This is a genomic window from Zooshikella ganghwensis (assembly GCF_018263875.1).
GTDB classification, from domain to species: domain Bacteria; phylum Pseudomonadota; class Gammaproteobacteria; order Pseudomonadales; family Zooshikellaceae; genus Zooshikella; species Zooshikella ganghwensis.
On sequence record NZ_JAEVHG010000027.1, the window covers coordinates 1 to 55,382 of the forward strand.

General features: G+C 39.3%; 62 protein-coding genes. 51 read left to right on the forward strand and 11 right to left on the reverse strand.

The genetic code is table 11. The annotated features are described in order from the left end of the window. Window positions 1-118: 118 nt before the first annotated feature. The 19 genes from KHS79_RS23605 to KHS79_RS23695 all read left to right on the forward strand — a co-directional run bounded on the left by KHS79_RS23605 (window position 119) and on the right by KHS79_RS23695 (window position 25,480). Window positions 119-382 carry a hypothetical protein gene (locus KHS79_RS23605; protein WP_212722644.1) on the forward strand — a complete coding sequence of 88 codons (264 nt, stop codon included), beginning with the start codon at window positions 119-121 and terminating at the stop codon, window positions 380-382. A 25-nt stretch (window positions 383-407) separates the two neighbouring features. Beyond that, window positions 408-659, forward strand: a complete 252-nt coding sequence (locus tag KHS79_RS23610) for a Gp49 family protein (protein WP_212722646.1) — start codon at window positions 408-410, stop codon at window positions 657-659. A 2-nt stretch (window positions 660-661) separates the two neighbouring features. Then, entirely contained in the window at window positions 662-979 is a 318-nt protein-coding gene (locus KHS79_RS23615) for a hypothetical protein (protein WP_212722647.1), read from the forward strand. A 10-nt stretch (window positions 980-989) separates the two neighbouring features. Beyond that, window positions 990-2,015 carry a hypothetical protein gene (locus KHS79_RS23620; RefSeq protein ID WP_212722648.1) on the forward strand — a complete coding sequence of 342 codons (1,026 nt, stop codon included), beginning with the start codon at window positions 990-992 and terminating at the stop codon, window positions 2,013-2,015. Next, a complete protein-coding gene (locus tag KHS79_RS23625; RefSeq protein ID WP_212722649.1) occupies window positions 2,012-2,959 on the forward strand; it encodes a hypothetical protein in 948 nt (315 codons plus the stop codon). Before KHS79_RS23620 ends, KHS79_RS23625 begins: the two co-directional genes overlap by 4 nt. Before the next feature lie 164 nt (window positions 2,960-3,123). Continuing rightward, window positions 3,124-3,330 carry a hypothetical protein gene (locus KHS79_RS23630; protein WP_212722650.1) on the forward strand — a complete coding sequence of 69 codons (207 nt, stop codon included), beginning with the start codon at window positions 3,124-3,126 and terminating at the stop codon, window positions 3,328-3,330. Continuing rightward, on the forward strand, window positions 3,320-3,661 hold the full coding sequence (locus tag KHS79_RS23635; protein ID WP_212722651.1) for a Rho termination factor N-terminal domain-containing protein: 342 nt from the start codon (window positions 3,320-3,322) through the stop codon (window positions 3,659-3,661). Before KHS79_RS23630 ends, KHS79_RS23635 begins: the two co-directional genes overlap by 11 nt. After that, on the forward strand, window positions 3,639-4,316 hold the full coding sequence (locus KHS79_RS23640) for a phage adaptor protein (protein WP_212722652.1): 678 nt from the start codon (window positions 3,639-3,641) through the stop codon (window positions 4,314-4,316). The genes KHS79_RS23635 and KHS79_RS23640 overlap by 23 nt, the downstream gene beginning before the upstream one ends. Further along, window positions 4,316-6,289: a hypothetical protein gene (locus KHS79_RS23645; RefSeq protein ID WP_212722653.1), complete on the forward strand. Its 1,974-nt coding sequence runs from the start codon at window positions 4,316-4,318 to the stop codon at window positions 6,287-6,289. Before KHS79_RS23640 ends, KHS79_RS23645 begins: the two co-directional genes overlap by 1 nt. Next, complete coding sequence (locus tag KHS79_RS23650; protein ID WP_212722654.1) at window positions 6,289-8,037, forward strand: tail fiber domain-containing protein; 1,749 nt, start codon at window positions 6,289-6,291, stop codon at window positions 8,035-8,037. The genes KHS79_RS23645 and KHS79_RS23650 overlap by 1 nt, the downstream gene beginning before the upstream one ends. Next, the gene (locus KHS79_RS23655; RefSeq protein ID WP_212722655.1) at window positions 8,038-8,913 is read left to right on the forward strand and encodes a hypothetical protein; all 876 of its coding nucleotides are present in this window, start codon (window positions 8,038-8,040) and stop codon (window positions 8,911-8,913) included. Then, on the forward strand, window positions 8,910-9,710 hold the full coding sequence (locus tag KHS79_RS23660) for a class I SAM-dependent methyltransferase (protein ID WP_212722656.1): 801 nt from the start codon (window positions 8,910-8,912) through the stop codon (window positions 9,708-9,710). The genes KHS79_RS23655 and KHS79_RS23660 overlap by 4 nt, the downstream gene beginning before the upstream one ends. Continuing rightward, a complete protein-coding gene (locus tag KHS79_RS23665; protein ID WP_212722657.1) occupies window positions 9,707-10,207 on the forward strand; it encodes a phage tail assembly chaperone in 501 nt (166 codons plus the stop codon). The genes KHS79_RS23660 and KHS79_RS23665 overlap by 4 nt, the downstream gene beginning before the upstream one ends. Next, a complete protein-coding gene (locus KHS79_RS23670) occupies window positions 10,188-11,060 on the forward strand; it encodes a hypothetical protein (RefSeq protein ID WP_212722658.1) in 873 nt (290 codons plus the stop codon). Before KHS79_RS23665 ends, KHS79_RS23670 begins: the two co-directional genes overlap by 20 nt. Before the next feature lie 11 nt (window positions 11,061-11,071). Next, on the forward strand, window positions 11,072-11,374 hold the full coding sequence (locus tag KHS79_RS23675; RefSeq protein WP_212722659.1) for a hypothetical protein: 303 nt from the start codon (window positions 11,072-11,074) through the stop codon (window positions 11,372-11,374). 5 nt (window positions 11,375-11,379) lie between these two features. Further along, window positions 11,380-12,462 carry a hypothetical protein gene (locus KHS79_RS23680; RefSeq protein WP_212722660.1) on the forward strand — a complete coding sequence of 361 codons (1,083 nt, stop codon included), beginning with the start codon at window positions 11,380-11,382 and terminating at the stop codon, window positions 12,460-12,462. A gap of 9 nt (window positions 12,463-12,471) precedes the next feature. Beyond that, the gene (locus KHS79_RS23685; protein WP_212722661.1) at window positions 12,472-13,002 is read left to right on the forward strand and encodes a hypothetical protein; all 531 of its coding nucleotides are present in this window, start codon (window positions 12,472-12,474) and stop codon (window positions 13,000-13,002) included. Between the two features lie 2 nt (window positions 13,003-13,004). Further along, on the forward strand, window positions 13,005-13,940 hold the full coding sequence (locus KHS79_RS23690) for a hypothetical protein (RefSeq protein WP_212722662.1): 936 nt from the start codon (window positions 13,005-13,007) through the stop codon (window positions 13,938-13,940). Next, window positions 13,937-25,480, forward strand: coding sequence for a PLxRFG domain-containing protein (locus KHS79_RS23695; protein WP_212722663.1), 11,544 nt, complete (start codon window positions 13,937-13,939; stop codon window positions 25,478-25,480). The genes KHS79_RS23690 and KHS79_RS23695 overlap by 4 nt, the downstream gene beginning before the upstream one ends. On the opposite strand, the gene KHS79_RS23700 is transcribed toward KHS79_RS23695, so the two are convergent. Continuing rightward, complete coding sequence (locus tag KHS79_RS23700; RefSeq protein WP_212722664.1) at window positions 25,473-26,030, reverse strand: hypothetical protein; 558 nt, start codon at window positions 26,028-26,030, stop codon at window positions 25,473-25,475. The two genes, KHS79_RS23695 and KHS79_RS23700, sit on opposite strands and share 8 nt — an antisense overlap. Window positions 26,031-26,236: 206 nt before the next feature. Here KHS79_RS23700 and KHS79_RS23705 point away from each other — a divergent pair, with 206 nt between their 5' ends. From KHS79_RS23705 to KHS79_RS23725, 5 genes are all read left to right on the forward strand, one after another. Continuing rightward, complete coding sequence (locus KHS79_RS23705) at window positions 26,237-26,593, forward strand: helix-turn-helix domain-containing protein (protein ID WP_212722665.1); 357 nt, start codon at window positions 26,237-26,239, stop codon at window positions 26,591-26,593. A 476-nt stretch (window positions 26,594-27,069) separates the two neighbouring features. After that, a complete protein-coding gene (locus KHS79_RS23710; RefSeq protein WP_212722666.1) occupies window positions 27,070-28,218 on the forward strand; it encodes a hypothetical protein in 1,149 nt (382 codons plus the stop codon). 307 nt (window positions 28,219-28,525) lie between these two features. Further along, complete coding sequence (locus KHS79_RS23715) at window positions 28,526-28,843, forward strand: hypothetical protein (protein ID WP_212722667.1); 318 nt, start codon at window positions 28,526-28,528, stop codon at window positions 28,841-28,843. 47 nt (window positions 28,844-28,890) lie between these two features. Beyond that, window positions 28,891-29,163, forward strand: coding sequence for a helix-turn-helix domain-containing protein (locus KHS79_RS23720; protein WP_212722673.1), 273 nt, complete (start codon window positions 28,891-28,893; stop codon window positions 29,161-29,163). A 135-nt stretch (window positions 29,164-29,298) separates the two neighbouring features. Beyond that, a complete protein-coding gene (locus KHS79_RS23725; RefSeq protein WP_212722674.1) occupies window positions 29,299-29,934 on the forward strand; it encodes a hypothetical protein in 636 nt (211 codons plus the stop codon). Window positions 29,935-29,980: 46 nt separating this feature from the next. On the opposite strand, the gene KHS79_RS23730 is transcribed toward KHS79_RS23725, so the two are convergent. From KHS79_RS23730 to KHS79_RS23745, 4 genes are all read right to left on the reverse strand, one after another. Then, entirely contained in the window at window positions 29,981-30,331 is a 351-nt protein-coding gene (locus KHS79_RS23730; RefSeq protein WP_212722675.1) for a hypothetical protein, read from the reverse strand. 451 nt (window positions 30,332-30,782) lie between these two features. Beyond that, window positions 30,783-31,250: an RES family NAD+ phosphorylase gene (locus tag KHS79_RS23735; protein WP_212722676.1), complete on the reverse strand. Its 468-nt coding sequence runs from the start codon at window positions 31,248-31,250 to the stop codon at window positions 30,783-30,785. Then, the gene (parS, locus tag KHS79_RS23740; protein ID WP_212722677.1) at window positions 31,250-31,666 is read right to left on the reverse strand and encodes a type II RES/Xre toxin-antitoxin system antitoxin; all 417 of its coding nucleotides are present in this window, start codon (window positions 31,664-31,666) and stop codon (window positions 31,250-31,252) included. Before parS ends, KHS79_RS23735 begins: the two co-directional genes overlap by 1 nt. Before the next feature lie 75 nt (window positions 31,667-31,741). Beyond that, a complete protein-coding gene (locus KHS79_RS23745; RefSeq protein ID WP_212722678.1) occupies window positions 31,742-32,920 on the reverse strand; it encodes a hypothetical protein in 1,179 nt (392 codons plus the stop codon). A gap of 487 nt (window positions 32,921-33,407) precedes the next feature. Between KHS79_RS23745 and KHS79_RS23750 the strand changes: the two genes are divergently transcribed. Together KHS79_RS23750 and KHS79_RS23755 are read left to right on the forward strand one after the other, a co-directional pair. Then, the gene (locus tag KHS79_RS23750; RefSeq protein WP_212722679.1) at window positions 33,408-34,157 is read left to right on the forward strand and encodes a ParA family protein; all 750 of its coding nucleotides are present in this window, start codon (window positions 33,408-33,410) and stop codon (window positions 34,155-34,157) included. Beyond that, entirely contained in the window at window positions 34,154-34,540 is a 387-nt protein-coding gene (locus KHS79_RS23755; protein WP_212722680.1) for a hypothetical protein, read from the forward strand. The genes KHS79_RS23750 and KHS79_RS23755 overlap by 4 nt, the downstream gene beginning before the upstream one ends. An 88-nt stretch (window positions 34,541-34,628) precedes the next feature. Here KHS79_RS23755 and KHS79_RS23760 read toward each other — a convergent pair whose 3' ends face one another. From KHS79_RS23760 to KHS79_RS23770, 3 genes are all read right to left on the reverse strand, one after another. Further along, entirely contained in the window at window positions 34,629-35,192 is a 564-nt protein-coding gene (locus KHS79_RS23760; RefSeq protein ID WP_212722681.1) for a hypothetical protein, read from the reverse strand. A gap of 21 nt (window positions 35,193-35,213) precedes the next feature. Next, window positions 35,214-36,113, reverse strand: coding sequence for a PD-(D/E)XK nuclease-like domain-containing protein (locus tag KHS79_RS23765; RefSeq protein WP_212722682.1), 900 nt, complete (start codon window positions 36,111-36,113; stop codon window positions 35,214-35,216). A 210-nt stretch (window positions 36,114-36,323) separates the two neighbouring features. After that, the gene (locus KHS79_RS23770; protein WP_212722683.1) at window positions 36,324-37,067 is read right to left on the reverse strand and encodes a helix-turn-helix domain-containing protein; all 744 of its coding nucleotides are present in this window, start codon (window positions 37,065-37,067) and stop codon (window positions 36,324-36,326) included. Window positions 37,068-37,206: 139 nt separating this feature from the next. Between KHS79_RS23770 and KHS79_RS23775 the strand changes: the two genes are divergently transcribed. The 15 genes from KHS79_RS23775 (at window position 37,207) to KHS79_RS23845 (ending at window position 44,912) form a co-directional block, all read left to right on the forward strand. After that, window positions 37,207-38,223, forward strand: a complete 1,017-nt coding sequence (locus KHS79_RS23775) for a helix-turn-helix domain-containing protein (protein WP_212722684.1) — start codon at window positions 37,207-37,209, stop codon at window positions 38,221-38,223. Then, complete coding sequence (locus KHS79_RS23780; RefSeq protein ID WP_212722685.1) at window positions 38,210-38,914, forward strand: replication protein P; 705 nt, start codon at window positions 38,210-38,212, stop codon at window positions 38,912-38,914. The genes KHS79_RS23775 and KHS79_RS23780 overlap by 14 nt, the downstream gene beginning before the upstream one ends. Beyond that, window positions 38,904-39,593: a DUF968 domain-containing protein gene (locus tag KHS79_RS23785; protein WP_212722686.1), complete on the forward strand. Its 690-nt coding sequence runs from the start codon at window positions 38,904-38,906 to the stop codon at window positions 39,591-39,593. Before KHS79_RS23780 ends, KHS79_RS23785 begins: the two co-directional genes overlap by 11 nt. Before the next feature lie 66 nt (window positions 39,594-39,659). Further along, complete coding sequence (locus tag KHS79_RS23790; protein ID WP_212722687.1) at window positions 39,660-40,247, forward strand: hypothetical protein; 588 nt, start codon at window positions 39,660-39,662, stop codon at window positions 40,245-40,247. A gap of 247 nt (window positions 40,248-40,494) precedes the next feature. Continuing rightward, the gene (locus KHS79_RS23795) at window positions 40,495-40,764 is read left to right on the forward strand and encodes a hypothetical protein (RefSeq protein WP_212722688.1); all 270 of its coding nucleotides are present in this window, start codon (window positions 40,495-40,497) and stop codon (window positions 40,762-40,764) included. A 41-nt stretch (window positions 40,765-40,805) separates the two neighbouring features. Further along, window positions 40,806-41,096, forward strand: coding sequence for a hypothetical protein (locus tag KHS79_RS23800; RefSeq protein WP_212722689.1), 291 nt, complete (start codon window positions 40,806-40,808; stop codon window positions 41,094-41,096). A 161-nt stretch (window positions 41,097-41,257) separates the two neighbouring features. After that, window positions 41,258-41,572, forward strand: a complete 315-nt coding sequence (locus tag KHS79_RS23805) for a hypothetical protein (protein ID WP_212722690.1) — start codon at window positions 41,258-41,260, stop codon at window positions 41,570-41,572. A gap of 31 nt (window positions 41,573-41,603) precedes the next feature. Further along, a complete protein-coding gene (locus KHS79_RS23810) occupies window positions 41,604-41,915 on the forward strand; it encodes a hypothetical protein (protein ID WP_212722691.1) in 312 nt (103 codons plus the stop codon). A gap of 34 nt (window positions 41,916-41,949) precedes the next feature. Beyond that, window positions 41,950-42,189 (forward strand): hypothetical protein, encoded by a 240-nt coding sequence (locus KHS79_RS23815; RefSeq protein WP_212722692.1) that lies wholly within the window; start codon window positions 41,950-41,952, stop codon window positions 42,187-42,189. A gap of 4 nt (window positions 42,190-42,193) precedes the next feature. Beyond that, window positions 42,194-42,427, forward strand: coding sequence for a hypothetical protein (locus KHS79_RS23820; protein WP_212722693.1), 234 nt, complete (start codon window positions 42,194-42,196; stop codon window positions 42,425-42,427). Between the two features lie 47 nt (window positions 42,428-42,474). Further along, window positions 42,475-42,792 (forward strand): hypothetical protein, encoded by a 318-nt coding sequence (locus KHS79_RS23825; RefSeq protein ID WP_212722694.1) that lies wholly within the window; start codon window positions 42,475-42,477, stop codon window positions 42,790-42,792. Then, the gene (locus KHS79_RS23830) at window positions 42,782-43,150 is read left to right on the forward strand and encodes a hypothetical protein (RefSeq protein WP_212722695.1); all 369 of its coding nucleotides are present in this window, start codon (window positions 42,782-42,784) and stop codon (window positions 43,148-43,150) included. Before KHS79_RS23825 ends, KHS79_RS23830 begins: the two co-directional genes overlap by 11 nt. 143 nt (window positions 43,151-43,293) lie before the next feature. After that, complete coding sequence (locus KHS79_RS23835; RefSeq protein WP_212722696.1) at window positions 43,294-43,851, forward strand: hypothetical protein; 558 nt, start codon at window positions 43,294-43,296, stop codon at window positions 43,849-43,851. Further along, the gene (locus KHS79_RS23840) at window positions 43,820-44,380 is read left to right on the forward strand and encodes a hypothetical protein (protein ID WP_212722697.1); all 561 of its coding nucleotides are present in this window, start codon (window positions 43,820-43,822) and stop codon (window positions 44,378-44,380) included. The genes KHS79_RS23835 and KHS79_RS23840 overlap by 32 nt, the downstream gene beginning before the upstream one ends. A gap of 172 nt (window positions 44,381-44,552) precedes the next feature. Next, window positions 44,553-44,912 (forward strand): helix-turn-helix domain-containing protein, encoded by a 360-nt coding sequence (locus KHS79_RS23845; RefSeq protein ID WP_212722698.1) that lies wholly within the window; start codon window positions 44,553-44,555, stop codon window positions 44,910-44,912. Between the two features lie 176 nt (window positions 44,913-45,088). Here the strand turns inward: KHS79_RS23845 and KHS79_RS23850 are convergent, their stop codons facing one another. The 3 genes from KHS79_RS23850 to KHS79_RS23860 all read right to left on the reverse strand — a co-directional run bounded on the left by KHS79_RS23850 (window position 45,089) and on the right by KHS79_RS23860 (window position 47,582). Continuing rightward, window positions 45,089-46,324, reverse strand: coding sequence for a hypothetical protein (locus tag KHS79_RS23850; protein WP_212722699.1), 1,236 nt, complete (start codon window positions 46,322-46,324; stop codon window positions 45,089-45,091). Window positions 46,325-46,394: 70 nt separating this feature from the next. Beyond that, window positions 46,395-47,015, reverse strand: coding sequence for a hypothetical protein (locus tag KHS79_RS23855; RefSeq protein ID WP_212722700.1), 621 nt, complete (start codon window positions 47,013-47,015; stop codon window positions 46,395-46,397). Window positions 47,016-47,090: 75 nt separating this feature from the next. Further along, window positions 47,091-47,582: a hypothetical protein gene (locus tag KHS79_RS23860; protein WP_212722701.1), complete on the reverse strand. Its 492-nt coding sequence runs from the start codon at window positions 47,580-47,582 to the stop codon at window positions 47,091-47,093. 170 nt (window positions 47,583-47,752) lie between these two features. Between KHS79_RS23860 and KHS79_RS23865 the strand changes: the two genes are divergently transcribed. The 10 genes from KHS79_RS23865 (at window position 47,753) to KHS79_RS23910 (ending at window position 55,372) form a co-directional block, all read left to right on the forward strand. Further along, window positions 47,753-48,229, forward strand: a complete 477-nt coding sequence (locus tag KHS79_RS23865) for a helix-turn-helix domain-containing protein (protein ID WP_212722702.1) — start codon at window positions 47,753-47,755, stop codon at window positions 48,227-48,229. Beyond that, complete coding sequence (locus tag KHS79_RS23870) at window positions 48,229-48,693, forward strand: hypothetical protein (RefSeq protein ID WP_212722703.1); 465 nt, start codon at window positions 48,229-48,231, stop codon at window positions 48,691-48,693. The genes KHS79_RS23865 and KHS79_RS23870 overlap by 1 nt, the downstream gene beginning before the upstream one ends. Window positions 48,694-49,274: 581 nt before the next feature. Beyond that, window positions 49,275-49,667, forward strand: coding sequence for an N-acetylmuramoyl-L-alanine amidase (locus KHS79_RS23875; protein WP_212722704.1), 393 nt, complete (start codon window positions 49,275-49,277; stop codon window positions 49,665-49,667). Beyond that, window positions 49,664-50,131: a hypothetical protein gene (locus KHS79_RS23880; RefSeq protein WP_212722705.1), complete on the forward strand. Its 468-nt coding sequence runs from the start codon at window positions 49,664-49,666 to the stop codon at window positions 50,129-50,131. Before KHS79_RS23875 ends, KHS79_RS23880 begins: the two co-directional genes overlap by 4 nt. Beyond that, on the forward strand, window positions 50,118-50,504 hold the full coding sequence (locus KHS79_RS23885; RefSeq protein WP_212722706.1) for a DUF1353 domain-containing protein: 387 nt from the start codon (window positions 50,118-50,120) through the stop codon (window positions 50,502-50,504). Before KHS79_RS23880 ends, KHS79_RS23885 begins: the two co-directional genes overlap by 14 nt. Before the next feature lie 2 nt (window positions 50,505-50,506). Beyond that, the gene (locus KHS79_RS23890) at window positions 50,507-50,902 is read left to right on the forward strand and encodes a hypothetical protein (RefSeq protein ID WP_212722707.1); all 396 of its coding nucleotides are present in this window, start codon (window positions 50,507-50,509) and stop codon (window positions 50,900-50,902) included. 113 nt (window positions 50,903-51,015) lie between these two features. Then, the gene (locus KHS79_RS23895) at window positions 51,016-51,447 is read left to right on the forward strand and encodes a terminase small subunit (protein ID WP_212722708.1); all 432 of its coding nucleotides are present in this window, start codon (window positions 51,016-51,018) and stop codon (window positions 51,445-51,447) included. Next, window positions 51,440-52,888, forward strand: a complete 1,449-nt coding sequence (locus KHS79_RS23900) for a terminase (protein WP_212722709.1) — start codon at window positions 51,440-51,442, stop codon at window positions 52,886-52,888. The genes KHS79_RS23895 and KHS79_RS23900 overlap by 8 nt, the downstream gene beginning before the upstream one ends. A 2-nt stretch (window positions 52,889-52,890) precedes the next feature. Beyond that, on the forward strand, window positions 52,891-53,256 hold the full coding sequence (locus KHS79_RS23905) for a hypothetical protein (RefSeq protein ID WP_212722710.1): 366 nt from the start codon (window positions 52,891-52,893) through the stop codon (window positions 53,254-53,256). After that, window positions 53,246-55,372 carry a portal protein gene (locus KHS79_RS23910; RefSeq protein ID WP_212722711.1) on the forward strand — a complete coding sequence of 709 codons (2,127 nt, stop codon included), beginning with the start codon at window positions 53,246-53,248 and terminating at the stop codon, window positions 55,370-55,372. The genes KHS79_RS23905 and KHS79_RS23910 overlap by 11 nt, the downstream gene beginning before the upstream one ends. Window positions 55,373-55,382: the final 10 nt, after the last annotated feature.

The following is a 55,382-nucleotide window of genomic DNA, read 5'->3' on the forward strand; positions in this document are numbered from 1 at the left end:
AAGTTAGAAATTGCTGATCGGCAAAATACAACAAAACGAGATATTACCGCGACTCAAGAAATTAATAAGATGAATGAGTTAAATTACAAAAAAGAAACTGGAAATCAGGGGATATAAGTTGGAAAAAGATATTATCGACTGTACCGAAACATTTATGGACATACTAAGTGAACTTGTTGATAACGTTGAGTTTATTAAACGGGATGTTGTTACCGTGTGTATATTAAAAACAAAGTCTGGTTTTTATTTTGTAGGTTACAGTACTGCGATTAATCCAGAACATGCAGGCTCAAGCTTTGGAGAAAAAGCGGCTAAGTTACACGCTTTTCTAGAGCTGGAAAGGTGTTATCGGTTTCATTTAGAGCAGTTAAAAGACCAATAGTGAAAGGGTATAAGAGGACAAGTATATGGCAATAAATCGTGATGAAATACTTGAAGAAGTAATGGAAACAGTTGAGTTCCTTACTCGTGGTGTTTTGACTCTCTGTGTTTTAAAAACCAAAAATGACTATTACATAGTAGGTCAAAGTGCTTGTGTTAATCCAAAGGACTACGATCAAGAACTAGGAGAGAGCTTAGCATTTGACCATGCCGCCAAACAATTGATAGAAAAATACAGCTTTTATGTAAGTCAGACTGGAGTTGTAGACGAGCATTAATAATGGAAGACGAAGCGTATCAAAAATTATTAAATGACGAGATTAATGAGCACCTTTATGCCATTGAACTTGGTAATCAGGCTGTAAAGTTTTGGAAAAGTGAAATTGGACAGCACATTATTTCAAGTGCAGAAGCCAACATTCAACAAGCAATCAAAGCCTTTTTAGTCACTTCACCATCTAATACTCAGTCAATTACTGATATTCAAGTTGAAATTAAATCCAACATTAACATGATAATGACTTTAAAAAGTCTGATTATCAATGCAGACGACGCCGAACAAAGCCTTCACGCCTTAAATAATCCTGAGTACTATTAAGTAACCCACTATGACTGACAACACAACAGATTCAGTAAACACTGAAGCTGAAAGCACTGCTGTGCCTTCAGAAAACCCATACAGTAGTCGTATTGAGCTGCTGAGAAAAGAACGTGAAAAGAGTTGGGACGAAAAGCTAGAAGATGATGATGAAAATGAAGACGAAAATAAGAACAAGAACACTGAGCTTGATAAAGAAACTCAGTTAACTGACCCTATCAAAAGTTCTGCTGACTCAGAATTAGAGCCGCCTCAACCATCAGAAGAAGAACCAGAACCAGAGCTACAAAACTCAGAAGATACTCTGATTACCATCAGAGGACAGAAGGTTCCTATTAGTCAAATTGAGCAACAGTTTGATGATCTTGAACAGGTAAAACAACGTCAAGATCAACTGATTCAAGCTTTTTTAACGCAGCAGCAACAAGCCGCACAGTTACAAGAACAAAGCGAGCCGCCTCAAAGTAAGCAAGAAAAGGCCATAGATTCTGAACAAATCAGGACTCAGCTGGCTGAGGCGTTTGATACTCTATACGAAGGGGACTCAGAAGCAGCGGCTGAAAAACTGAGTGATCTAATCCTTCAATCGCAAAGTAACTCACCTCAACTTGATTATGATTCCCTGGTCAACCAAATAGCCAGTCAAATAGAGCAAAACAACCTTGTGAAACAGGAGCAAGAACAAAAGCGTGCGTTGGCTGAGGCCTATCAATCATTTCAAAATGAATACCAGGAAATCACTACCAACCCTGTACTTTTCAAGCACTGTGACAAACTAACCGAACAACTTAAAAGTAAGAATCCACACTGGTCCAACACTCGAATATTAGAGGAGGCAGGCAAACAAACACTCAAGTATTACAGCGAAGAAAAATTAAAACTTTCCCAACCAACAAACAAGCGTGTTGCAAATAAGCAGCGTTTAGAAAGCCCTGTTCAATCTTCAAACCAACAATTCAATATTTCATCCCAAAGCCAGGCTGAATACTCTCCAGCCAGACAGATTAGTAGACTTAAGGAGTTAAGACGTCAATGAGCATGTTGTGGACATCCAATGAAGGCTATTTGGCAAGTCCAAAGCTTTCAGACCATTTAATGACGAAAGTTCAACCCATGACTCGGTTTCGACAATTTGGTGAGATTGAGGAAGCAATTGGAAAAAACAGAGGTGAAAAGTTTAATTGGACTGTTTTTGGCGATCTTAAAGACCAAGGTGGCCGATTATCAGAAGATAACCCCATACCAGAAACTGAATTTGATGCAGATAACGCTTCTGTCGTAATCACTGAGTGGGGGTTATCCGTTCCGTACACTGGTAAGCTTAATGATTTAAGTGAAAAGCCAGTTACACAAATAATTAACAAACAACTTAAAAATGATTGTAAAAAAGTACTGGATACAGGCGCATGGGAAGCATTTGAACGCTCGCCTGTTCGAATGGTAGGTCAACCAAATGGTGAGGTGATCACTTACAGAACGGGTAAGCCTGAAATTATTAATGACTCTCCTTTAAGTATTGATCATATACAAACCATTGTTGATGATTTGGAAGAAAGTAATGTTCCTCCTATCGACGACGACGGCAATTATGTGTGTATTGCCAGACCTAAGACATTTAGACCTTTCCGTAAGGAATGGGAAAAGCTCAGTACCTACGTTTCGGAAGGCTACACAAGAATTATCAATGGAGAAAAAGGGCGTTATGAGGGTGTAAGGTTCGTTTCTCAGACCAATATACCAAATGCTAAGTGGAAAAACGGCAAGTCTGATCGTGCTTATTTTATTGGTGCTGATGCCGTAGCAGAGGCTGTGGCCATACCTGAAGAAATCCGGGGCAAAATTCCTGATGATTATGGGCGTGGACATGGTATTGCTTGGTATGCACTTTTAGAGTTTGCGCTATGTCACCCTGCCGCCAACGATGCACGTGTTTATGTTTGGGACTCTTTAGAAACACCTGTACAACCAGGGGACTCTTAATATGAAAGATATTACTCCAAAGCAAAAAATCACCACTAAAAACACTGGCCCTGCCACAACGAAAAACCAGCGCCAAAAAAAGGAAGACAAAGTACGATTTAATTTTGGCAAAAAGTAAGGGGGAATAATCCCCCTTTTTTTATTGAGATATAAAGGCCAATTTAATGCGATCAACTAAATATATATCGTTAGATACAGCACAACCAAAAACCTTTGAGCAGCGCTTTAATGAAGGACAGGACACTAAAAACGGGTTAAGTGGTAGAGCTAAAATTAACACCGAAAATATTATATTAAAAAAGCGTATTAACTATTCTGATGAAACTCAGTTTGGTGAACATATCTTCGGAGGCGTTACATATGAAGATTAACTTTCAACTGCCTTATGCGACCGTATCAGGCCGTACAGATGGGGCGGTCTACTGGCAAGGCGGTATTTATTTTGACACCCGAGGTGAAAGCATGTCGGGTACTGAAAATGCCACCATAGCAACTACTATGGCAACGAATGAGCCAACTTATGAAGCGGCTGTAACCATATACACTAAAGAAGACCTTGAACGATTGCTTGAAAACCAAGGTATTAAAGGTTTGCGCCGTATAGGTGATAAATACGGTGTTAAAAGTCGTAGCTCTGAAGAACTGATTACTGAAATTTTAGAAGCACAAGCCAAAGCCAATGACCCAGAGAACCTATCTTGAGTTATGCCAGCAGTTGCGCGTTGAATGTGCAGCTAGTGGCTCTGGCCCACAAAGCACTATCAATCAACAGGGTGAGTATGAGAGATTGGTTGGTTGGGTTCGTGCAGCCAACGAAGAGATTCAAAGTGAATATTTTAATTGGAAGTTTTTATGGCGTAAACACCGCTTTATAACGTCTATTGATCCTGCGACTAATCAACGGCCTTTTATTTATGCACCACCTGATGATTTACAGGTTTGGCGAACCAAAGAAGTATCAATTAATGGCTATAAAGTTGGTGTTGAGGAAATTGAAGCAATAGAAGGCATTGATGTGGTGAGAGGTCAGCCCTACCACGTTATTGTCCTTCCTGATGATAGTTTACAGCTTGTTGATGCGCCTGATGGGGATTATGAGGTTGTTGCAGAGTATTACTGTAAACCTCAAGTGTTTGAAAATGATGATGATATGAGCTGGATTCCTTCTCAATTTGAGCGTCTTATTATTTATTATGCAATGTTGTATTACGCCAATTATGAAAACGCGCCAGAGTTAAAAAACCAAGCACTTGAAGGCATTAATCGGTTATATCCTAAGCTCGAAACTCACCAACTACCTAAGCGTCGCAATCGTGGCTTTTTTGGTGAGTATGAAGAAGTCATAAGGACTTATTAATGGCAGCAACGCAAACGAAGTATATCCCATTTGACGGTGGATTAGACTTAGTAAGCCCTGCAATGACTATTAGTGGTGGTAAGCTAATTGACTGTCTCAATTACGAGCCAGGTATGAATGGCGGCTATCGTCGTATTAATGGGTACCAACGCTTTGATGGTCAACGCTCTCCAGTAGAACGCTATGCGTTGTGTATAGAACTGGATCGAGAGCCACCGAATGTCCAGTATCAAGCCATTACAGGCGCAGGCACTGGTCATGTAATTTTTCAAGATCGAGCACGAATAGCAACGGATATTACAACAGCTTTGCAGGTTGGTAGTGTACTAAGCATCCAAAGTGAACAATACGCCGTAAAGCGCCTACTGGAAGGTTTGTATGAAGTCGGAGAAACCATTGAGCGCGATAAAAAATTAGAAACCTTGGAAGCATTTTATCGACAGAAAATCACCAAGCCCCACGGAACAGGCCCAATTACGGGCCTTTTTTATTTCCACAATACGCTTTATGCCTTACGTGGTACCCAATTAAGTCAATCAAGTGCTACAGGGTGGCAGCAGGTAAACACACAGCAAATCATACTATGGTATGAGCAAGGAGAAGAGTTCCCCACTGATGCTATTGAAGCAGGAGCAGCTAAAGCGAAGGTACTGAAATGGGTGCGTACCAGCGGCTCAAATGACGATAAAACGAGTAAAGGCTATTGCCTGATTCAAATAGTAGAGGGTAGTTTCCAAGCAGGACAGTCACTCAACTTTGGTGCAAAGGTGTGGAGAGTTGAAACACGTCAGTTAGAGCAAATTAAGCACTTTGATCACTGTATCCATAATTTTTATGGTTCTCAGAACCAAGAGGCTGTGTATTTTTGCACGGGAAATGGCCCCGCCTATTGCTTTAATGGTGAGTATTTATTTCCGATTCTTTTAGAAAATCCAGAAGAAATTAATAATCCCAGCTTTATCGAAACACATAATCATTATTTATTTTTAGGTTTTACCAGTGGGCGAGTTAGACACTCTGTGATTGCTGAGCCAACATCTTTTAATGCCGTTTTAGGTGCTAATGAAATTGCAATTGGTAGTAACGTCACTGGATTAAAATCAACAACGGGCGGTGTTTTAATTATTGGTTGTGAAAAGCAACTGTTTGGATTATTTGGACAAACTTCAGACCAGTTTTCACTAAAGCTTATTGCACAAAACTCGGGTGCATTTAAAGACACGATGCAATCTTTAGGTGATACGTACACCATTGATAATAGCGGTGTAGTTGCTATAGGTCGTGTACAAGCCTTTGGTGACTTCAGTGATGCGTGTGTTTCAAAGCATGTTAAACCAATACTGGATCAGTTGAAGTTACACATTACAGGTAGTGTAACCGTACCTGAACGGGGGCAAGTTCGCTTTTATAGTCGTATGGGTGAAATACTGATAATGAAGCCCCAGCAGTATTTTACTTACCTGAAATACCCTGTTGAAATTAGTTGTTTCTGTACAGGTGAGACTGCTACTGGTGAGCCAGTTCGATTTTTTGGTAGTCCTAACGGTTATGTTTACAAAGATGGTGTTGGTACCAATTTTGACGGATTACCCATCGAGCACTTTTTAAGATTTCCTTTTAATCACTTAGGCTCTCCTTCCTACCGTAAAGCGTTCAAACGTATTGAGCTGGAAATTGATAGTCCAGGACCAATGAAGCTTTTAGTGGCTCCCGAAATTGATTATTCAGCTCCGCATGTCGAAAGCCCCAACACCCAACCATTTTATGTCTATGGTGGTGGTGGACTATGGACAAGCTCAAACTGGGATGAATTTCTGTGGGACTCGCCTATTGTTGCAACCGCTGCTTTGTCTGTAAGCGGCACTGGTAAAAACATTTCAATCTGTATTCACGGTGAAGATGCCTTCACACAGCCTTTCATCATCCAAGGGGTACACATTCACTATATCCCACGTCGTCGAGATCGAGGCTAATGAACAGTTATTACAAAGTACGACACCAGTATGCGAGTCGCACCGCCGCCCGTGGCTCACATGTACGAGAAGACTTTCTGTTTGTTAAAAAAGGGTTTGATGCACTACCCACACCCAATGGCAAAAGCACAGGGTTTAATCAGCAATTCATTGTTGAAAACCCAACACAAGCACAAAGCCCTGTGCCATATCATCAATGGCAAAAGTGGACTGAAAATGTCTCTGCAAACAGTTTCAATTTAACGAACTTAGCCGCAGCAATACAACTGCATCATGCAATGACCTATGGTCAATTTAAAGCATGGGACACACATGTTGATGCTAAGCATCATCATATCGCTAACTTAAAGTCAGCAAAGGAAGATCATCAAGCCGCTAACCTGGCAGATGTAAAACTACATGTACAGCACTGGCTAAAAGATACCAGTGCGGAAGGTTATAGGCTCACTGGTCTTGGTATTCCAAAGGATGACACTGATGCAATTCACCTTCGCTATTTACGGGATTACGTTGCAGCTTACGTTGCAGTAGGCTCTGATAATGCCTCAATTTCATTGCAAGCGATAAAGACGACAGGCTTAGTAGAAAAAGGCTGTTATGTGAAAAGTAATGGCGAGTTTTTAGTACAGTCTGATTTTGTTGAAGACTTACAGTTTCATGGCGATCAGCGCTACTTGCAAAAGATACAGCTTGATGATGCTGGTGGCTCTGATGATGCCAATAAATTGGTCAGTGTTGCTAAATTAAAAGACACAGAAGCAACCATCAATGGCGCAATTCAAGCAGGTCATACGGCATTAAGAAATGATATTAATGAAGTTATCAAAACACGATTAACTCAAGGCCAAGTCGATGGCCGGTTTAATGCGCTTGCTAATCAGCGCTTTGGATTACCTGAAAATAAATTGTGGGCAGCCAAAGGTATCGATTTAGGCAATAGTCGTACTATAGAAGGTTCGGCAAGCAGTGGCGTTTGGTTAAAAACAGTGTATGGTGGCGTAGCTATCGGACCGATTAACGCATCTTATACCCATTTTCAAACAACCACGCCAGCCTATCACATGGACAAAACGTTATATGTCCAAGGTGAAATTTATGCAGGTGCTAACTATCGTCAGCGCGTATATCACACGGCATTTAAACCTACCGCTGCTGATGTAGGAGCGATTTCATTAGGTGAAATGCCAAAGCTTATACGTTCTGATAGGAATGGCTCTATATCAGGTAACTTGAATTCCACAGGCACTGTTTCCGCTGCATCATTAACCTCTACTTATGACATAACAGTTGGTCGAAACGCACAGGTAAAAGGGACAACAACAACCAGTAATTTAACGGTTACTTCAAATGCGGGCATATCAGGGTCAGCAAGCATTGGTGCTTTATCTGTACAGGGTTCAGCAACCGTTAGTAGTTTAACTGTGAATGATGGTGTAGTTGTTAAAAATAACTTAATTGCAGCTCGTTTAGGTCAACGCTCAGACAAAAGAGTCAAAACAGATTTTACTGTCATTAAAAATGCGCTTGATAAAGTGCGTCAACTGTCTGGTTATCACTATACACGTACAGATTTGTCTCAACATCAACATGAGGCTGGATTAATCGCACAAGAAGTGCAAGAAATCATGCCAGACGGGGTGTATGAAGATAATGAGCTTTTAAATATCAATCCCATGGCCGTCATTGCACTGCTCACACAAGCATTAAATGATTTAGTTGAAACCCTTGAAAAAGAGGGAGTCATTTAAATGCTACCCACAAGTGGTGAAATTTGGTTACACCAAATTATTGCAGAGTTTGGTAATAAGCCTGACGCCAATGGGATTACATGGCTTGATCAGTATTACGGTGTAGATGCAGGTGTGCCCACGTCAGGCGCAATAGAGTTAAGCCAGTTTTATGGTAAAGCCAATGTAAAACACATTACGTTTAGTGCAAGCACAACAACACTGTCTCATTTTAATATGTCTCAGTGGGTTGCTCAGCGATTACCAAATGCCCAAGACGCTCGACGTGTTGTATTAACGATTCCCTCGAACTATCGATTTTTATCAAGCAATGCTACCTATTATGGATTGTATTTCCACGGCGAGTGTGCAGGACGAGAGTTAACTGTCATCAATTATGCACAAATTTTAGGTGCTGGCGGCCATGGTGGAGGCGGTGGCAATCGTGGTAATGGTTTACCAGGACAAGCTGGAGGAAATGCACTTTATATCAATCCAAATCATGGGTGCAGCAAATTAGTCTTCAATAACCAAGGCATTATCTACGCTGGTGGAGGCGGAGCAGGTGGTGGTGCTGCCGGAGGTCACAGAAACAACAAAAGTCGTATCATTTGGTACAACGGTGGGAATGGTGGTATAGGACAAGGGCATTCTTCATCTGCGTCGCCAGGTAGCAATTCTCAGCATCGCTCTTATGCTGGTCATGGTGGGCATGGTGGTGCTTATGGAAACAACGGTGCTAATGGGGGCAATGGGCAGGTAAGAGAAAATGGACCTACATTAAACTATTATGGCGGCGCTGGTGGTATTGCCGGTATTGCAATCAATGGTTATCACCATAGGGTAAGCTGGATAGGTGCACTAGGGGGCAATAACATTAAAGGGCGTATTATATGATAGCCCTGCAAACAACTTGGACCTACCAAGATTCTGCACTTACAGACTATTCACAGCAGTTTTATCAATTCCGACCAGCTTTTTTTAGTCGTTTTACCCAGTTACCCAGTGGTAAGCATTATGTGGGTCTTGGTACAGGAACAGGAAAAGATTTTAATCAGTTAGCAAGGTTATGTCCTGATTATCAGTTTACAGGTGTAGAGTTTAATGCGGATTATGTTGCCATTGCAAAGCAAGATGCCCCCACCAATGTTGAGTATGTGTGTTGCGATTTTAAAGATTACCAACCAAATAAATTCATTGATTATGTAGTGACAACAGGCATTTACTCATGGGTTTATCCTGAAGACCGACAGTCAATGCATAAGATTTATAAAGATTATGTCAGTGACAATGGCATTATCGCGTTTGGTTACAACAATGCGTTGTTTTGGCAGTCTATGCGGGTTATACGTGAATTAGCGATCATCCTTGCTCAACAATGTGATGGTGATTGGCAGACAATTAGAACGCAATTACTGGCTCTTAATAAATTAAATTACTTTGATAAAAATGAAAGCATTAAACACTTTCTAATTGATGTTATTAACCAGGCTGAAACACGCGCACACTGGATATTTCAACCGTCTTGGGAATGTTTTTATTCAGCCGATGTGCGTGCCAAAATGATACAAGATAACTATAAATTTATCGTATCAAATGATCTACCTACAACACCTTCCTATGCTGAAAACATAGCATTAGAAATTAAACATCATGCCTCATATATTTTTGATATTTTTCAGAAGACATTATGAAATTCAAAATTATTAATTTTAATGAAGAAAACTGTACAGTTGATGTAGAGTTAGAATATGGCTTTATAACCTCATTTCATACAAGTTCACTCACAACTTACAATAACCCCACAGAACAACACATTATCAAGGCTATATCACGAAATGTGGAAGGTTTTGATGCTTACTTTGTTGAAAATGAAGAAGCATTTAAAACACCCATCATTTTTAATATGTTGGATAAAACCTATGAAACTGTTAAGTGTGACCCTGTTATTGATGAAGTGCTTTTGCGTGCTGAAGTTCATGATTTTATACAGCGGATAATTAACGATACAAATTGGACATTAATGCCGGATAGTCCGCTGAGCGAAGAACAACAGATTCAATGGACAGACTATCGGCGAAGGCTTAGAGAACAACTCACAAAGCTTTCACTTGATGACATTGTCTGGCCTGAACCCCCCGTAGCATCAGCATTTATGTGGAGTATGAGTAATGTCGGGACTATTGAGTAAAGCAAATAATCAACTTAATAAAACAAAAAAAATTCAAACATTAAATACTGCCTCAGCCAATAATTCTAATTTTGCAAGCTCAAATCCAAATAGTCCTGGTACGCTGCAACAAAAAAATCCTAATGCATTAACCAGTAATCAGCTTAATAAGTTAACCAATAGCGATTCACTGTACATGCAGCAAGCAAAGCAAAGTGGTTTGAATACAGCTGCCAGTCGTGGCTTAGCTAATTCTAGCTTTGCGGCGGGTGCGTCTACTGCTTCAGCCATTCGTAATGCACTGCCTATTGCACAAAGTGACGCACAAGCTGAGCTCCAAGATTATATGACCAGTCGCAATCAGGCCCATGACAAAGATGTGCTTGAACAGCAAAATACATATAAAACCGGCTTACTTGGGCTACAACATGGGTATGACTTAGAAAAAGCGGCCAAAAGTCATGAATATGACTTAGCAAGCAAATCGAAGTCTCACGAATATGATTTAGCAAAAGCCGCAAAAAGTCATGAATATGATTTAGCAAGTAAATCGAAATCTCATGAATATGACTTAGCAAAAGCTGAAAAACTCAATCAGTATGAGAAAGATAAACTGGGTCAGAGTGTTGCTGCAAATACCCATGGTCAGTACATGAAAGCCATACAAGATATGTTGGTGAACGCGGGTATTAGTGTTAATGAAATCGAAAAAGCTGAGAAAATTCCCCAGGCTGAAAAAGATAAGATGATCAATAACACGATTGCTCGCCGTAATGCTGACCTGAAATTTCTTAAGAATTTCTTTAGTGCTTTACCCACTTGGCAATCGAACTGGACAAAGCATGACACCATGCCAAACGCTCCAGGTATTTAAGGAGAAACAGTATGAGTTGGTTTGATTCTGTCGTAGATACAACAAGCGGTGCATTTAATTGGCTAAAAAAGAATGGTGAGGTAGCTTCAGCGATTGCGGGTGCGGCAGGCAGTGCGCTTAATTACATCAATCAAAAAGAAGACAGAAGTTGGCGTGAAAAGATGTTCGATAAGCAATGGGCGCAACGTAACAAACGCACGTACTTTGCTTCAAACCCACAAAATTACCGTTATGACTCCCATTCAGCCAACTTAACAGGAGGCTTACTCACACAAGGGCTAGTTGCTAACACTAATGGTAACAAAAGGAGTTAGTTTTTATGTCACACATGAGGGGTATTTCTCGTAGCGAATTACCCAACAATCGAAACAGTAACCGATCTGGTCCAGGTAATCATCGGGGCGGTGAAGGCCGTCGAGGTGAATCACGAAATAGTTCAGAGAGCAATAACAGCAATACCAATAAAAATAAGTCTGAAGACCGTAGAACTCGCGCAAGAAGTGTATTTGACAGTATCCGCGATTTTTTTGGTGGCGGTGATGATGATCAGCTAGCCAATAATACTGACAAGAACCAACCAAGCGATGCAGACAAGGCAAAAGAAGAACGCGATCTACATAAAGCGAGAACGCATGATCCCAGTATGCCATCGAATAAACGCATGGCGAGCAACCAGGCTAAAAATGTAGGCGGATTGCTTGGCATGGCAAAACGAGCAGGATTTAATGAAAACTCATTTCTGGGTGGGGCTGCCAATCAAATTGATAAGGTAGCTGAATCGCTTGGCTTGGGCGATGGATATGACACTAAAGTGGAAGTGGGTGAAGCATTACGAGGTGCTGCAAAAGAAAATAACAATGGTGTTACTCCACAAGATAATTATGAAAAAGCTGGCGCAGCTGTAAATGCAGTTTCAAGCATTGCAAGTTTAAAAAACCCTTTGGCTGCATTATCAAAGCCTATTGCTCGATCAGTGTTTTCTGTAACTAACTCTGATGATGTAGAAAGCTTAGCGGCCTTTGAAAGTGGATTAAACTCAGGATTAAGTGACGACACAAAAAAAGCGACAGGTGTATTAAGTTCTGCGGCTAACCTGGCAGGTAGGTCAGATGTAGCCAATATCATAAATAGGGGGACTAAAATAGCTGATGCGGCTGTATCTGCATCAAGCTTAGTAGGTGGTAATTCTAAGACTAAAAATACCAACACGCCTAATGCCGTCTCAATGAATACAGGAATGCGCTCAGAGCGCAGAGCACGAGCAGCTAATACTTTTCAGCCTGCTACTACTAACAATACTGATTACTCACCATATTACACAGCAAGCAGCGGTGCTGTAGCACCTACTGATGATTTGCTCTACGACTACGACTCCCACCTCGATAACTTCAAAACATCCTAAAGGTTAACTATGAATGGCTTACTTTCTGCGGCTGCCAATGGTAGCAGCCAAGGTGCTGCTATGCCTGCACAATCACAGGCCATGACTGCACCCACATCCACTGGACCTAAAGCCTCCGCTGAAGATCAAGAAATTTTAAACACATTAATAGGCCAAACGGCGGATTATCTTTACAACAATTTGGAAGATGTAAAGGCACGACTGAGTGTTGATGATGACCCCGTTGATGATATTGGCGGATTGATTGGTTTGCTTTTGCTGCAAAACAATCAATCCGCCAAACAAGCAGGAAAAATGATTCCTCCACCAGTGATGTTTTTTGCGGCTATGCAGCTTTGTGAAATCGTATCAGAGATAGCAATTAAGGCAGGAATTATTAATGAGCAAGATGAAGCCAGTATCACTGAAGACGCATTCTTTCATGCAATGACAACCTTTGGAGAGCAGGGAGGTGAACAACTGAGTGAGCAAGAAAAGCAGGCCTATTCTCAGATGATTAATACTATGGTTGAAATGGAACAACAGCACGGGGGGCAGTAATTATGGCAGGTTTATTAGCCAACATGTTACTTGGTGCCGCAGAAGCTGGGGGCCGTGCTATTCATAGTGACTGGAAAGATCGGATAAGGCGTTCGCGAGATGAAGCTTTTCGTAAAGAAGGTTGGGAGCATGATGAAAAAGTGAGAAAGGAGGATCGAGAGTATCAAGAGAAAGTTCGAGCTGATGATAGAAGTTATCAAGATAAAGTGCGTGCAGAACAAAATGAATTTTCAAATCAACAGCAGGCGAATAACCAAGCATTTAATTTATCATTAAGCGATAAAAACTTTGCTAATGCCAAAGATTTAGCGACATTAAATTCATCGCTAAAACTTGATGAAGCAAAAGGTATTCAAGCATTACAAAACGACTCACAAAAACAATTTGCACTAACGCCTGATGGAAAAGTAGCACCATTATCACAGGATGAAACGGGCAATTTAAATGGCATTCCATTAGTTCAACAAGATAAAAATTCAGGTCGAATGGAATTTTTATTTTCACCTGGCCGCTCCGCTTCAGGCTTATTAAGTAGCTCAAAAAAAGCCGCTAGCAGTAACAATAAACCACATAGCGTAATTTTAGATAATGGCACCGAAGGGAGCATCATTAACCAAGGTGGCCAATGGATGTTGTTGAAGCAGTCTGAGGAAGGTCAGCCTTACTTCACACCCATACAATCAAGAGACCCATCACAGTTAAATCCCGCGAAAGTCGCAGAGCATATTCAGAAATTAAACGATGGTGAAATTCAACCAGAGCGTTTTGCTGCTGTTTACGGTCAGCAGTTGTTAGAGCAAGTGTATATCCCGCCTAAAAATGAGGACCAGGATACATCAATGGACTGGGTTTCTCTGTTGAACTTCTTTTCGGAAAGCCCAAGCGCAGGAAAAGAAGACATGATTCGCCAACTTTTAGAACAGAAGAATAGTCAATGAGCAGTAATTTTGATCAGCAAGTTGATGATTATTTATTGGGTAGTACAAATAGCTTGCCTGATAGCTACGATAACCAATTATTGGACGAAGATGATAAAGACGATTGGCAAATAACGCGAGGTTTAAAAGGGGGCTGGAATCAGTTACAAGGGCTTGGTGGTGGACTTTTAGCACTTGCAGGTGATGCATTTAATAATGAGCCAATGCGTCAGCATGGTATGAAACAGTATGTAAGCGAAATGTCCCGTGCACAAGCATTGCGTGGTGATACACCCACCTTTACTAACATTGGTGGTGTAGGTGATGCGGTCGATTGGACGCTATACACCACAGGCGAGTTATTACCTACGATGGCTGGTGCTGTTATTAGTGGTGGTGTGGGTGCACCGATTGGTAAGAAAGTTGTTGAAGAGAGTGCAAAAAAACTACTTAAAAATAAGCTATCCAGTGAAGCTATTAAACAGCTTGGAAAAACAGGAGCAAGAGTTGGCGCGGCGCTTGGTGCGGGAGGTTTTAGTGTAGGCGCTGAAACAGGCAGCATCTACGGTGAAACACAAGATCCTGAAGTATCTTCAGCCCATGGCCTATTAGCTGGCTTGTTTGATACATTGCCCATGATGCGCGTGCTCGACAAAATTGGGTTAGGAGGAAAAGCTAGGGAGGAAATAGGTTCTTCATTTTTAAAAGGCGTGGCTAAACAAGCAGGCTATGAAGCAGCAACAGAAGGTGCTCAGACTTTAATTGAGCAGCACGCTAAACATTGGGTAGATAACAACGGCCAATCTATTTTAAACAATTTAGATGCAGTTGATTGGCATGAAATTATTGATGCTTCAGCCGCAGGTGCACTGGGTGGCGGATTATTTGGTAGCGCAGGCCAAGTCACTCAAAAGCTGTTGAATAGGCCCTCGGAAGCTGCACAGCAAGCAGTAGATGAAGCTGAAGCTCATGGTGGTGATGCACTTGACCAGGCATTTGCCGCCAGTACAGCAAGTGGAAATGCTCAACCACGAAGAAGTTTGTACGACATATTAAATGAATTTAAACCAAGGTCTGAGTCTACAGAACAAGCTCAACCACAGTCAGAGCCAAGGAATTTAGCTGAAAAACTGGATGCGGTTTTAAGCCAACAAAAAGAACAAATAAATAACCTAGCGGCTGAAACGCAGCCACTGTCAAAAAACACAACTTACTATGCTGAGCCAAGTGACATTGATACGTTAGGAATTGATGAAGCTATTCAGCAGCAATTTACACATAAATTGCCTGATGAACGCTTGCTAGATGAAGGCCATAAACACTATCTGCAAAGAACACAAATAGCCGCACAACAGCGTGCAGCAGTACCTGCATTTGTCAAAAATGCAATTAACGAAGCGGGTATAAATCCAGATCGAATTGAAGATACACAGCTTGCAAAACGATTAAAAAATTATGCAAAAAAAACCAAGCAATTAGGTTTTTTAAATAAAAAAGGAAACAGTTTAGCGGGTTTAGCTAACCGGCTTACAAGTCGTGGTGTACTGGATAGCAATGAAAAGCCTTATACCAAAGAAAGCTTATTAACCGCGCTGTATAACTTGGTTGACCAAAACCCTGAAACTACAATGGCGGCTGATAGTCAGTTCACGACGACAGATATACCAACCACAATAGATAAAGCATTTACGGGTGAAGTGCTCTCACAAAACGAGCAATCAGACTTACACTATATGCTGAATGCTTACCCTATTGATGAGTTAGTTACAAATCAACGTCATGTGTGGCCTTTAGAAGCTGCACAGCTTATAGATAACAGTAGTATTCCACTACAGGCCAAGGACTTAGCTGATACAGATGTAGAGCTTATAGAGAGCTTTTATGACGCCATTGAGCAACAACATGACCCAGAAAGTATTGAATCATTTGTTCAAGCGTATGAAACTGAACAGGCAGCAGATGTTGCCTTTAATCAGGGTCCTACTTTAAAAGAAAAGGGCAATTGGCAGCCTCAACCAGTACAGCCAGCGACACAAAATGAAGTAGATTTTAGTAATTACTATGATGCCCAGGTAGGTAATCATCCAGTTGCTCAGCCTTTTGGTCGTTTTAACTGGCCTGATAAAGCAACACTTGCTGTAAACGAGTTAAACATTGATGCTGAATCACTGACAGCAGAAGATATTGAGCTTGTCGAAGACTTTTATGAAGCATACTCTTCAATACCTGAAGAGGATTTAGCAACAGTTTTAGATGAGCACGCTTCAGAGCAAGCTATTAATGCTTTACCAAAACTTAAACCTAAACTAAAAAAACAAAAGGAGACTGCAAGTGGCAACAGTCAAACAGTGTTACGAGATAGCCAAGATGTTACACAAGAAAGGCATCAAACCATTGAAGCCTCAGCAACCCCAGCCACAACCAGTGAAAAGCAACAAGCAATAGAAAGGACGACAGATGAGACCACACGCGAGGATGGCGATCGAGCATTGGAAAGAGTTCTTTCCAGAGAAGTACAACCAACTCAAAAGCCAAGGAGAACTGGAACAGAAAGCAGAACAAGCCGCAGGTCAAGTCGCGGAAGCGATATTCAAACTAACCAGCAGCGGGATGGACTTTCACGAGGCGAAGCACCAAGCAGAGAAAGAGTTCATCTTTCTGAACCCCAGCGAGCAGGAGTAAAAGAAACCCCTAGCAATTACCGTATTTCGGATAATGATAATCTTGATGAGGGGGGAATTAAAGGACTGAAAAGCCGAGTGAACAATAACTTGGCGGCTATAAAACTTTTGAAAAGCCTTGGCGGTAAGCCTGCAACCCACGAACAGCAAAAGGTACTGGCGAAGTATGTTGGTTGGGGTGGACTTAAATCGGTCTTTCCGAAACCAAACGGAGCCTTCGCAAAATCGTGGGAAAAGCAAGGCTTAGAACTAAGAAGGTTACTGACTGACGAAGAGTATGAGGCAGCACAAGCCAGTATCTTAGATGCTCATTACACCGCGCCTACCATCATTAAAGCCATGTATTCAGGGCTTATGCAGCTCGGATTCAAAGGTGGTGTGATTGCTGAGCCGTCCATAGGCGTAGGTAATTTCTTTGGGTTAATGCCCGAAAACATCATAAAGCACTCAAAATTAATTGGTGTTGAATTAGATAACATCACAGGTAGTATTGCGAAAAAACTTTATCCCAGTGCAGCCATTTCGACACCTGTCGCCTTTCAAGATTTTAAAGCACCAGATAATAGCGTTGATTTAATTATTGGTAATCCACCATTCGGTGGTTTTCAAGTTTCAGATAAAACGCGAAAACATTTACACAGAGAGCGTATTCACAATTATTTTATTGGTAAATCCATTGATTTATTGAAGCCTGGCGGCTTGCTATCTGTCGTAGTTTCCAAAGGCTTTATGGATTCACGCTTTAGTCAAAAATTACGTAAAAATTTATACAATAAAGCAGAGTTATTAGGTGCTGTTCGTCTGCCAAATAACGCATTTAAAAAGAACGCAAATACAGAAGTTACTACAGATGTTTTGTTTTTCAGAAAACTCAATGAGGGCGAAACAAATACAGGTCCAGATTACCGTGCAATTAAACAGTACCCGTTAGAAGATGGACAAAATATTCCACTCAATGAGTACTATCATGAACATTCAGACAACCTGTTAGGTAAATGGACGTTGCACAAAGGGCGCTATGGAAAAGCGACGGAGCCAGCCTTAATAAGCGATGGCACAGACATTAAGGAAAACCTTCAAAAACGAATACTGGAAATCTTACCTGAAGATATTTACCAGGGTGAGCCCATAAATGACTCAAGCCTAAAGACTGTTCAAAGAGATGCTGTACTTGAAGATACGACACTAACAGAAGTCAACGGCTTGTTCTTTGATAACAAAGGAAAGCTATTTCGCAGGTTGCCAGGTGAACATGGCTTATTTCACAGTGAGCCAGTCACAAGCTACGCAAACCAACAGGGTAAGGATATTGAGCTAAAAGGAAAAGACATCGAGCGCTTGAAACAGCTTGTACCACTCGCTCAAGCTGCACGACAACTGATACATAAACAGATTGAGCATACACCTGATGCAGAACTAAAAGTGTTACGCCAAGCTCTTAATGAGCACTATGACCAGTTTGTCACTGACTTTGGCTATGTTAACCGTCCTTATAATAAACGCTTACTGTTGAATACTGACTTAACAATCAGCCCTTTGTTGTTGTCCTTGGAGAAAAACTATAAATCAGCGGTTAAAGGTAAGCGTCAGGAAAGTGCTGAAAAGTCTGAAATTTTCTCAAAAAGAACACAATATCCGCATCAGATTGCGGATCAAGCCAATTCCGCTCATGCTGCACTTGTATTGAGCTTGGTAGCGAAAGGCAAGGTTGATATGCCTTTCATGACTAAGGCTTATAGTAAGACAGAAGAAGAAATCATTGATGAACTAGGTGATCAATTATTTGAGTCACCAGATGGCGAATTCTTGACAAAAGATCAGTATTTGACAGGAAATATTCGAGAGAAAATAAAAGAAGCAGAAAAAGCCGTTCATAATAAACCACAGTTAGCGCGAAATATTACTGCGTTAAAGTCCGTTTTACCTGAAAGCATTGATATAAACGAAATATCCGTGCAAATGGGCGCACCTTGGCAGCGTGTGCAAGATATTACCGCGTTTGCAGACTATTTTACTCAGGGTGAATTTAAAGGAAAAATATCTTTTGAGCCGATCAGTAATAAATGGCATGTGGAAAACACGCGCTCACGAACAGCAAGCCTAGTTCAAGTAAAGGACTATGAAACAGAAAGGGTAAAGTTTTATAAGCTGCTGAATTCTGCGCTGAATCAAAAGCCTATCACGGTTACGGACACAATATACAAGGTCACCACGGTTAATCGTGCAGCTACAGAAGAAGCCAGAGCGAAAGTTAAAGATATTCAAAGTGAGTTTGCTCGATGGCTCTGGAAAGATGAACAACGCGCTGATGAACTTAAAACAATCTACAACGAACGATTTAATAGCCTGAAAATAGGGGCTTTTGACGGTTCTCACTTACCTTTACCTGGAATAAATAGTGCAATTACACTGCGAAAGCACCAAGTCAACGGCATTTGGCGAATTCTTCAGCGACCAATCACGCTTTTAGATCATGTGGTGGGGGCTGGCAAAACGTTTACTATGATTGCGTCGGGCATGGAAATGCGACGCATAGGATTAGCACGTAAACCATTATACGCGGTACCAAATCACTTGGTGATGCAGTGGGCACAAGATTTTGCTTATTTATACCCTAATTCAAAAGTGCTCGTAGCTACTGAAAAACAAACGAGTAAACATAAAAGAGCACAGCTACTTAGCCAGATCGCTACAGGTGACTGGGATGCAGTGATCATTGCACACTCAGCGCTAACGCGAATCAAAAATGATCCTGAAGAAGAAAAAGCATTTTTAAATGAACAAGTAAGAGACCTAGACACGTCATTAAAAACATTAAGTGATGGTGATGACAAACGCACTTTACGGCAGATGGAGGAACGGAAGAAACGTATAAAAGAAAAATTAAAAAACATAGTGGAAGATCAAAATAAAGATGATCATGCACTTAATTTTAAAGAGATTGGCATTGACGCTTTATTTGTTGATGAGGCACATGAGTATAAAAATTTAGAAATCATCACCTCTTTACAAAATGTTCGAAATATACCAAGCAAAGGTAGTGATAAGGCGGCTGACTTATTTCTCAAGATTCGATCAGTATTAAAGCGTACAGGTGGACGTAATCTGGTATTCGCTACAGGAACACCCATCAGTAACACTATGGCCGAACTCTATAACTTGCAGCGCTATTTAGGTTATGACGAGTTAAAGAAAGCTGAGATTACTCACTTTGATGCTTGGGCAAGAACATTCGGTAAAGTAGATTCTCTGCTAGAACGGAAGCCCAGTGGTAAGTTTGGTGAGGTGCGACGGTTTGCAAAGTTTGTCAATCTATCAGAGCTGTCTGGGTTTTATCAGCAATTTGCTGACTGTATTACTAATGATGATATTACTGATGATTTAATTGCACAGGGCAAGAAAATTCATATTCCACCCATTAAAGGAGGTAAGCCACAAAATATCATTGTGCCAATTTCTGTGTATCAAGAAGGGTTTATGAATGAGATCATTCAGCGCTTTGAAAATATGCCAGAAGATCAAACAGTAGATAACCGACTTCTTGCAGCCAATGATGCCCGCAAAAGCGCACTTGATATTCGCATGATTGATGCAGCATTACCTGATGTGTCAAACAGTAAGCTGAACAAGGCTGTAGAGGAAATGTGGCGTATCTATGGTGACTCTACGAAAGATAAAGGAACACAGCTGGTTTTTTGTGATTTAAGTATCCCTCAACAACATCGTCAGTCAGAAAGAAAAAAAATTCAGGAAATTATTCGTCGAGCTGACGAGGGTGATGAAAATGCTATCACCAAGCTAGAAAAGCTATCCTTTGATGAGATTTCAGCCGTAACTTCAACATTTGATGCCTATAACGACATTAAAGACAAGCTAGTCGCAAAAGGTGTTCCTGTTGATGAAATAGCCTTTATTCATGATGCAAAAACAGCAGAACAAAAGATAGAACTCTTTCGACAAGTGAACGCAGGTGAAATACGGATACTGTTAGGTTCTACGTCAAAAATGGGTGCAGGAACCAATGTTCAAGAGAGGCTGGTGGCATTACATCATATTGATGCTCCCTGGCGTCCCAGTGATTTAGAGCAACGTGAAGGCCGCATTCTACGCCAAGGTAATCAGTTATATGCTAAGTATGATGACTTTAGCGTGGAAATCATTCGCTATGCGACAGAAAATACTTATGATGTGAACATGTGGCAAATAATTGAGGTGAAGGCCACTTTTATTAATCAGTTCAGAAAAGCTGGTATTAATGTACGAGAAACTGAAGATATTAACAACGAAGCAGTGAATGCTGCTGAGATTAAGGCGGCTGCTTCGGGCGACCCTCGTTTAATCCGGCAAATACAGTTACGCAAAGATATTGAGCTGCTAGAGCGCTTAGAATACCAGTACAACAAACGTTTTACATTTAACCAGGCACAACTGCAAAAACTCAAAAAACAAGCTGAGTCATTACCAAATGAAATAAAAACCTTAAAAGCGGATTTGGCATACCATCAAAACTATAAAGGGCCAAGATTTGTTACTCACTCAAATAAAGTGTTAGATAAAGATAAAGACATTTCTCACTATTTCACGCTTTTAGTTAAAGAGTTAGCTCCAGTAAAAACAACGAATAAACCTGTTCATGTTGGCAAGGTTGCTGGGTTTGATTTTTATCTTGATAAAACAAGAGATTTTTTCGAGTTCTGGTTAGAGCGTAAGGGCTACTACGCGCTTCAGCAAATTAATGCTAAAGACCTAACACCAGGAGGGTTATATAAACGTGCGATCAACCGTATAGGCAAAATTGAAACAGACTTTGTGTCTTATGAAGAACGCCAAGAACAACTACCAAAAGACATCAAGCAAATCGAAAAACAGCTTGAAACACCATTTGATAAGCAACAAGAGTTAACTGATAAGCGAAAGGAATACCAAGATTTAGCAGCAGTGCTGGGCAGCAATCAGGAAGCAAACTCACACATTGTAACCCTGCCTGGGTATAACGAGCTGCAAGCTAAAGTGCATTACTTCAATATGATGTCAGGTGGCTATTCAGCTGAGTACCTTAAAAAGCTGGCCAAAGGTATTCGTATGAAAGAAGTCATGGACAAAGTAAACCATACGCCACGCGGTGAAGAGGGACCAGCACTTGAGGCGGCTAAAGAAGAAATTACACGTATAGAAAACTTAGTGTTTTCAAGCAAATTAGAAGAGGCATTACCGAAAAAGTCCATAAGCTTGTCAGAAGCTCAAGAAGTTGCTAAAGGAATAAAAGATAAGTTTAAGCTCCATGGTAATCCAAATATAAGGGTTGAGTTGTATGAATCAGCAGAAGACTACATCAAACAACATCCACACATACCAGAATCAGCCAAACAGAGAATTAGAAAAGGTAAAGGGTTCTTTGGAACAGCCATCCATGAAGGACGAAAAGTACAACGAGTGGTTGGATTGTCCAGCGCGCACGCTTCCACTGAAGAGCTTCAAGCAACCTATCGCCATGAGATTACGCATATTGGCTTGGATACATTATCTGATGCAGCCCGTAAAGCGATTTTTGAAAGGATAAAAGCTAGTTATCGTCACGCCTCAATAAAAACTATTTATGACGATGTTTCAAAGCTGTACAAAGGTGAGCCTGATGATGTTATTGCTGAAGAAGTAATTACTCATATTGCTCAAGAGAAACCTTCCTTATTTGATAATGTTCTACGCCCCATAAAACAGCTAGTCATTAAGCTATTCCGAAAGCTGGGCTTAATTACTGTTCCCCTTACAAAAACTGAAACACAGGACTTAATAATACGCTTGTTTAGTCGAGTAGCTGAAGGTGCAGAGCCTCATTTTCATAACACTGAAATTAAGCAAAGAAGGTTAGGTGACGCTTGGCAACATATCGCGCAGATGGACCATGAGCACATCAAACGTAGTAAAAAGCGACTTATGCGTAATCTGCGGTCAGTGGGTGAGAAGGCTAGGCCTAGTTTGCTTGTCACACTAGGTGGTCGGCAGATTGTTGATGTATACAAAAACATCTTTGAACAACACGAAAAAGGCAACCCATTAGCAGAATATCAAAGCATACTTCAAAACAAGCTTGCTTTGCGCAGCCATTGGGTAGGTTTAGCAGACAGAATTGAGGTAGCCTGGGCAAGACTTGCCAAGTCTAAGCAAGACTATGCAAATCTGACCAAGCTTTTATTTGAAAGTACAGTGGCAGGTGTAAAACCTCACATCGCTTATCGTTCAACTATCAATAAAAGCCAGCTACAAAAGGATATAGCAGCACTTGAATCAATACAGCGATTAACCAAAATTAAGCCGCCAAAAGGCTGGTATAAGTCTAAAGACAGTGCTCAAAAGGCGCTGAATCATTTATTGAAAGAGTGGAAATTAGAAAATCATCGCTATTTATTTAAGTTAGAGAAAAACCAATTTGGTTATTACTACGACATCAACGGTGTTGATGAAAAGGTTGCCTTGTTTAAAGGATTGATTGAGCGAGACCAGCAAAAGAAAAGCGCTCACCAAGAGCTACATGCGCTGTATAACGAGTTATCACAAGAGGCTAAACAGGTTTATCATGATGTAAATGATTATCTCAGTAGCCAGTGGCTGGCAACCAAAGCAGCGTTAATTAAACGAGCTGGTGAATTGTTTGAAGACACAAATTTAGTTGCCAAGCTAAAAGCGATGCTCGATGCTGAATTTAACACCAGAGGATTAAATGATGGAATTTACTTTCCATTAACTCGGTTTGGCCGGTTTATTATTATTGCAAAAGACCCTGATGGACAGTATTACCGAGAGCACCACGAGTCTTTAGCTGATTTTGAGGATGCTAAAGAGAAGCTAGCAGCCGCAGGCTTTGAGGTTCATGGCGCAGGCAAGATGACAGACTTCAGCCGTCGTCAGCTCGAAGGCGTTAGCGAGTTCGCAAGTAAGGTATATGGTCTTTTCAATCAATCTAGCCTACAAGAAGTAGACCCAAAAATCCGCGAAGAGTTTGTTGACCAGTTAAACCAAATCACACTACAAATGTTGCCCGAAGTGTCAGCCGCTAAGCGCAGTTTACACCGTCGGAGAATCAAAGGTTACTCTGTTAACGCACGTAGAGCCTTTGCCTCAGCCGCTTTTCATGGTGCTTACCGCTTAAGTCGTATTGAGTATGGTTACCAACTTCAAAAGCGGCTAAATAGAATGGAGAAAATGATTGATCCCACAAAAGATGTAGACCCGCTGATAGGCTCTGTTAAAGAAGATGATCGGATTGTTGCTACCGCTGTGTTTGATGAAATTGAAAAGCGTCACCAAAAAATTATGAACCCTGATGGGCACCCGCTGGCATCAAAAATTACCAATGCAGCATTTACGTGGTATTTAGGTGGCAGTTTAGGAGCAGGCTTTGTAAACCTGTTTCAGACAGCACTGGTGGCATTACCCATTTTGGGTGGTGAGTTTGGTTATGCCAAAACCAATAAGGCCATGGCAAAAGCCACAAAAGACTACTTTAGTTATGGTTTCAATAAAGTCAGCTTACATGAGTCACTGTTTACGCTTTCAAAAGCCAGAGCGAACAATGATATAGCGGCTGACGAAATAAGCATGATAAAAGAGTTAGTCGATGATGCGACGATTGATACAACTCAGGCCAGTACACTAGCCCAGCAAGCTGATAGCCAGTTAATGCCAGAGGCACAACCAATTACAACAACTTGGACACAAACCGTTCGAGCTTTGGGCTTTTTCTTTCACAATGCTGAAGTAATCAACCGTGAAGTCACAGCACTTGCTGCATTTCGTTTGGCTAAAGATAGTGGCAAAAATTTTAAAGATGCTGTTGATATTGCTCGTAAAGCTGTCTTTGATAGTCATTTTGATTATTCGGGCAGTAACCGCCCTCGTGTTATGCAAAATGACTGGACTAAGGTTTTCACAATCTTTTTGCAGTACTCACAGAACATGATGTATACCTTAGTCAAAAATTTTTATGACGGGTTTGTCTCCAGCAATCCAAACAGAAAAGCGGAAGCACGAAAAACGCTGTATGGCATACTTGGACTACACGCAATGTTTGCTGGTGTGCTGGGGCTACCTATTATTGGCATTCTCTTGTCAGCAATAAGTGCTGCTATTTCCGATGATGATGACCCATTTGATGCTGAAACCGAATTGCGAAATTTAGTAGCTGATATGTTTGGCCAAACAGCCAGTGAAACACTTTTCAAAGGTATTGGTAATGGTTTACTAGGTATTGATTTGCATGGCCGCCTGGGAATCGCTGATCTATTTGTAAGTGCACCGAACTATGAAATGAGTGTGCGAGATGAGTTTCAGCATTATTTGGTAACTGCTTTGGGGCCAGCGTTTGGTATGACATTGCAAGCTGCATCAGGCGTTGATGCAATCTTGGATGGTAATATTTTGAAAGGTTCAGAGAAGCTGGTTCCGAAGTTCATAAGGGATGGACTACAAATGTATCGTTATGCAAGCGAAGGAGCGACAACGGGTGGTGGTGATCCAGTGATTGAAACATTCACCCCTTTTGAGCTTGCTTGGAAAGCTGTTGGTATGTCTCCTGCGCGACTATCCGAAGCGTATGATGCTCGATCTTCAGTGAAAAATCATGATAAAAAAATAAGCTTACGTAGAAGTCGATTGTTGCGTGAATACTATCGTGCACGTCGAGATAACGATCATGAAATGCTTAAAGACGTTCAGCAAAAGATAAGGCACTTCAATCGAGCTAATCCACTTAACAAAATTCGTAGCAAACAGCTAACAGCAAGTTACAAAGGACGTGTGAGGGCAGATAGAAATACAATTAATGGTATTTATCTGCCTGACAACAAAGAATATTTACGTGATCTAGCTCGGTTTGCTAATTAGTTTTAGAGCTGACAGTAAATAGTGATTTAGCAATTGGCTGATACTTCCCTTTTACAGCTCCATTCTTTACATTTTTACAATTTATTGGATGGTTATAGGAAACTCCTATTATCTTTCCTGCATCCCAGCTGGCATGTTCGTAAGACTCAACGGCATAGCACCCTTCAATGACAAGACCATTGAATGCCACTTTTTCAGGCATATTGATAGTGTAACTCTCATGGTAAAATGGAATCCCTCCAAGGTCGCTATTATGTTTGTGTCCTGTATTTGGAAGTTTTTTACTCAGCTTATAAAAGCTAATATTTAGGAAGGGTGAAACTCCAGGCTGTTTTGTATAAAAATACTGTTCATGCCGTTCACTGTTTTTTGACTCTTTGAGGCTTGAGTGATGGCCTACATATATCCAGCTTTGCTCTACTTCAATTGATAGTTTTGGAGAGCTTAATGAGGTAAGGTTATGACCCTCTAAAAGAAAGTCCTGTTTACTGTTTGAGATGCAGCCAGCAACCATGCTGCAACATGCCAAAACTATGATAGTTTTATTCACTTTTGTATCCCCACTGACTGTAACTGGTCAAATGTCGTACAACACTTGTTGGGCAAGTTTTTGAATAGCTTGCTTTTTTAAAATCTAAAACTAGACTTGATAGTGCGCTTATCGTATCTTATTGGCTGTTGTATGGCTTATCTTAGTCTCACTAGGCAATACACTACCATGATTCTATTTTTAGTCACACAGGTAAGGGCCATATAATGAAGGCTGAAAATGTTCACATTATAAAACAAGGTGACAAGCCTGCTTTCGCAGTTTTACCTTATGATTATTATGTAGAGTTAGTTCAAAGTGGTAAAGAATCAGGGAGTTTTACTCCTATTAATCTAAGAACTGATATGCCACAAGAAGTGTTAGATTTTCTAAATAGTGGATACAGTTTGATTGCTTCTTGGCGTATGTATAAAGGTATAAGCCAAAGAGCACTTGCGAAGATGCTGGGAGTGAAGCAACCAGCAGTTTGTCAAATAGAAAGACCTAACTCTACTCCTCAACCAATAACATTGAGCAAAGTAGCAAAAGCTTTAGGTATTTCTATATCTCAGCTTCAAAGTTGATAAGTGGTTGTACTGTTAACCAGTTAAAAAAACTGTACATCCATACAGTAAAATATTGTATAATTTCTCATGCTCACCGAGTAATTGATTGATTTATATACAATAAATAGCAAAAAAGTTTTATTGCAGTAGATTTACGTATAAGATGACAAGTTAATTAAAGAAGCTGCTGCAAGCAGAGAGGAAATGATATCGAGATAGGTTAAAGTGGCCTAAAAAAAGAAAACCCTAATGCGGACACATTAGGGATTCATAAGGCGTGTATTTAGTAGCATTGAACTAACAAAACTAACCAAAAACACAAAAGACATGGTGTTAGTTTAATGCTCGATAGATGCACATGCAAGCTTTTGCCTAAAAAATAGGTGAATCATAATATATGTTTATCGAGCAACATTTCTTGTATAAGCGATTGCTATCGCTCTATCTATTGTGTTTACAGCCATTCTGCAAGCTGACTAGTTAGTTACGCGACAATGGTTGTAAAACCTCACACAATTAAGACTCAAGCACAACTGCATCTTGAGATGCAGCGCAATGGTTTGACTGTCTTATCTCGCCTTATTGATCAGTCTCAATTAGCTGAAACTGGCACCTATGCTATTTTGCCTGAACCTTTTATTAGTTGGCCTGAGTACTTGGCATCAACTTCAAGCTTTTCTGAAAAAGAACTGAAAAAGTTACTTGAAGCGCTAGAGGATAAAGGTTACATACAAGGGTTGGCGGGCTTTATTGGTAATATCAAGCTGCTAGAGAAAGCGACTAAAGTTAAAAACCGAGTGAATTTAGGTGGTGGTTACTGTGGCTTTGACAAAGATAACCCTCACTTTGAGCTTGCAAGGCCCATTAACAAAACAAAGCGCTATCCTTCTGTCATCATAAAAGCTATTGAACGCTTTGCTGACTACTATAAGCGTCCAAATTTGTTCCCAAGTCTGGCTTATTGCCAGCCCCACAAAAAGAAGCCTACAAAAAAAGGTAAAACAAGCAGACATCAATATGCACAACGACGCTATGCGTGTGCTGTAGTCATGGCTGCAATGCTTAAGCGGATGGACATCAAAACACGACGCTTAGTTGTGACTGATGAAAAAGGTAACATATACGACTGTAAAGTATCAGTATTAGTAAACGATACTGGGCTACCACGCCGACGTGTTGAGCGTGCACTTAGTGATATGGAAGATGGTGCACTGTTAGATGTGCTTGGACACCCAACAGAGAAAGATGAACAAGGTAAGTTTGTAGCATGTCCCGCTATGCGTGCAATCAATGAATCACTTTTTGGTGTTCTAGGATTGGCGTCAGCACTGAAGTATGAACAAGAAAAGCGTGAAAAAAAGCAAATCAAAAAGCAAAAGAAACAGAAGAAAAAAGAAACTGACAATAAAGTAAATCGCTCTGGTCAGTTCAGAGTGAAGCTTGCAATGAAGGCAGCAGCTAAGCGCAGTGGTAAAGAACAAGTACAGCCTAAACCTAAGCCGCAAAAGCATCATGACCCTGAAGCGGCCAAGAAGATGTACTTAGCAAAAGTTGTTGAGCTGTATCAAGTGCACAAAGGCAAAAAAACTAGTGCAGAAATCTATAAGCTGGCAAGGGAGTTAACCGGTTATAACGGTGACTGAGGCTTGCTGTACCTGTCATTTATGTTTTTTTGGTCTACGTGGCCAGCCTACCTTCTTACCAAAAATATCCTAGTATCTATTGTGCAATAATTAATCACTACTACCGTTAATTTTCTTTCTATGCTTCATTTACCATGTATAAAAATACACCAATTTTATTTATATTTATTTATGTGTCGTACCGGATTTACAAATAAGTGTCGGGTATTAATCAGTTAGTTTCTTTATATACAATCCAAGCAATATTGTTTTTTTATTTTTCTCCTAAAATCATTTAAAAGCATAAAACCAGGAAGAGCAAAGTACAATGGCTAGACCAGATATTGAAATTATAGTTAATCAGGAAGAGGGATACTTTCAACTTAAACGTATGTCTCTTAAAGTCCGTCGTAGGCTTGATTCAGCAAAAACAGAGTATCTTCCAGAGTTGTTTCATTCAATAGCTGTCAATGAGCTTAGAAAACGAAACAGCTTGAACAAAAAAGGTAGAAACGATGAGGAAACAAACGACACTATAGCAGTACTTGCAGCAATGATAGCCCAAGGATACTTCAAGCTTAAACCTGAGAGACAAGCAGCATATAAAGAGATAGTTGATAAGAGAAATAAGAGTTGTTCCACATAATGTTCCACGAGGAACATGTTTAACAAACATCAATATAGGTTTACAAGGTGATAGAAGAATTTGAAAGCGTTTGGGATGCGTTAGAAGATGATCCAATCAAAGCTCGAAGTTTAAAGCTGCGATCTGGCCTAATGATGGCTATTAATGAGCATATTAAAGCTCAAAAACGAACTCAAGAAGATTTGGCTCAAATCTTAGGCGTTTCACAAACTACAGTAAGAGCACTGTTAGGTGGAAAACTAGGCCAGTTTAATATCGATACGCTTATCGATTTTGCTCATAAGCTTGGTTTAAATGTACATTTTGAAATTGTGACTTAATTGTACACTTCCTGCCTTGCTTGAATGAAAAGCAGTCATTCCATAATAAAAACTAAGCTATGGTGCAAAGTGATTCACGCAGAGTAGTATGTCTAGGTGCTAAAATGGTAGCCAAATGATGACTAAGGATGACAAATGCGGAAGTTGATCGCTACCATAGCAATGACTTTTATTGCCACAACAGCTATAGCAGGCTCTAATCAAAGCGAAATTGGCAACCCTAAAGACGTGTGCTTTGCTGAAGTGTGTGAAATTACAGCCACAACTCAAAGCTTTCCAGTAGAAGCGCATGATAACGCAGTGATGATGGCAGGTAATTACGACATTTCGTTTGCCTTGTTCACTCAGCCCGATCAACTTTTAACATCCCATGATGGTGTAACAATTGGCAAGTTAAAAGACGAGAAAGCACTGGCATATTACACCGCTACAAATATAAAGAATGCTCGCAAGTCCTTGGAATATGCTTTTTCCACTCCAGTATCTAAAGCAAAAACTGGAGACAGAAGCATTACGGCGGCCTTTTTGGAAAAGTCGAAGTTAGATAGCAGCAGTTTTAGAAAAGGGAAAAATTTAAGTGCTTTTCTCTATAAAAATAAATCTTGGACGGTAGCTGGAGGTGTTGCTGAGATTAGCCCAGGCAAAAATAACGCTATTCTTCTTGCGTCACACCAAGAGGCAAATGATACCATTCTTGTAATTCGCCTTTTTCACCTACCCAAAAAAGACATAATGAGAACCATTAGTTCACTCAAACGAGTTAACCTTTAAAGCAAAATTCAAAAAGTGATCCTGAGCATTTCAGGATCACTTACACTCAAAAGCCCATTATTAGGGTTACTCTTAAGTCTTCCCAAGAGGACCTCATTCCTACAGAGCACAAAGCATTAGTCTTTAATCCGCCTTTGTACTCAGAAAGAAATTGGTCAAAAGAGCTGGCGGCGCACTTTGTTAGCCAACCCGCAACATTTGCTGACTTAGGCATGCATTTCATTAAAGCAATAAAGCGCCCTGTGTTGTTGATGCAGTTACGCTGGCGGAGAATAGCTTTCTCAGCATCAACTATGAAATTGTCAGTCATTTTGTTTCTGTTCTCATAGAAGCTGCTATCTCCTGATAGAAGAGACAAAAGGGCACCTATCCGCTCTTTCTGTTCTGGTGTTGGCATAAACATCCTTAATCAACAAGCCTAAAACAGCGAACATATTAGCACTTTCTTTTCAATACAGTGGTGAGCTGAAGCACAAGCAAATAGAAATCCCAAGAGGGTCCTGCGCCTGCACGCCTAATCCTTTGCTATTGCTGGCCTGTAGCCGATTTGGCGTCATTTTTCACTATATTAGAAATATTGCACTTAGTAATACGTATTACCGTTTTTGATATTATAATACTGTTGCAGCCCAAAAATAGCCGATAACAAAGATTATCGGAAGTTTTTTCGAGATGAGTTGGTATTCAGGGTGAGGTAGGAGCACTAAGAGGACTAGAAGTTACTTATGAAAGTAGAAAAGTTAATATTTGTTTAAAAAAATAGGAAAAAAAACAACTTTATTTATTCACAGTATTTTTTTGATTAGTGAATGATATTTACTATAAGGAATAGTCTTTAAGAGATTCTATTAAAGAGGAACAAGTAGCTTCCCAAGCCTTTTGTCATAACTAAAGTCTCGTTGATCAACGATTTTAACTTTTAAAAAGTCTGGGTGTACTGGATTTAATAGCAAGTTAAACTCATCTTGAACGATGGAAGAAGGAACTTTTAAAAAAGCCGTTTTTTGCTGCTGTAGCCACTGGTCTCCAATTCTGCGAGCAACTGATCCATCTGGTAATGCATCCCAGCCTTCAGGTAGTTCTTTGGCTGTTGTGTGTTGAATGGGAGCATCATCAGGAACCCAAATTGTTAGCAATGTTAATGGTGGAATTTGAGCTGCATTCTCATGTACTAACCGTTCAAGTAAGGATAAAGCTCTTGATGAGGCTGTATAGACGATCAGTTGACCTCTTGAGTGCCAACGGCCAGAGTGAAACATCCCACCTTTTCCACTCAAATCAGCATAATTACGATGTGCTAGCCTAAATACTTCCACTATGCGATGTCTCCATAAGCCATGCGGCTTAGCTTTTCTTTTACAAACTGTATGCCTGTAATAGTATCCAGGTAGTCAAATGGCTTGCCTCCTAATGCTGGGTGCTCACTGTTCAACCAGTCGAGAAACACAGTTTCATCACCAAAGTAATCAATGCCTTGAGTGAAAAGACTAGCAATCGCGAGTAAGTGTTCAGACTGATGGGGTTCTAATCTTTTAGCTTTTAGGCGAGATAGCGTACGAGTTGAAACACCAATAATACCAGCCATTTCACCTTTGCTTAGCTTCATCTTTGCAGAGAGCTTATCTACTGCACTTGCAGGAATACCCAAACGAATAAGACCTATTTCATCGTTTACAGACAATGGTGGCTTGGTTACACCTATCGTTTTCAATGTATCATTTGAAATACTCATAACTTTCATCTTTTATTGTTCGGCCAAATGTCTTTGTATTATAAGACATTTGGCCGAATTTCTGCAAGCTGAGAGCTATGCGGCCTTTGCCCTGTAGTATGTCTTTTTAGGCGTTTGGTAAATGATGCCTTCATCTATCAGCTTTTGGTAAACGTGATCTGCGACTGTTTGACCTATTTTGAATTCATTTGTTGCTGCTCGCTTTGAAAGGCATGGCTTACCCTCTTCATCCATTGTCTGGATATAGCTCTTTATCTGTTGAAAGTAGTAATTCACTCGCGCTTCGAAGTCCTCAAAACTAAGTACATTATTATCCACATTGGCCTTAGTCGTTTTGAGTTCAGTTAGCTGATAGCTGGAGTCATCTGTTTGTGCTTGATGTGTTGTTTCAACAGTTACTTCTAGCTGTTCCCTACCCTCTTCTTCATCTTCACTAAAAGTGTCACTTTGAGAAATGGTTTGATTCTTTTCTGGCTGCTGGTTAGAAGTGTCACTTTCTGTGTTCAAGTGCTTTGCTAATTGCTTTCTTATAGATTCATTTTTAATAATGCCTAAGAAATACGTTGCACTAAGATCAAGCAGGATGGAGAAAAGAACAAATACCCAAACTTCAACTTTCTTCTGATCATCAACTTGCAACATTTTGGCTAGCGCTACCATGACAGCACCTATGTTGCTATTGGCAGGTGCTTCAAGCGCATCAAGCTTGGCCTGTACTTCTTTTAGCTGAGTGAGAGCTTTTTGGTTCTCAGCTTGTTTGTTGTTACCACCATTCTTGATCATTGCCCTGTTGATATATTCATCTACAGCATTGTTGTTCTGGTTCATTACGGCAACTAGCTGGTTCCGCTCAATAAGTAGTGCTTCTTTCTTTGTTTCAACTTTTTGTTGAGCACTTTCATAATTCAAAGTGTTACTTTGAAGCCCACCCAGAGAACCCAAAATACTTACAGCAGTCATCACGATATAAATGAAACTGGATGATAGTAACCCTGCACCTGATTTGCGCTGAAGTGACAGAATGAAATGAGTTATTGCTATGAACTTAGCTACTTCAAAAACGAATGCAAGCCCTCCGAAGATACATTGCATAAGCAAATCTTCTTCAGCCGCAATGCTTTTAAACAGCATAACGGAAAGAATGATTGATATGGCAACAGCAATTGTTGCACCAGCATAAGCGGCAAAAAGTGATACTCCTGAAGCACTCAAAGAGTAACACTCTTTAGTGTTTGATTGATTTATACAAGACATAACTATCCCTCAATACCCAAGTCAAGTATGAGTTGGGTTAAGAAAGTACATACAAGAATAGTGTTACTTTTATTTTTTTATATAAGGCAAGTGTATACCAAATTTGAATATACAACACTAGGGAAGATTACATAAAACAACATAAGTCTATATAAGAGTAGTGAAGGGATGGATAATCTTGGCAAGCCTTGGCAAGATTGAATAAGACTTACTAACAGTAAGTAATGCTTGCTAAAACTGGGCAAAAGTTGCTAATTCTTGCCTTGTATATGTAATAGTTGGTAAGATTTACCCATTCACATATAGTTAATGTAACAGCTAACTATGCTGAGCAAGATTGAATAGCATTAGACTACACTAAACATAGATATCATATAGTGTACATGTATTGTTTTATTAAATCGTGACAAGAGATGTATGTATTAGACTGGGCTAACTAGTTTTACAAAAGGGTTGATTGGGTTTAACTATTACTTTGAGGCTTACTATGGGGAAGATATTGGCAATAGCTAACCAGAAGGGAGGGGTTGGAAAAACAACATTAGCTGTAAATGTTGGAAAACCTCTTGCCAGTCTTGGTTATAAAACACTTCTTATAGACAATGATCCTCAAGGTAACTTGACCCTAGCAACTTTAGGTCAAAAGGACAACATAGAGAGTGCAACCCTTTCACTATACAAAGGTGAAGTTGTTACTCCAGTTGAGGTATCAGAAAACCTTCATTTCATTGGGGCAAACATTAACTTAGCTGCTGTTTCAGATATGGAGTTCATGTGTATCTATGAATTTTCTGGAATGGTAAAAGACCTAGCTGAATTCTATGACTATGTTTTGATTGATTGCTTACCATCGTTTGGCTACCACCTTTCTGCTGCGTTTGCCGCAGCAGACAAAATTTTAGTGCCTATCAAGCTTTCAGAGTTTTCTGTATCTGGTCTTAAGGACCTCATCGAAGCAATGGAAAAGATTCAGAAACACATAAATCCAAACATTGATATTTTGGGGTTAGTAGCTAACGCAGTTGAAAACCCTAAAACAAACTTTGAAAAAATTGTTGAAGAGAAGCTTTATACCGATTACCCAGGAGCTTTGTTTAGTACACAAGTCAATCGCTCTATTAAAGTTGAAGAAAGTCATGCATTTTATCAGAGTGTTAGTGAGTATCTACCTAAAACTAAACAAGCTGAACAATTCAAACATGTTACAGAAGAGCTAATTGGGAGATTAAATCAATGAGTAACAATTTAAATAAAATGAGAGAGCAGTTAGAGCAGAAAAAAAAACAACGTACAGCTTCTTCTGTTAGCGATATACTCCCTGGAGAGTCAACTGTAACTAGTGAACCTGCAAAAACTGTAGTTAAGAATGAGGCTGTTGCACCTTCTGGTGAGTATAAATATCCTTGGCAAGCTTTTGATCCTGCGGATAAAGGAAAAAAAGCGGGTCAGCAGTCTGTTAGTGTTGATGTAAACGACTATGAGCTAGCAGTCCTTACCTACTTAATGGAAACTAGGGAAACATCAACTCGAAAAGAAGCTAAACGACTTCTACGTCCTGTATTGCGTAAAGTGGCTAAACATATTGAAGAAAACGGACCTGATGAACTTATGTTCACCTAAAAAAAAGGGCCATTCGGCCCTAAAGATGTATGTAGTATATTAGGAGCAGAAGTGTTGAAGAACTAAGAAAAGTCCTTCGGAGGGAAAACTAGTCTCTAGCAAATTCCTCAAGTGGTATTTCAGTAGAAGGGGAGGTGGGGTAACTGATATTTTCAACTACATCAGCAACTTCAATGCCCGCAACAATGTCAGGAAAGGCATCATAAAGTGCATGAGAGCGTGCTTTAGATTGAGCATAGCGATCTGGGTGTTGCATAGGAAAGTCATAGTTTGCATAAGTGCCTTCAGGTATATCACTTACCTTAAATTGTCGTTCAATTACCTCTTGGCTATCTGTTCGTTTACAGCGACAGGTCGCGACTTCTTTTTCACTATCAAAGTATTCTTCAATGTACTCGCATACACCCGAATTTCTAATGATCGCAAGTAGGACTGGTGTAGCCACATAAACTTGACCTAATTCACCATCAGTCTGTATATGTTGACGAATATTTTTAACAGCCTGCATAGGCTTAAGGCCAAACTCATGACCCATTAAAATTGCATATTTAATATTGGCAGGATTATTCTGGTATTCCTCTGGTAAAAATGTTGAATCTGCAATCAATTGAGCAATTTTATCAATAGTGTCAAGGTTAGGTAATTCTTGCATTCTAATTCACCAATGCCAGTTTTAGTTATAAAGATTAAGTGTTATCTGCTTATGTGAAAATGAAGGCCAGTATTCTTCTTGGAAGGAGCGAGATAGCTTTTTTAATAAATGGTTGCGTTTCTGTAATGCTATATCAAAGTCACTACGTGTAACTTTAACTGTTGCAACTTTGAAAGGGTAAACTCTTTGAGCAACAATAAATAAAAAATTAAGCCTTTCACCAGTTATTTTTTTAAAAACGTCAATATTATGCGCTGCTTGGATGTCATAAGACATATCTAAAATTTTATAGCCCAGTGACACTTTGTTTTTTATATCATCAACAGTTTTTAACTCAAATATCAGCCCCATTTGCTCAGATAAGAGATCAAGACGACACTTCCATGGAAGTTCAGAAAAATTTTTAGAATCAGTAATACATGACACTTCAGGCTTACCAGAAAGAATGATTTCTTCAGCATTACTATTTAAAAAAATTTCAGCTCTAATTTGCTGTAGTTGATCAAGTTTTACAGAATCAATTGTTGGTTTTGCTGACTTTGATGGAAAACAGTCTATGTATGTTTCGTCCTTATCAAGTAATCGCTGCATCAAGGTTTCTTTACTGCCACTGACTTTGATACCCAGCTTTTTGCACTCAGCTTTTAAAGCTTCAAGTGTTGTCAGTATTTTTTTGCTTTCATCAAGTAAGTTGTAATGTTCAAAGAAAGTATGATTTTCAAGAACAAAATGATGAATCATTTGTCCTTCTTGCATAGCTGTTGTGGTTGGTTTAATCACTTTTTTTGTTACAAAGCGATCATAGTATGCGCGAGGGCTATAGTTGTACTCTCTTAAATGTGAGGCAGAAATTGCGTTAATGTCTAAATATTGATCAAAGGGAAGGTAGGGATCAATAAAGTTAACCTTTTCGTTTTGCACCGTATTACTCCTTACTGAACAATCCTTATGGTGCTATGTCAACGTTCAATTTAATTGAACATTATTATTAATATGTTTCTATTTTGTTAAACTGTTAACAATAATAGTTAATTGAACGTTCGTATGCAAACTATATTTTGTAACAGAAGGGACTCCACCAAATAACCAAGGTGGAGTCATAATCAGGAGGGAGATGACGAGTAGGGGTAGCTAAAGCTTAAAGTTGTTGCAGTAGGGTTGAAGGTCATTAGGTATCTTACAATACAGGTCATCATCCACACTTTGACTAATACGAAACTCATAGTACTTACCTCGTTTAATTGACATTTTGGGCCAAACATCAGGTGGGAGAATATAGAAAGTATCTTCATGGAAACTTGAGTAGATGACCAGGTGAAAAAGTTCACTATTCATATTAATTTGAGTGAGATTTGGGTGATATGAGTGAAGATTGAGTAAAAGTTCATCTCCTTCCTGATTAATAACCTTTAAAGTGCTTGAGTCATAAGACGCAATCCATAAGTCTCTGTTTTCTAAATTTAGCTTCTGCTGTAGTACTTTTAGTCCTTCATAATTTAACTGCTGAGTTACACGCTCAAGCTTATTTTGAAGTGCGTTTATCTGGGCAGTGTAACTTGAAAGAGTAAAAAAAGTAGGTTTTGAAAAGTTATCATACTCAAGATTATCAATAAGTTGAGTATTATCATCAATACAATCTAACCCATAAGGTTTATCTAAAGATAAGGGGGGTAAGTTATACACTTCTTCTATTTGGCGCGCCATTTTTGCACCACAGTTTTTACGATCACCTTTATTACCAAAGAGTGAACTCATTTGGCTGCGGTGCTTACCAAGGTCTCTGGCCAAGTCTGCTAGCCTTAACCCCCTCTTTGTCATCAGGTTACGTACGTTCTTCAACCTGATAGTGTGAATTGTGTCTTGTATAGCTTGCATAACATCCCACCTGAATATATAGTTCACATTGTTAAGCAAAACATTAACAAAGCTTAACAAATGGTTAATTATTATCTGTTTAAGTTAATTAACGCTTACTTCAAGCAACTTTTCAACTAAAAAGAAGGTAAAGCGGGTAATGAGCAGTGAAGCTACCAACGCAGTGAAGCGTCTACATATTACCGCCACACAAAAGTTACTCTTACTTCTAATGGCTGATTTTGTATCAGCGGCTAACGTTGTCGAAATTTCATACAACACACTTGTTAAGCTCTCTCGATGTTCGAGAAAAACAGTTATTAATAATATTGGAGAGCTTGTTGAAAAAGATTTTCTGGTAAAACTGAAAAGGAAAAAAGAAACTGGAGAGCCAAAAGTAAATCAATACTGGCTTAAGTTTGTAGAAGAAAGCAGTCATTTCCCTGAAAGACCCTACTACAGTAATGAAAAAAACCAAGCAGCTAATGATTATTATCATTATGTAGCTATGCTTGATGCTCAAAAAAATAGTAGTGAACCTAGTATCAAGAATTCACCACCCAGTGACGCAAATACACTACCCCGTGGTGTAAATACACCACCTAGTGCCACAAGTACACTACCTGAATCATACAGCTTACAGGGCTGCGCACCGCTGGAAGCCCCGCCAGATAAGGTAGTGTCACAGCGACACCTACATAAAGATAATATAGTTAATAGTAATAATACTATATTAAACAATATATATAACCCAATTAACACAAGTTCAAAAAGTGTAGAACAAAAGTTAATCAAAAAGAATAAGAGGCGAAAAAAATATTCAGACGAATTTGAAGAGTTATGGAAATTACGTCCCAGGCGGCTGGGGGATGATCCCAAGCACAAGGCTTACAAAGCTTACTGTGCAAGGCGTAGAGAAGGGCACACCCATGAAGAAATTCTTGCAGGTTTAATCCGGTATAAAAAATATTTAGACTTCAAGTGTCTTATAAATACAGAGTTTACAAAACAGTTAGCAACATTTTTAGGGCCAAATAAAGCATTTTTAGAACCGTGGGCCATCCCTCAAGGCGGTTTAACAAAAACGAAACAATCACTTGTTGATCAGGCTATGGAAGAAAATAGGCAACGCTTGCAAAGCCAGCAGTATCAAGGACAGTGTTATGAAGACAGGTAGAGAATTGGTTGTTCAAGCAATTTCTAATAAAAAACACCAACATCGTTATCAGCAAAGCACAAATACATTAACGCGGGCTGATATCTCTGAATTATTTGTGCGAATGGTTGACTCATATGGTCAAAAATGGAGTAGTCAATTTGGAGTCGTAGACAAAAACGACACATGGCTTAATGGCCTTAATGGTTTAACCCAGCAACAGTTAGCTGCTGGATTTGAGCGTTGTATTAAGCTGGAAACAGTCTGGCCACCAACACTTCCACAGTTTCGTAAACTTTGCATTGAAGCAGGGTGTGTAGGGTTACCAAATGTAGCTGATGCATACGAGGAAGCTTGCCTTCATGCTGATAACCCTACTGAACACAAGTGGTCTCATGAGATTGTTTACTTGGCGGGGAAAAAAGTAGGCTGGTATGAGCTACGTGGTCATGCCGTTGATGCAAACGCATTAAAGCGTCGTTTCAATTATGCCTATGAAAGCCTAAAAAATAATCTCATGACGGGTAATTTTAACCCATCAGTGAGTGACGCCATTGAAGACTTCAGCAGAGAAACCCTTTATCAAAATGCTAAAGCTCAGTCAGAGCAGAAACTAGCTGAATATATGCGTGCGAATAATATTACTCAATCCAAGGGACGAGAAGTATTTGTGCAGCACTTAGCGAAGTGGAGAGAAAAACATGCACTTTGATGAGCCTCCAGCACTAGTATTTGCTGTAAAAAGACTGCAAACCATGGCGGATGGTACACCGCGAGTCTTAGTAGAGTTCCCTCATGACGACCTGGCAACAGTAGCGAAGTACTTTTCAGTTGACTCAATCGGTGCTGCTGCTCGATTGAGTGAAGAGGCTACAAGGTCTTATGCCCAAGGCAAGACAATAGAAGCGGTCAGTAATGGCCCATTTTCAAAGAATGCAGAAATACTGCATAAATCATTTTTTTTTAGAACCCCTGCAGTTTGGAAAGCTATTGGTAGTGATAAGGCGTTTTTAGCATGGTTACGACAACAGCCCTGTGCTATTTGCAAGCGAAAAGCGCCATCTGAGGCGGCACACGTCAGAAGAGTTGCAAATGGAGCGGGTGTTGGAATTAAGCCTGAGTACTCAGCTATACCTCTCTGCCATGAACATCACTCAGCACAACACCAGTCGGGTGAATCAGCAATCGGTGGAGTAGAAAAAGTTGATAGGTTACGGCTGAAGTATCTTGCTGAGTGGTCATCAGAAGCACTTAAGCAGTTACTCAGCGTTGATCATTGGTATAACTGTATGCCAGAGGACTTAAGAGCATGGACAATACAAAACAATATACAACAACACTTGCCAGTGGCGTATCTGAGGACATACGAAACAACTGGCGTACAAAGATAAAAGTAGATACCCAGATGTTTTTGAAAAATGGAGGAGTAATAACAGTAGTCCCGACAGAGCAGTGCAATGAGCAGTATGGTCAAGTTAATTATGATGAAAGAATGTATAGATACAGCAACGTATACCCACTTTGGTATTGATTTACCGTATTACAATGTTGACCATGCGTTAACTTGTGCTTTCAATACTTCGTCTGGTTATCCATGTACTAGCGCTTTCCTCAAGTCAGAAGTCTCATGCAGAACTGATCAAGACTATACGTTCTTTGATAAGTTGCTTGCTGATAAGTATGTGCTTGATCAGCTCAAGCAAAACTTAAATCGTACAGAGTTTAATTTTTGCAAAGCTCGCTATGATGCAAGCTTGAGTCTTGTAGAAAAGGCTTGCTTGCTTAAGCCCCCACCAGCCTGGTTACTCATTAAGCTATCTAAATTCAAACTTAATGAGTTTGAGCTTGCATTTTATATGGCTGCTGCAATTAGCCCTTCAATTAACAAAAGAACAGTCATTGCGATTAGTAAACAGTTTAAAACTCCGCAGAGCACAACATATCAGCGAATAAACTCAATCAGTAAGCAGCTAACACGCTACTGGCAAGATCAGCTTTTGGATAAATTATTTAGCATAATAGAGCAAAAGGTTAACAAAAAGTGAATTTTTGGATGAATTTAGTTCATAGTTAACTTTTTGCTAACAAAAAAGGTTAACTTTGTTGCTGATTAGGAGTATAAATATAGTCACTGGAATGAACGAAACGGAGTAAAAAAGATGGAAAAGGATTCAAGTGTTCAATGTTGCTGTTTATGTAAAACACCATTCTCTAATCAAGATAAAAAAACTGAATTATATACAAAATCATCTATTGGCTTAGTCGTAGTAGGCTATGTGTGTGAGGGAAGCTGTGAAAGAAATTACAAGCCAGTTGCATTATCCAACCCCAAATTCAATAACGAGAGTGAAAATCAAGGCAAGACGAGAGTTACAGCGAGACCTGATAAATTTAATAAGAAAAGCTCGCAGGTCTTATATGCAATGTGAAGAAAATCTATCACAACAGACTGAGCGTGGCTTAGAGCACTACTTTAAACTACTCGAAAAAGAGAATCTTCTTTCTGAAATTATTGATCAGCTTGAATTAGAAAGAAAAAAAGAAGTAAAAAAAATAAGCTGAGTAAATAACTCAGCTATTAAAACTACCTTACGAGAAAAAATATGTTACCACAACTAGATTTAGTTTTCAGCAAATATACAAGTGAAGAGTGGAATAATATTTATGTGCCAGGCACAAGTGTTTTGTACATTCCGTCACGCAATAACCCAAAAGCATCAATGCAGACACAAACCACTGACAAAGCGTATACGCTTAGATCAGATGATCATGTTGTTTTTGTAAAAGGGGTAGCTCATCCTGTTAATTTAAATAATTTGATAGTTATAACGGGTGTAGTAAATGACGAAAAAGAAGGTGTTAAGACGGCTCAAAGAGGTAGCTATACACTCTAAAAAAAATTTAGATTTAATAGCAAAAGAGCTTCCGTGCACTACTGTTTTTTTAAAGTCTATTATAGCCAAAAAAATTGGCTTATCTGATGATATATCAAGCAAACTTAACGAAGTTTTAAGTCGTAATTTCAGTAGCCGTAATAGTAGTAAAGGTAAGCAAAATGTCTGATAGCATCACACGATTCAGTGCTCACATTGCTCAAATTAACCAAGGTGAGTTAGACGACGAGCTTACTGAGAAGTTAACAAAAGCCGTAAAAAAAGCAATGGCAGATGCTGTTAGTTGCGAGTTAACACTTAAGTTGAAGATAAAGCCAGTTAATAACGCGAAGATAGAACTCAATCCTAGCATCACTTTGAAAGTGCCTGAACTTAAACCTAAAAATATCCAGTTTTATCCTACAGGTGATGGTGATTTACTGGTAGATGACCCAAAACAACCAACGTTGGATTTTAATGTAACGCCTTTGCGCTAAACAATATTAAATCATTACAAGGAATTTTTTTATGCTTGTTTTATCAGTCAAGGTATTTGATATTGTCCATTTTTTAGATATTGGTTATATAAAATTAAAAGGAGTAAATGTTGATACTAATACAGCCGTTTTAGAAACAGTAATGATTGATAAGAATCCAGTGTATCTAGTTTTAAGAGAGGGCGTTAAGACCGAGTTTTGTGGTGTAACGTTATATTATAAAAGAAATAAAAGATATAACATGAAAGAGTTCTATTTTTATTTTGGTGCTCCCATAGAAATAAAAATACTTAGAGATAAGATATTTAAAAGAGATCTACAAAAAATAAAAAAAATAGCCTAAATATATAATAAATTCAATATCATAAGGTGATGTTATGGATAAAATTTCTTTACCTGAAGCTGAAGCAATTGCCATTTTATTAACTGAAAAGCAGCCTCTTGCTTATCAAAGCAACTTAGATGGGTTTGCAGCTCCAGGAGCATCAAAGCATAACGTTATATCTGTTGAAACAGCTAACTTATTGATTAATAAGAATATAATCGTTGCCAAAAGAGAAGCTGTTCAAGGTAAAGAAGTCCTAGAACAAATTGATTTAGCAAAAATTGGAGGCTAATACTATGAGAATTATATCTGATGAGCTTGATATAAGAGATTTTTTTAAAAAGAGTTTAGATGATTTGCTAACTGAAATGTATAAACGTGGTGCTGAAAAAATGAAAATACAATTATTGAGTGAGGATAAAAAAGCAAATGTAGCAATCATACTATGCGCTAGAAACGGACAGGAATATATTGATGCAGTAGATAAAAAAGAAGAAGAATTAGACGCAAGTTATAAAAATTGCCACTGATTACTGAAGCAAAAAGCAGGTAATTCAAGAGTTAGCAGTAACAGTCTATGAGAAAAATAGAATTAGAAGTAACGGCATATCAAGGTAAGAGCGGTTTTTGGCTTGGATGCATAGAGGGCTTAGAAGTAACAGCCCCTATGCTTACAGAAGATCAAGCTATTTGTTTCGCAAAAATAACTCTTAAGGGAGGAGGGTTTTCTGTATTACTGGAAAAGATGCAAAGTACATTTGAAAAGTGGTGCCTCGGTGAAGATATAAATATTGATGAAATTGATGGTGCTCGTTTAAGACTAGAAATACTTAAAAATATAACTTGGATAAATGAAGCGTATAAAAACTTATGTAGGTTTTATTATGAAGAATAAAAGCTTAAGCATTCAAGGAAACTCTGGAAGTATAGTTATAAATAACTGTCAGTATTCTGGAAATAGCGTCGTTATTAGTGATAATAATTTATTCATTGATGGTGAATTGCAGGATGTTGAGTTTGGTAAAACGATTACTGTCCACATAGAAGGAGAAGTTGAAAGCATAGAAACTGTTGGTGGCTCAGTATCTGCTGGAAAAGTTCTTGGATCAATTAAAACAGTCTCGGGCGATGTAAACTGCCATGATGTCCATGGTTCTGTAACTACAGTTTCTGGGGCTGTGGGAATGTTGGTAATACAGTCACTACAAAATCAGGCGATATTATTACTATGTAGACTAGAGCTAAATGAATGAATAAAAATACAGCATTCAATAAAATAAAAGCTTTAATAAAAAGTCGGTCTGAGTATGAGCTAAGTGGTACAGTCACTCCTTCATGGGGTAGCTTTGTAATATGTGCTTTCGAACCTAGCTTGGATCGAGGAATAGGGTATTGTGTGCAAATTAGGAAAGGTCGTGGAGCATTTGGTTCTAACCAAGTCTTACTAAGACACTTTGATGGCGAGTTAGTCAACCACGAAAATGAGTTCTTTTTTTACTTATCAGACTACGAAACTAGCATTGCAAAACCTTTCTTTAAAAAATCGCCATCGGATGAAGGTGATAACCCAATTTATACTATCAATGAAAGAGAGCCTGAAGCTGGGTATTTAGTTGATACCGTAGAGAATATGCAATGCATGTACAAAGAAATAAAACCTGTGGAGATAGTAAGAGAAAAAGGGTTTTTTTACCATCCTAATTTACCAGACTGGAGGGAAAGTACACCAACAGATGTTATTAATAAGTGGTTTCAAGAACACTGTTTAGACCGTCATGTTGTTATGATGGATGGTGATGCAGATAAGATGTTTGTAGATAGCTGGTTTGAAGGAGACCTTGATGATTGTTCACCATGGAATCCGACACCTCCAGATGAAGATGCTATCTTGCTTGCCATTTATGACACAGAAGATGGTCCGTGTGCGTGGTTTGGAGTTCCTATACCTTTCTGATATCTGTGAGAAGTTTCAAAAGATGGTAATACATAAGCTACTTGATGCAATAAAAAGTTACCTAAAAAACAAGCTTGAGTGTACAGAGTGGTTTAATACTACAATTTGTAAGGATGTAGAAGGAAAAGTACAAACGAGCACAGGTACAATAATTATTTACGGAAATGTTAAAGGAGATATTGAAACTGGAACAGGTAAAATAATAATAGCTGGTAACTGGGATGGTGATTTTAACTCAAGTACTGGCAGCATTATTAAAGCTACATGTTTAGATGATGAAGATGACTTAACCGAATCTCACTTCAAGATTATGGAGGCTGAGAATAATGCTAATGAGTCCCGCTTTGCTAGAAGTCGAGGACTAACTGCCGTCAATACAAACAATACCCTTATTGTTGGGCTAGGCCGAACAAAGCATAGAAACTACTTTGTAATTCATAAGAAAGATCGAAATACAACAGTAGTTCTATCAAGAAGTGCAGCAGATAGTTATATTAAAAAGCATGGGATTGACAATAGATGTGATTAAAAAAACATCACTAACTAACATATACGCTAAGTTGGCCTGCATACCTTTTTACACAGATAAAGACTGTAGGCACGCGTTGATAAGCATTGCTAAAGAATTAATGAGGGTTTCCCCCTCATTTTTTTTGTATAATGATACCATAGGAGACCAGACAACAAGTGAATGGACACCAATGGATACAGAAAACAGCAAAGTAGTTGAAGTGGCTGAGCATTTAGCAAAGTACGGATTGAGGCTACTACAAGACCCAACTAACGGCTTATGGCTTGTAAGTGTGCCAGTGTCAGATAGCGTCCTCCAAGTGCTTGAGAAGTGTGAAACACTTGATGATGTAGTTGCATTTGCTGACAAGTATGCTGATGAAGAGCTTCGTTATAAGTTTGAAGCAATGCTGGATAGATTGAGTTTAACACAACGAGGCTTTGCTAAAGCGCTTGGACTGTCAGAAGATGGTATTAGTCATTGGAAGCGAACAGGGAAATACCCTGGCTGGGTGTGGCATATAGAGGATGGCCTTAAAAAGTCTTTATGACAATAAAAAAAAGCCCATCAAGTGGGCTTTTTTTAGGCTGCCTATTCGGCAGTTAAAACATAACTTAACTATTTCTAGACTACCTATTCGGCAGTAAATAATTGTACAACCTAAGACTTACAAATTTATACACGATGGTCAATACAGAAATGATTACTGTATATTTGTTTTATTAGTTATTTGCAACTAGTCCAATATACCCCCCAGCTTCTACTTATACGTCTCCAAAACATCGCTTCTATAGCTTTTGACTGTCGAATTACACCAAATACAGGCTCTGACCAAGCGTGTTTATAGTCGCATCTTAGATTATTTTTATCCCTTGGCGTCTCTAGCAGAGCGTAGCCAACATGGTTAAGAGTATACCTATAGTCTTTTTGGTCCCAATAAACTGCATCAGTTTCAGTGCAATGTTTCCAGCTACCATTTTGACCATAAAGCGCCAAAGCATTATCAAGAGCATCTTTTTCGCTGTTACTGTCATTGCTTTCAAATTTTTGATTGCAAGCATCAGTCAAGTAAGTGGCAACTGGCGCATGACCATCTTTAACTATCTGAATAGTTTCATGAAACAATACACCACCTGCAACACGCTGAACTTTAGCTAATGCAGTGGCAATAGCATTTAAACACTCACCGCGTAGTAACAAGTGTAATTTCCCTTGCCCTACAACTTCATCAGAATAAACCTGTGTTATAGGTGTACTGCTAGGGAGTTTTCGTGCGGTAGCGCCACCTTTTTTGTAGGTTAAATGATGACGTAGACTGCTAAAACCAATAGCGAAGTCAATATTAAAACCTGTTTCACGCTCTAGAGTATGTACTAGACCTCCGATCGCTGTGATAGCTGGAAAGCCGACTGAAACCATACCGCTTGAAACATTCATATCAGAAATATCTGCTGATAAGTGAACAAAACTTCCAGTCCAGTTACTTTCTTTAGACTCCATGAATGAGCGAGTTAATAGCTTTACAGCCCCACCTTGCTTATTCATCAAGTCTCCGTGATTACTGCAAGCTCTAAAGTTTGGCTGTATATACCATGTTGAAAAAGGTAGCTTTTGCTCTTTCAAGCGGCAAAAAATCTCATACAACACTCCACAGCTAGGCACTGGACTTGTAAGAATATACTCACCATTTTGCCAATTTTTCAAAGGCAAAATAAGTTGCTTAACGTAGCCGTCTTGTATGTCAGGCAAATGACTACCTGCGGCTTCAGCATCAAATGTTTCAATCTCATCACGAAATTTCGCGATAAATGCACTATTTGTTGGTAAAGACCACAGCTTTTGACGCATAGTTAAATTTTTAGAGCAAACATAATATTCAGGGATGTTACCTATTATGTTTGAGCGTATAGACTCTTGCTTTACACGAGCATTCAAGGTTTTTGTGCCATGAGTTCCAATCATAATTATTTCCTAAAAAAGTGTGCCAGCTAAATAAGCAGCACACTTTGTATATGGTGGGAAAGGTAAGAATTTAGTAGCAGTTCAAAAGTAAGTCTGTAATAGCTGCATTATTGCCTGACAGACTCTCAGCTTCTTTAGAAAACTCTTTGTATTCGTTTTCAGACATAGAGCGAAAGACAACCCTTGGCGCTATTCCATGAGGCAGCCCTACATATTCTTTACTTAAGAAGTACCCATTATTATCGTGATATAAAGCTACAGACCAGCCCCCAAGAGCTATATCGGAATCAAAGACTATTGAAGCTTGTTCAATTCGCTCCTGTTCTTCCGCTGTAAAATCCATCTTTTGATTCCAGTCTGAATCCCACCAATCACCAATATTAATGGCATCTTGCAAGCTAGATATTCTTACACCATCGTTCCCAGCAACAAAATCACCTATGATAAACTCAGTTTTCTCATTAGCACTTAAGCCTATAATGTAATCATTACCTCCACTAATATCGTAAGAGTCATCTTCATCAGCATTCTCATTCAAAATGCCATGGATGATCATCAGCTTAAACTCATCTGTATCAGCGGAATAAGGGCCATCATCAACTTCAATAACCCTGTCACCAACAATTGCACGAAGATCGCCAAGAGTTGTTATTTCTGCGTTAAGAACATCACTAATAATGCTAGTAGACATAGCTCATCTCCTAATGAAAGATAACCAAGACCCTAGCAGGGTCTAATCCGCTTATGCAGCGGTTCACTTGATGCCTTAACACGCTAATACGCGGTCGCCAGTATAATCTATATACTCGTCACATGAAAATCTACTCATTAAGTTCTTAAACTCATCTTCAGTTGTTGGTGCTAAGCTATCAATACAGTCATCCATCCCAGCATCATATAGTAACTCTTCAATCAACTCATGAAAGTCATCACCTTCTAGCTTATCCCCGTATCGATCAGTAATTAATACATTGATGTCCAAAGCAGTATTTAAATGATTTCCTTTTATATGAAAAATAAAGGGTTTCTTAGGGTTATCAGCGATAGCAATCCAGTTAAATGAGATTTCTATACCGCATTTAGATGAGATTTTAACTTTACCTGTAAGCCACGACTCGAAGTGTATATCTGTTTTATTAAAGTAATCATTGCGTACAGCTACTAAATTATATTTACAGCTCCTTATTTTGCATTCAGAAACTGCAAATCGAACGCCTCTAATATCACTATCAGATATAACTCTTTTGATTGTTTTCATTTTTATACCCTCCAATGGTCTGCTCTGAATATGTTGTAAATATAATCTGAAAATTTCAGATTATCAAGGGGTTTTAATTGACTTTATAGTCTAAAAAATAGGAAATAATTTCTTTACATGGTAGGAAATTATTTCTAATATAAAGGTGTAGAAACAAGCAGGGTAATAAAATGACGTCAGAGGAGTTTGCAACAGCACTCTTGATGCTCAAATTGACTCAAGCTGAGCTAGCCAAGCAAATTGGTTTATCAAGCAAACAAGTGAATAACATAGTGCACGGAAGGCAAGTAATACAGAAGCAAACAGCACTAGCCGTAGAGTGTTTATTAAGACGGGCCAAACAATGGAATAGTTTTAAGCAAAGGACAACGGAAATGAACAAACATAGGTACTTGGTAGTAGATTCAGCAGATAGTGATTGTATGTCTGTAGGACGTGCTACAACTGAAGATGAAGCAGTTGAAGTGATGAAGCAATGGAAAAAAGAGCATGAGGACTACAGTGAAGGAGAGGTTAAATATAACGCATACTTTTCGCATGAGATAAAGCCAAGCTATGACCCAGATATACAGGCAAAAGAAGAAGCAGAAGAAATAGAAAAAGACGGAGCCTTTGTTGTTGAGCTGTATAGAAAAGGAGAAAAATAATGATTTATATCGTTTCAATTCCACCGATGAGTAAACCTGAATGCTTTTCTTATATTGATGAAGATCATTTTTTAAATATACTGCGTAAGTATGCCTCTGCAAAAGACCGTCTTGTTTATGAGCGCTTAACGCTAAAAGAGCTGATGGAACAATATGATGTAGCTTCGAGAGAAGAGGCGGAAGGGTATGAGTATAATTTTCTATGTAAATTAATCGATAAGTATACTCCTGATACAGTTTTATATTTTTGGGAAGGAGACGATAAGTATAAAACTGAATCTATGGACGAGTTTGACGCTTATATTGATTTTTTAAGTGAAGATGTTCAAAGCCTTAAGCTTTATATGACATCCAGTGAAGCTATAGAAGCGCTCAAAGATGCGACGGAATGGCAAGGCTCTAAAGGTGTAGAGGCTAGAATGGCTCTCGAAGAAGAATTAAAAAGGTGTGGTGAGTTAGAATAAGTGTATGAGATTTTAATCCAAAACTTTCAAAGACAAGGATGGCCAATCATGAGCATTGAAGTACGTTGCAGCTTCTGCGGTACAAAAACAACAAATCAAACTGCTGGTAATGTATGTCATAGTTGCTCACGAGGATTGATGTATGCTGCTAGCAATGATAACTCAGTACGATGCAACCATTGTGGCTGTAGAGCAACAAATCAGACAGCAGGTGGTGTATGTCATGCTTGCTCAAAAGGATATATGTATAGCTGGTAAATAATAATAATTATTTGGCTAATATTGGCGTATATTTTTACCATTTACAGCTTACATAGCACGCCTTAAACACTCCTATCCCTTGATGCATATAGCCTACAGCAAAATAGCCAATATTAGCTAGTATTAGCCAAAAGGTAAAAAATCTTATACGACACATAAATTATTTTATGGTCCTGTACAAAAACTAGACACAGGCAGGAATTTTGCGGTACGATATAACTACGATAGGCTTGGTGCGTTCAATTTAGCTTATCAACGTTGAATTATCCAACGAATAACTTCCCATCCCGCTACCTCAGCGGGTTTTTTTTGAGGCAAATATGAATATTGAATACTTAGTTGTTCACTGTTCTGACTCGCCCAATTCCAAAAACTACTCAGCAAAAGATATCCATCAATGGCACTTACAGCGGAAATGGGCTGGAATCGGCTATCACAAAGTTATAAAACGTGATGGTAGCATTGAGAATGGTCGCCCTGAGTACTGGGTTGGCGCGCATGTTAAGGGCTATAACAGTCGTAGTTTAGGTGTTTGTTTAATCGGTCGGGACTCATTCACTAAAAAGCAGTTTGAAACACTAGAAATAGTGCTTACAGACTGGAAGTGTAAATACCCTAATGCAACAGTCTGCGGTCACAAAGACTTAAATCCACAGAAAACATGTCCAAACTTCAATGTCACTGCATGGTGGCATAACAAGGAAATAATATGAATTACGAGGATCACAATAATATGAATTTCAAGGCTAGCTACTTGACGCTAGTGAACAGTGTAAACCAGCATCTAGATGGTTTAAGTGAATCAATAAAAGAGGCTGAGCGCCTTTCATTTGTCTTATACAACTCATTAAACGAGTGCGAAGAACATATCAAAGCTCCAGAAGATGACGTTATTCCTTTTCCGTTCAAAGACTCTCTAGATTATATAGCACCAACTTTATTATGTTACACCAGACGTTTAACTATTCTGCATAACAAAGTACACGAATTGATGCGTATTGCAGAAAGCGTATCTTTTCAAGTTGCTGGGAACGAACAAAAATCTAGTTTGAGCCATCCAGGTGCACATGAAAAGCGAGAAAAGCTAACTAGTTTAAGTGAAAATGATAAAGCTACTTTGCGTAAAATGAAGGAATGTGCCTGTGCTAAAGGAAGTTTTGAAGATGTTTTTGAATAGACTTGAAGTGCAGCATTTGCCAACTTCCAATCAATGGAAAGTACAAAAAGAGTTAACTTACAAAGATACTAAACGAGATTTTGGCTTACTTACTGTCCCCGTTGATTTTATTACTGATTTTGCTTCTATCCCCCGCATCTTCTGGATGTTGTTGCCCCGTGATGGTAAGTATCTAGAGGCTGCCGTCTTACATGACTGGCTTTACTTCAGACAGCCTGATGAGATGACACGTAAAGAAGCAGACCTTATCTTTCGTGACGCAATGAACTCACTTGATGTAGCAAGCTGGAAAAGTGCATTAATTTATTATGCTGTACGTCTTTTTGGTAGAGCTGCATTTAACGAGTACAAGCGGCTATTTGATGATGTATAAATATGGCTACTCACAATTCTAGTCAATGTTCTTCCTCTACAACAACCCCGCATAACACCAGTCACCATAACCATAATAGTTGGCACATAGATAAAACTTTTAATATTGGAAATCTTCTTACTGTTTTACCTGTTGTGATTGCGTTATTCACCTGGGGCACAGGGGTTGAAACGCGAATAACGAAAAACACAACCAATATTTCAAATATTGAAGACATAATAAGAGAAGATAAGCTACTTCGTCGAAATGAAATGAGTCAAATGAACAGTAAATTTGACCAAATGAGTAGCAAAATGGACAGCAGATATGAACTAACTAATAGCAAGCTTGATAGAATTTTAGAGCTAAGAGTGAAGTTGTACAATGAAAAAAGCTATTCAAACGTCCAGAAAAACTAATTATCGAGCACTGGTAATTGGTTTAGAAAATAATATCCCGAACAAATACCCCACCTACCAATTTTCTGGCCGCACTTTCTACAAAACCGAGCGACGTTATATACCAAAGCTAAATGACACTGAAGACACCATCAGGTAAACAAGCTCTCTTCATCAGTCACTATCTTGAAAACGGCCGAAATGGGCTACAGGCAGCCAAAAGTGCGGGATACAAGGGAAGCAACAGAGTATTGGCGACTACTGCCAATAGACTCCTAAACAAGCCACATATTCGCGCGGCCGTTGATCAAGAGCAGAAAGATATTCAAGAAAGTATTCGTTATTCGGCTGAAGATAAACGTCGTGTACTTTGGAATATTGCGCAAGCCCAGGAAACAGAAAAACCTCACTTCTCAATTTTGGCAATAGCAGAGCTTAACAAAATGGACGGCGATCTTGCGGCCATAAAACTCAAGACTAAAAGCGAAATAAAAGCTGATTTTAGCGTACTTGAAGAGGCTCGTAAGCGCTTAGAAAACTTAAAAAAAGATAGTAAAAATGATTGATTATCAAATGCAGCGCTTAGATTTTGAAGCGCAACTACGTTCTGATATAGCAGGATTTTATGCTGATCCATTGGGGCATGTGATGTATGTATATCCATGGGGTGAAAAAGGAACAGCATTAGAAAACGAAGATGGGCCTGACAAATGGCAAAGAAAACAGTTGTCAGAAATAGGTGCTGCGATTAGAGATAATCCTTTAATTAGTATTAGAGATGCTATATCAAGTGGACATGGGGTTGGTAAGTCTGCTGAAGTTGCTTGGATAGCACAATGGGCAATGTCCACACGACCTCATCTCGCTGGTGTAATTACTGCGAATACAGAGAACCAGCTAAATACAAAAACGTGGCGAGAGCTGTCTATATGGCATAATAGATCAATTAATTCTCATTGGTTTCAATGGACTGCAACTCGCTATTACCATGTAAATTATCCATCAACATGGGCAATTAACGCTGTACCATGGTCAATTAATAATTCAGAGGCATTTGCAGGGCTTCATGCTGAGCATGTTTTAATGATCTTTGACGAAGCCAGTGCTATTCCTGACTGTATCTGGGAAGTTGCAGAAGGCGCAATGACAACAAAGCGTGCTCATTGGCTAGTATTTGGAAATCCTACTCGAAACTCTGGTCGTTTTCGTCAATGCTTCACAAAATACAGCCATCGATGGGCAACCAGGCAAGTAGATTCACGTACTTGTAAAATGACGGATAAAGAACAACTACAAGAGTGGGAAGAGGACTATGGTGAAGACTCTGACTTCTTCAGAGTTCGTGTCAAAGGTGAGTTTCCTAAACAGGCAGCTAATGAGCTTATAAACAGTGGAAATGTATTAAAAGCTAGAAAAAGAACGTTGTTAGGAGAAGTTTTTCAGCATCAACCTGTAGTTATTGGCGTTGATCCTGCACGTTTTGGCGACGATAAAACAGTCATTATCGTGCGGCAAGGTAGAAAGATACTTCACGTAGAAGCACACTCAGGGTTGCGAACCACACAAACTACAGCTCATACAATAGCACTAAGAAAACGATTTGCAGCAGATGCTATTTTCGTCGATGGCATTGGAATAGGTGCTGGTGTTGTTGATGAGTTAGTCGATGCTGGCGAAAAGGTTTTTGAAGTTACAAGCTCCGAAAGTGCAGATGAACCTAAAAAATTCTTCAATAAACGCGCTGAAAACTGGTATCGAATGAGTAAGTGGTTTGATCTGGAAGTAGATATACCAGATATTCCAGAATTTACAGAGCACTTATGCTGTATGACTTACTCCTATGACTACAATACTAACCAATTAAAACTACCAGAAAAGAAAGATATTAAAAAAGAGTTAGGTTTTAGTCCTGATTATGCTGATGCTTTATCTATGACATTTGACCGCCCTATAGCAGCAAAAGAACTTAGAAATAACTCAAGCTACATACCTCAAGAGCATTATTAATCATGTCCTCGTCGTTTATTATTACTGACCCTGATGAGTTACATAACGCGCTTAAAGAGCAGCGTGTGGTAAAAGAAATCCAGAAGACACTTACTGAGTATTACCCTAAACGCTGCTGGCTAGTACAAGTAAACGTCGAAGGCGGTATTGCATACATATCTAACCCCCAGATTTCAGCCAGTCATGGCTTTGCTGTCCACATAAACACCACAATGCATGATCTCAAGGCTAAAGTGAAACGGTTCGCTGGTGAGCTTCTAGAGCGCTTCAGGTTATCAAGGCAAAGATATGCATACGGTGATGAGCTTAACCTAAAGAAAAACCCTGTCACTCGACGAGTGCTTGGAGTTGACCGTGGTGAGATTTGATCGACCTTCTGAAAACGAGCAAGACACAGGTTTACGATTAGTATCCAGTACTAATAACGAATGGATTTTACTGGCACAACAAGCATATACAGCAAGTACTGACTATATCCAAAGTGGTATCTTTCATCGTTGGCAAAAGGCGTTAGCACACTTTAATAACCAACATGCACCTGGTAGCAAATATTACTCAAAGGCTTTTGCATGGCGATCTAGAACATTTCGACCTAAAACACGAGCGGCATTGATAGGTCATGAAGCTTCAGCCGCCGCCGCACTTTTCACAAATAATGACTTAGTTGATACAAAAGCTTGGAATCCTTCAGACCCTATCCAACAAGCTTCAGCAAAAATGAACAAAGCGTTAGTCCAATACAGGCTTGAACGCAGCATTCCATGGTTTCAAACAGTCTTAGGTGCATACCAGAACTGTCATAATTATGGCTTCTGTATTTCAAAGCAGACATGGTATTTAAAATATGAAACCTACGTCGAGCATGAACCCGTTGTAAACGAGTATGGTATACCTGAGTTTGATGATTCAGGAGATTTACTAACGCGGAAAGTTGAAAAACAGAAGATTGTCAAAGATCAGCCCTATATAGATTTAGTTGCTCCAAACAATTTTAGGTTCTCACCCGATGCCGATTGGCGTAATCCAATAGACACCAGTCCATTCTTAATCGAACAAGTATCAATGTCGGCAGGTGATGTACTTGCCCGCATGGAAGAGGATGATCCAAAGACTGGCGAAAAAAAATGGAATAGATACAGCCTTGAGGAAATATTAGCTGCTGGTACATACAAACATGAAATACTCAAAAATTTAGCTGATGGTGACCTACATGCACTCGAAAGCATTAGAAAATTAGCTAATGAGTATGCGACAGTTTGGGTGCAGTTTAACATCATTAATAAGCGTGGCACTGATTATGCGTTTTGGACACTCGGTACAAGTTTATTGCTATCGCAACCAGTGAGACTTACAGACTTATACCCATATGGTCGCCCTTATGTATTTGGTACTGCCAATATTGAGGCACACAAATCATATCCTTCAGGATTAAATGCACTCATAAGTTCTCTGCAAGAAGAAACCAACGATGTAGCAAATCAGCGCTTAGATAATGTAAAGCAAGTCATGAACCGACCATGGTTTGTTAAGCAGGGAGCCAGTTTTGACGCATCAAGAATTAATGTACCAAACGCAGTGCATTACACAAAAGGTGACCCTAGGGAAGAAGTGCATAGCTACTCGATGCCCGATATAACAAGCAGTAGTTATGCAGAGCATGATCGGCTTGCCGTTGAGATGGATGACTTAGCGGGTAATCTTAGTCAGTCCAGTGTTCAAAATAATAGAGCACTGAATGAGACTGTTGGCGGTATGAACCTCATGTCGTCTGGTGCGAATTCAATCCAAGAGCTGATGTTGCGCATTTTTATTGAGACCTGGGTGGAACCTGTGTTGCTGCAAATCGTGCAGTTAGAGCAGCTTTATGAAACAGATGAAGTCTTGCTGGCTTTAGCCGCAAATGATGCGGATGTAGCCAAAGAGAACATCACTGATGAACTTATACAGCAACAGTTACTTGTTTCTGTCAATGTTGGCTTAGGTAATACTTCCCCAACCCAGAAAATTGAAAAATTAAATATAGCGTTAGGTAGTGTTTCAAGTTTACCGACTATTGCTGCAAAAATAGATGAAGATGAAGTTGCAAAAGAGATTTTTTCTACGCTGGGTTATGGTGATGGTAAACGGTTTATAAAGTCTGAAGAAAAGCTTCAGGAGCAAGGTCAACAACAAGCCCAGGAACAGCCTGATGGTGCAAGCATCGAGCTTGAAATTAAACAACAAATGCTTGCCTTTGAGCAGCAAAAGTTTGAGCAGCAGATGACTTTCAATCGTGAAAAATTAGCCGCAGAGCTAGAGATGCAGCGGGAAAAAAGCATGATCGAATTTGCTTTAAAAGAAAAGCTTTCACTAGCTGAATTACAGGCCAAGTTAGAAATTGCTGATCGGCAAAATACAACAAAACGAGATATTACCGCGACTCAAGAAATTAATAAGATGAATGAGTTAAATTACAAAAAAGAAACTGGAAATCAGGGGATATAAGTTGGAAAAA

Bases quoted from the DNA above. Each gene is read 5' to 3' on its own strand.
- KHS79_RS23845 (WP_212722698.1), top strand. From the start codon at position 44,553: ATGGATACAGAAAACAGCAAAGTAGTTGAAGTGGCTGAGCATTTAGCA.
- KHS79_RS23685 (WP_212722661.1), top strand. From the start codon at position 12,472: ATGAATGGCTTACTTTCTGCGGCTGCCAATGGTAGCAGCCAAGGTGCT.
- KHS79_RS23680 (WP_212722660.1), top strand. From the start codon at position 11,380: ATGTCACACATGAGGGGTATTTCTCGTAGCGAATTACCCAACAATCGA.
- KHS79_RS23770 (WP_212722683.1), bottom strand. From the start codon at position 37,067: ATGCAAGCTATACAAGACACAATTCACACTATCAGGTTGAAGAACGTA.
- KHS79_RS23850 (WP_212722699.1), bottom strand. From the start codon at position 46,324: ATGATTGGAACTCATGGCACAAAAACCTTGAATGCTCGTGTAAAGCAA.
- KHS79_RS23790 (WP_212722687.1), top strand. From the start codon at position 39,660: ATGAGCAGTATGGTCAAGTTAATTATGATGAAAGAATGTATAGATACA.
- KHS79_RS23800 (WP_212722689.1), top strand. From the start codon at position 40,806: ATGTTACCACAACTAGATTTAGTTTTCAGCAAATATACAAGTGAAGAG.
- KHS79_RS23885 (WP_212722706.1), top strand. From the start codon at position 50,118: ATGTTTTTGAATAGACTTGAAGTGCAGCATTTGCCAACTTCCAATCAA.
- KHS79_RS23815 (WP_212722692.1), top strand. From the start codon at position 41,950: ATGGATAAAATTTCTTTACCTGAAGCTGAAGCAATTGCCATTTTATTA.
- KHS79_RS23710 (WP_212722666.1), top strand. From the start codon at position 27,070: ATGGTTGTAAAACCTCACACAATTAAGACTCAAGCACAACTGCATCTT.
- KHS79_RS23890 (WP_212722707.1), top strand. From the start codon at position 50,507: ATGGCTACTCACAATTCTAGTCAATGTTCTTCCTCTACAACAACCCCG.
- KHS79_RS23695 (WP_212722663.1), top strand. From the start codon at position 13,937: ATGAGCAGTAATTTTGATCAGCAAGTTGATGATTATTTATTGGGTAGT.
- KHS79_RS23640 (WP_212722652.1), top strand. From the start codon at position 3,639: ATGACCCAGAGAACCTATCTTGAGTTATGCCAGCAGTTGCGCGTTGAA.
- KHS79_RS23750 (WP_212722679.1), top strand. From the start codon at position 33,408: ATGGGGAAGATATTGGCAATAGCTAACCAGAAGGGAGGGGTTGGAAAA.
- KHS79_RS23645 (WP_212722653.1), top strand. From the start codon at position 4,316: ATGGCAGCAACGCAAACGAAGTATATCCCATTTGACGGTGGATTAGAC.
- KHS79_RS23870 (WP_212722703.1), top strand. From the start codon at position 48,229: ATGATTTATATCGTTTCAATTCCACCGATGAGTAAACCTGAATGCTTT.
- KHS79_RS23730 (WP_212722675.1), bottom strand. From the start codon at position 30,331: ATGCCAACACCAGAACAGAAAGAGCGGATAGGTGCCCTTTTGTCTCTT.
- KHS79_RS23615 (WP_212722647.1), top strand. From the start codon at position 662: ATGGAAGACGAAGCGTATCAAAAATTATTAAATGACGAGATTAATGAG.
- KHS79_RS23675 (WP_212722659.1), top strand. From the start codon at position 11,072: ATGAGTTGGTTTGATTCTGTCGTAGATACAACAAGCGGTGCATTTAAT.
- KHS79_RS23860 (WP_212722701.1), bottom strand. From the start codon at position 47,582: ATGAAAACAATCAAAAGAGTTATATCTGATAGTGATATTAGAGGCGTT.
- KHS79_RS23830 (WP_212722695.1), top strand. From the start codon at position 42,782: ATGAAGAATAAAAGCTTAAGCATTCAAGGAAACTCTGGAAGTATAGTT.
- KHS79_RS23825 (WP_212722694.1), top strand. From the start codon at position 42,475: ATGAGAAAAATAGAATTAGAAGTAACGGCATATCAAGGTAAGAGCGGT.
- KHS79_RS23865 (WP_212722702.1), top strand. From the start codon at position 47,753: ATGACGTCAGAGGAGTTTGCAACAGCACTCTTGATGCTCAAATTGACT.
- KHS79_RS23895 (WP_212722708.1), top strand. From the start codon at position 51,016: ATGACACTGAAGACACCATCAGGTAAACAAGCTCTCTTCATCAGTCAC.
- KHS79_RS23900 (WP_212722709.1), top strand. From the start codon at position 51,440: ATGATTGATTATCAAATGCAGCGCTTAGATTTTGAAGCGCAACTACGT.
- KHS79_RS23820 (WP_212722693.1), top strand. From the start codon at position 42,194: ATGAGAATTATATCTGATGAGCTTGATATAAGAGATTTTTTTAAAAAG.
- KHS79_RS23630 (WP_212722650.1), top strand. From the start codon at position 3,124: ATGCGATCAACTAAATATATATCGTTAGATACAGCACAACCAAAAACC.
- KHS79_RS23905 (WP_212722710.1), top strand. From the start codon at position 52,891: ATGTCCTCGTCGTTTATTATTACTGACCCTGATGAGTTACATAACGCG.
- KHS79_RS23810 (WP_212722691.1), top strand. From the start codon at position 41,604: ATGCTTGTTTTATCAGTCAAGGTATTTGATATTGTCCATTTTTTAGAT.
- KHS79_RS23880 (WP_212722705.1), top strand. From the start codon at position 49,664: ATGAATTACGAGGATCACAATAATATGAATTTCAAGGCTAGCTACTTG.
- KHS79_RS23780 (WP_212722685.1), top strand. From the start codon at position 38,210: ATGAAGACAGGTAGAGAATTGGTTGTTCAAGCAATTTCTAATAAAAAA.
- KHS79_RS23775 (WP_212722684.1), top strand. From the start codon at position 37,207: ATGAGCAGTGAAGCTACCAACGCAGTGAAGCGTCTACATATTACCGCC.
- KHS79_RS23875 (WP_212722704.1), top strand. From the start codon at position 49,275: ATGAATATTGAATACTTAGTTGTTCACTGTTCTGACTCGCCCAATTCC.
- KHS79_RS23610 (WP_212722646.1), top strand. From the start codon at position 408: ATGGCAATAAATCGTGATGAAATACTTGAAGAAGTAATGGAAACAGTT.
- KHS79_RS23785 (WP_212722686.1), top strand. From the start codon at position 38,904: ATGCACTTTGATGAGCCTCCAGCACTAGTATTTGCTGTAAAAAGACTG.
- KHS79_RS23620 (WP_212722648.1), top strand. From the start codon at position 990: ATGACTGACAACACAACAGATTCAGTAAACACTGAAGCTGAAAGCACT.
- KHS79_RS23805 (WP_212722690.1), top strand. From the start codon at position 41,258: ATGTCTGATAGCATCACACGATTCAGTGCTCACATTGCTCAAATTAAC.
- KHS79_RS23715 (WP_212722667.1), top strand. From the start codon at position 28,526: ATGGCTAGACCAGATATTGAAATTATAGTTAATCAGGAAGAGGGATAC.
- KHS79_RS23755 (WP_212722680.1), top strand. From the start codon at position 34,154: ATGAGTAACAATTTAAATAAAATGAGAGAGCAGTTAGAGCAGAAAAAA.
- KHS79_RS23725 (WP_212722674.1), top strand. From the start codon at position 29,299: ATGCGGAAGTTGATCGCTACCATAGCAATGACTTTTATTGCCACAACA.
- parS (WP_212722677.1), bottom strand. From the start codon at position 31,666: ATGAGTATTTCAAATGATACATTGAAAACGATAGGTGTAACCAAGCCA.
- KHS79_RS23705 (WP_212722665.1), top strand. From the start codon at position 26,237: ATGAAGGCTGAAAATGTTCACATTATAAAACAAGGTGACAAGCCTGCT.
- KHS79_RS23670 (WP_212722658.1), top strand. From the start codon at position 10,188: ATGTCGGGACTATTGAGTAAAGCAAATAATCAACTTAATAAAACAAAA.
- KHS79_RS23760 (WP_212722681.1), bottom strand. From the start codon at position 35,192: ATGCAAGAATTACCTAACCTTGACACTATTGATAAAATTGCTCAATTG.
- KHS79_RS23690 (WP_212722662.1), top strand. From the start codon at position 13,005: ATGGCAGGTTTATTAGCCAACATGTTACTTGGTGCCGCAGAAGCTGGG.
- KHS79_RS23745 (WP_212722678.1), bottom strand. From the start codon at position 32,920: ATGTCTTGTATAAATCAATCAAACACTAAAGAGTGTTACTCTTTGAGT.
- KHS79_RS23650 (WP_212722654.1), top strand. From the start codon at position 6,289: ATGAACAGTTATTACAAAGTACGACACCAGTATGCGAGTCGCACCGCC.
- KHS79_RS23665 (WP_212722657.1), top strand. From the start codon at position 9,707: ATGAAATTCAAAATTATTAATTTTAATGAAGAAAACTGTACAGTTGAT.
- KHS79_RS23655 (WP_212722655.1), top strand. From the start codon at position 8,038: ATGCTACCCACAAGTGGTGAAATTTGGTTACACCAAATTATTGCAGAG.
- KHS79_RS23855 (WP_212722700.1), bottom strand. From the start codon at position 47,015: ATGTCTACTAGCATTATTAGTGATGTTCTTAACGCAGAAATAACAACT.
- KHS79_RS23625 (WP_212722649.1), top strand. From the start codon at position 2,012: ATGAGCATGTTGTGGACATCCAATGAAGGCTATTTGGCAAGTCCAAAG.
- KHS79_RS23635 (WP_212722651.1), top strand. From the start codon at position 3,320: ATGAAGATTAACTTTCAACTGCCTTATGCGACCGTATCAGGCCGTACA.
- KHS79_RS23660 (WP_212722656.1), top strand. From the start codon at position 8,910: ATGATAGCCCTGCAAACAACTTGGACCTACCAAGATTCTGCACTTACA.